The sequence below is a fragment of the Desulfacinum infernum DSM 9756 genome, from assembly GCF_900129305.1.
GTDB lineage: Bacteria > Desulfobacterota > Syntrophobacteria > Syntrophobacterales > DSM-9756 > Desulfacinum > Desulfacinum infernum.
In genome coordinates this window covers 57,672-115,342 of record NZ_FQVB01000012.1, presented here as the reverse complement: position 1 = coordinate 115,342, position 57,671 = coordinate 57,672, and the positions used below count along the sequence as shown (strand labels likewise).

General features: G+C 63.5%; 49 protein-coding genes and 1 riboswitch (2 of these 50 cut by a window edge). Of the genes, 38 read left to right on the top strand and 11 right to left on the bottom strand.

Annotated elements, in window-relative coordinates; genetic code table 11:
• From BUB04_RS07550 to BUB04_RS07535, 4 genes are all read left to right on the top strand, one after another.
• Window positions 1-635 carry the end of a TonB-dependent receptor plug domain-containing protein gene (locus tag BUB04_RS07550; protein ID WP_178371939.1) on the top strand. It extends 1,270 nt beyond the left edge of the window, so the window shows 635 of its 1,905 coding nt (coding positions 1,271-1,905); the start codon falls outside the window, past its left edge; it ends in the stop codon at window positions 633-635.
• A 291-nt stretch (window positions 636-926) separates the two neighbouring features.
• Window positions 927-1,436, top strand: a complete 510-nt coding sequence (locus BUB04_RS07545; RefSeq protein ID WP_178371938.1) for a YfiR family protein — start codon at window positions 927-929, stop codon at window positions 1,434-1,436.
• A 17-nt stretch (window positions 1,437-1,453) separates the two neighbouring features.
• Window positions 1,454-4,399, top strand: a complete 2,946-nt coding sequence (locus BUB04_RS07540) for a response regulator (protein ID WP_073038381.1) — start codon at window positions 1,454-1,456, stop codon at window positions 4,397-4,399.
• Window positions 4,392-6,968, top strand: coding sequence for an EAL domain-containing protein (locus BUB04_RS07535; RefSeq protein ID WP_073038380.1), 2,577 nt, complete (start codon window positions 4,392-4,394; stop codon window positions 6,966-6,968). Before BUB04_RS07540 ends, BUB04_RS07535 begins: the two co-directional genes overlap by 8 nt.
• Before the next feature lie 48 nt (window positions 6,969-7,016).
• On the opposite strand, the gene BUB04_RS07530 is transcribed toward BUB04_RS07535, so the two are convergent.
• Genes BUB04_RS07530 through BUB04_RS07520 form a run of 3 tightly spaced genes read right to left on the bottom strand, consistent with a single transcriptional unit; the run spans window position 7,017 to window position 9,475 of the window.
• The gene (locus tag BUB04_RS07530) at window positions 7,017-7,388 is read right to left on the bottom strand and encodes a four helix bundle protein (RefSeq protein ID WP_073038379.1); all 372 of its coding nucleotides are present in this window, start codon (window positions 7,386-7,388) and stop codon (window positions 7,017-7,019) included.
• A 33-nt stretch (window positions 7,389-7,421) separates the two neighbouring features.
• Entirely contained in the window at window positions 7,422-8,033 is a 612-nt protein-coding gene (locus BUB04_RS07525; protein ID WP_073038378.1) for a hypothetical protein, read from the bottom strand.
• Window positions 8,030-9,475 carry a sensor histidine kinase gene (locus BUB04_RS07520; protein WP_073038377.1) on the bottom strand — a complete coding sequence of 482 codons (1,446 nt, stop codon included), beginning with the start codon at window positions 9,473-9,475 and terminating at the stop codon, window positions 8,030-8,032. Before BUB04_RS07520 ends, BUB04_RS07525 begins: the two co-directional genes overlap by 4 nt.
• 443 nt (window positions 9,476-9,918) lie before the next feature.
• On the opposite strand from BUB04_RS07520, the gene BUB04_RS07515 reads away from it, so the two are divergent.
• The 6 genes from BUB04_RS07515 (at window position 9,919) to hepT (ending at window position 15,443) form a co-directional block, all read left to right on the top strand.
• Window positions 9,919-10,872 carry a ketopantoate reductase family protein gene (locus BUB04_RS07515; protein WP_073038376.1) on the top strand — a complete coding sequence of 318 codons (954 nt, stop codon included), beginning with the start codon at window positions 9,919-9,921 and terminating at the stop codon, window positions 10,870-10,872.
• A complete protein-coding gene (gene panB / locus BUB04_RS07510) occupies window positions 10,847-11,686 on the top strand; it encodes a 3-methyl-2-oxobutanoate hydroxymethyltransferase (RefSeq protein ID WP_073038375.1) in 840 nt (279 codons plus the stop codon). The genes BUB04_RS07515 and panB overlap by 26 nt, the downstream gene beginning before the upstream one ends.
• A 214-nt stretch (window positions 11,687-11,900) precedes the next feature.
• Complete coding sequence (locus tag BUB04_RS07505; protein WP_073038374.1) at window positions 11,901-12,473, top strand: nitroreductase family protein; 573 nt, start codon at window positions 11,901-11,903, stop codon at window positions 12,471-12,473.
• A 109-nt stretch (window positions 12,474-12,582) separates the two neighbouring features.
• Complete coding sequence (locus BUB04_RS07500; RefSeq protein ID WP_143156397.1) at window positions 12,583-14,583, top strand: acyl CoA:acetate/3-ketoacid CoA transferase; 2,001 nt, start codon at window positions 12,583-12,585, stop codon at window positions 14,581-14,583.
• Between the two features lie 19 nt (window positions 14,584-14,602).
• On the top strand, window positions 14,603-15,010 hold the full coding sequence (gene mntA / locus BUB04_RS07495) for a type VII toxin-antitoxin system MntA family adenylyltransferase antitoxin (RefSeq protein WP_084076289.1): 408 nt from the start codon (window positions 14,603-14,605) through the stop codon (window positions 15,008-15,010).
• Window positions 15,003-15,443, top strand: coding sequence for a type VII toxin-antitoxin system HepT family RNase toxin (hepT, locus tag BUB04_RS07490; protein WP_218588392.1), 441 nt, complete (start codon window positions 15,003-15,005; stop codon window positions 15,441-15,443). The genes mntA and hepT overlap by 8 nt, the downstream gene beginning before the upstream one ends.
• A 98-nt stretch (window positions 15,444-15,541) precedes the next feature.
• On the opposite strand, the gene BUB04_RS07485 is transcribed toward hepT, so the two are convergent.
• The 6 genes from BUB04_RS07485 to BUB04_RS07460 all read right to left on the bottom strand — a co-directional run bounded on the left by BUB04_RS07485 (window position 15,542) and on the right by BUB04_RS07460 (window position 22,674).
• Window positions 15,542-16,336, bottom strand: a complete 795-nt coding sequence (locus BUB04_RS07485; RefSeq protein ID WP_073038373.1) for an SDR family NAD(P)-dependent oxidoreductase — start codon at window positions 16,334-16,336, stop codon at window positions 15,542-15,544.
• A gap of 83 nt (window positions 16,337-16,419) precedes the next feature.
• Window positions 16,420-18,582 carry an L-lactate dehydrogenase (quinone) large subunit LdhH gene (ldhH, locus tag BUB04_RS07480; RefSeq protein WP_073038372.1) on the bottom strand — a complete coding sequence of 721 codons (2,163 nt, stop codon included), beginning with the start codon at window positions 18,580-18,582 and terminating at the stop codon, window positions 16,420-16,422.
• Window positions 18,579-19,136: a LutC/YkgG family protein gene (locus BUB04_RS07475; RefSeq protein WP_073038371.1), complete on the bottom strand. Its 558-nt coding sequence runs from the start codon at window positions 19,134-19,136 to the stop codon at window positions 18,579-18,581. The genes ldhH and BUB04_RS07475 overlap by 4 nt, the downstream gene beginning before the upstream one ends.
• 411 nt (window positions 19,137-19,547) lie before the next feature.
• The gene (locus BUB04_RS07470) at window positions 19,548-20,891 is read right to left on the bottom strand and encodes a TRAP transporter large permease (RefSeq protein WP_073038370.1); all 1,344 of its coding nucleotides are present in this window, start codon (window positions 20,889-20,891) and stop codon (window positions 19,548-19,550) included.
• Window positions 20,892-20,911: 20 nt separating this feature from the next.
• The gene (locus BUB04_RS07465; RefSeq protein ID WP_073038369.1) at window positions 20,912-21,412 is read right to left on the bottom strand and encodes a TRAP transporter small permease subunit; all 501 of its coding nucleotides are present in this window, start codon (window positions 21,410-21,412) and stop codon (window positions 20,912-20,914) included.
• A gap of 104 nt (window positions 21,413-21,516) precedes the next feature.
• Window positions 21,517-22,674: a TRAP transporter substrate-binding protein gene (locus BUB04_RS07460; protein WP_073038368.1), complete on the bottom strand. Its 1,158-nt coding sequence runs from the start codon at window positions 22,672-22,674 to the stop codon at window positions 21,517-21,519.
• Between the two features lie 431 nt (window positions 22,675-23,105).
• On the opposite strand from BUB04_RS07460, the gene BUB04_RS07455 reads away from it, so the two are divergent.
• From BUB04_RS07455 to BUB04_RS07425, 7 genes are all read left to right on the top strand, one after another.
• Entirely contained in the window at window positions 23,106-24,491 is a 1,386-nt protein-coding gene (locus BUB04_RS07455; RefSeq protein WP_073038367.1) for an FAD-binding oxidoreductase, read from the top strand.
• Between the two features lies 1 nt (window position 24,492).
• Window positions 24,493-25,794, top strand: a complete 1,302-nt coding sequence (locus tag BUB04_RS07450; RefSeq protein WP_073038366.1) for a (Fe-S)-binding protein — start codon at window positions 24,493-24,495, stop codon at window positions 25,792-25,794.
• Window positions 25,794-26,510, top strand: a complete 717-nt coding sequence (locus tag BUB04_RS07445; protein ID WP_073038365.1) for a FadR/GntR family transcriptional regulator — start codon at window positions 25,794-25,796, stop codon at window positions 26,508-26,510. Before BUB04_RS07450 ends, BUB04_RS07445 begins: the two co-directional genes overlap by 1 nt.
• A gap of 456 nt (window positions 26,511-26,966) precedes the next feature.
• The gene (locus BUB04_RS07440; protein ID WP_073038364.1) at window positions 26,967-27,302 is read left to right on the top strand and encodes a CidA/LrgA family protein; all 336 of its coding nucleotides are present in this window, start codon (window positions 26,967-26,969) and stop codon (window positions 27,300-27,302) included.
• A complete protein-coding gene (locus BUB04_RS07435) occupies window positions 27,302-28,006 on the top strand; it encodes an LrgB family protein (RefSeq protein WP_073038363.1) in 705 nt (234 codons plus the stop codon). Before BUB04_RS07440 ends, BUB04_RS07435 begins: the two co-directional genes overlap by 1 nt.
• Before the next feature lie 130 nt (window positions 28,007-28,136).
• Window positions 28,137-29,471, top strand: coding sequence for a CaiB/BaiF CoA transferase family protein (locus BUB04_RS07430; protein WP_073038362.1), 1,335 nt, complete (start codon window positions 28,137-28,139; stop codon window positions 29,469-29,471).
• Between the two features lie 35 nt (window positions 29,472-29,506).
• Complete coding sequence (locus BUB04_RS07425; RefSeq protein WP_218588390.1) at window positions 29,507-30,835, top strand: CaiB/BaiF CoA transferase family protein; 1,329 nt, start codon at window positions 29,507-29,509, stop codon at window positions 30,833-30,835.
• An 86-nt stretch (window positions 30,836-30,921) separates the two neighbouring features.
• Here BUB04_RS07425 and BUB04_RS07420 read toward each other — a convergent pair whose 3' ends face one another.
• Both BUB04_RS07420 and BUB04_RS20065 read right to left on the bottom strand, forming a co-directional pair.
• Window positions 30,922-31,665: a hypothetical protein gene (locus BUB04_RS07420; protein WP_073038361.1), complete on the bottom strand. Its 744-nt coding sequence runs from the start codon at window positions 31,663-31,665 to the stop codon at window positions 30,922-30,924.
• A 28-nt stretch (window positions 31,666-31,693) separates the two neighbouring features.
• A complete protein-coding gene (locus BUB04_RS20065) occupies window positions 31,694-37,888 on the bottom strand; it encodes a VWA domain-containing protein (protein ID WP_073038360.1) in 6,195 nt (2,064 codons plus the stop codon).
• A gap of 269 nt (window positions 37,889-38,157) precedes the next feature.
• On the opposite strand from BUB04_RS20065, the gene BUB04_RS07410 reads away from it, so the two are divergent.
• From BUB04_RS07410 to BUB04_RS07310, 21 genes are all read left to right on the top strand, one after another.
• On the top strand, window positions 38,158-38,592 hold the full coding sequence (locus BUB04_RS07410) for an acyl-CoA thioesterase (RefSeq protein ID WP_073038359.1): 435 nt from the start codon (window positions 38,158-38,160) through the stop codon (window positions 38,590-38,592).
• A 512-nt stretch (window positions 38,593-39,104) separates the two neighbouring features.
• Window positions 39,105-39,292: riboswitch (cobalamin riboswitch) on the top strand.
• Window positions 39,293-39,459: 167 nt separating this feature from the next.
• The gene (locus BUB04_RS07405) at window positions 39,460-41,445 is read left to right on the top strand and encodes a TonB-dependent receptor plug domain-containing protein (RefSeq protein ID WP_178371937.1); all 1,986 of its coding nucleotides are present in this window, start codon (window positions 39,460-39,462) and stop codon (window positions 41,443-41,445) included.
• A 547-nt stretch (window positions 41,446-41,992) separates the two neighbouring features.
• Window positions 41,993-42,931 (top strand): ABC transporter substrate-binding protein, encoded by a 939-nt coding sequence (locus BUB04_RS07400; protein ID WP_178371936.1) that lies wholly within the window; start codon window positions 41,993-41,995, stop codon window positions 42,929-42,931.
• Complete coding sequence (locus BUB04_RS07395) at window positions 42,918-43,958, top strand: FecCD family ABC transporter permease (protein WP_084076286.1); 1,041 nt, start codon at window positions 42,918-42,920, stop codon at window positions 43,956-43,958. The genes BUB04_RS07400 and BUB04_RS07395 overlap by 14 nt, the downstream gene beginning before the upstream one ends.
• The gene (locus BUB04_RS07390) at window positions 43,955-44,755 is read left to right on the top strand and encodes an ABC transporter ATP-binding protein (RefSeq protein WP_073038356.1); all 801 of its coding nucleotides are present in this window, start codon (window positions 43,955-43,957) and stop codon (window positions 44,753-44,755) included. Before BUB04_RS07395 ends, BUB04_RS07390 begins: the two co-directional genes overlap by 4 nt.
• A gap of 262 nt (window positions 44,756-45,017) precedes the next feature.
• Window positions 45,018-45,887: a hypothetical protein gene (locus BUB04_RS07385; RefSeq protein ID WP_073038355.1), complete on the top strand. Its 870-nt coding sequence runs from the start codon at window positions 45,018-45,020 to the stop codon at window positions 45,885-45,887.
• Entirely contained in the window at window positions 45,884-46,498 is a 615-nt protein-coding gene (locus BUB04_RS07380; RefSeq protein WP_073038354.1) for a MotA/TolQ/ExbB proton channel family protein, read from the top strand. The genes BUB04_RS07385 and BUB04_RS07380 overlap by 4 nt, the downstream gene beginning before the upstream one ends.
• Window positions 46,499-46,503: 5 nt before the next feature.
• Entirely contained in the window at window positions 46,504-46,923 is a 420-nt protein-coding gene (locus BUB04_RS07375) for an ExbD/TolR family protein (protein ID WP_073038353.1), read from the top strand.
• On the top strand, window positions 46,920-47,759 hold the full coding sequence (locus BUB04_RS07370) for an energy transducer TonB (protein ID WP_073038352.1): 840 nt from the start codon (window positions 46,920-46,922) through the stop codon (window positions 47,757-47,759). The genes BUB04_RS07375 and BUB04_RS07370 overlap by 4 nt, the downstream gene beginning before the upstream one ends.
• Window positions 47,760-47,847: 88 nt before the next feature.
• Window positions 47,848-48,270, top strand: coding sequence for a DUF3842 family protein (locus BUB04_RS07365; protein WP_073038351.1), 423 nt, complete (start codon window positions 47,848-47,850; stop codon window positions 48,268-48,270).
• A gap of 318 nt (window positions 48,271-48,588) precedes the next feature.
• The gene (locus tag BUB04_RS20270) at window positions 48,589-48,774 is read left to right on the top strand and encodes a type II toxin-antitoxin system HicA family toxin (protein ID WP_353743179.1); all 186 of its coding nucleotides are present in this window, start codon (window positions 48,589-48,591) and stop codon (window positions 48,772-48,774) included.
• 3 nt (window positions 48,775-48,777) lie between these two features.
• Window positions 48,778-48,996, top strand: coding sequence for a type II toxin-antitoxin system HicB family antitoxin (locus BUB04_RS07355; protein WP_073038349.1), 219 nt, complete (start codon window positions 48,778-48,780; stop codon window positions 48,994-48,996).
• Window positions 48,997-49,069: 73 nt separating this feature from the next.
• Window positions 49,070-49,258 (top strand): CooT family nickel-binding protein, encoded by a 189-nt coding sequence (locus BUB04_RS07350; protein WP_073038348.1) that lies wholly within the window; start codon window positions 49,070-49,072, stop codon window positions 49,256-49,258.
• A gap of 246 nt (window positions 49,259-49,504) precedes the next feature.
• Complete coding sequence (locus tag BUB04_RS07345) at window positions 49,505-50,518, top strand: FecCD family ABC transporter permease (protein ID WP_073038347.1); 1,014 nt, start codon at window positions 49,505-49,507, stop codon at window positions 50,516-50,518.
• Window positions 50,515-51,267 (top strand): ABC transporter ATP-binding protein, encoded by a 753-nt coding sequence (locus BUB04_RS07340; protein WP_073038346.1) that lies wholly within the window; start codon window positions 50,515-50,517, stop codon window positions 51,265-51,267. Before BUB04_RS07345 ends, BUB04_RS07340 begins: the two co-directional genes overlap by 4 nt.
• Before the next feature lie 523 nt (window positions 51,268-51,790).
• Window positions 51,791-52,879 (top strand): ABC transporter substrate-binding protein, encoded by a 1,089-nt coding sequence (locus BUB04_RS07335; protein WP_073038345.1) that lies wholly within the window; start codon window positions 51,791-51,793, stop codon window positions 52,877-52,879.
• Window positions 52,880-53,029: 150 nt separating this feature from the next.
• On the top strand, window positions 53,030-55,192 hold the full coding sequence (locus BUB04_RS07330) for a TonB-dependent receptor (RefSeq protein WP_178371935.1): 2,163 nt from the start codon (window positions 53,030-53,032) through the stop codon (window positions 55,190-55,192).
• Window positions 55,193-55,212: 20 nt separating this feature from the next.
• Window positions 55,213-55,821, top strand: coding sequence for a flavin reductase family protein (locus BUB04_RS07325; RefSeq protein ID WP_073038343.1), 609 nt, complete (start codon window positions 55,213-55,215; stop codon window positions 55,819-55,821).
• A gap of 17 nt (window positions 55,822-55,838) precedes the next feature.
• Entirely contained in the window at window positions 55,839-56,465 is a 627-nt protein-coding gene (locus BUB04_RS07320) for an FmdE family protein (protein ID WP_073038342.1), read from the top strand.
• A 41-nt stretch (window positions 56,466-56,506) separates the two neighbouring features.
• Entirely contained in the window at window positions 56,507-56,872 is a 366-nt protein-coding gene (locus BUB04_RS07315; protein WP_073038341.1) for a hypothetical protein, read from the top strand.
• Window positions 56,873-56,896: 24 nt separating this feature from the next.
• A protein-coding gene (locus BUB04_RS07310) for an ATP-binding protein (RefSeq protein WP_073038340.1) crosses the window boundary here: on the top strand, window positions 56,897-57,671 show its 5' portion. 23 nt of this gene lie beyond the right edge of the window; 775 of the gene's 798 nt are visible here — the first part of the coding sequence; the start codon lies at window positions 56,897-56,899; its stop codon lies off the right edge, out of view.

The window sequence follows — 57,671 nt, the reverse complement described above, 5'->3', positions numbered from 1 at the left end:
TGGTGTTTCGGGGTTCCAAGGACATGAACTCGGAAAAGGTGTGGGCCTTCGAAGGGGGAGTGCGAACCCGCCTCCATCCCAAGGTCTTTCTAGATCTGGCCGGCTATGTCAATGTCTATGAAGATTTGAGGAGCCTGGAGCCGGGAGATCCGGTCCTTGTCGGTTCCTATCTGGTTGTGGAAAACAAGGCGGACAATCACCTTCGGGGGCGCGCCTACGGGTTGGAGACGGCGGCCGCCTGGTCGGTGGCGGAAAATTGGCAGATCAAGGCCGCCTATACGTTTCTCCATATGGATTTGGAGGCTGCCTCCCGGAGCCGGGATCAAGGGTCCACGTCCACGGAAAGGTCGGGACCCTCCCATCAGGTGTCTCTGCGGTCGTCGTGGAATCTTCCCGGGTCTGTGGAACTGGACGCCTGGGCCCGGTGGGTCGACGAGCTGGAGGCCCTCGATGTCCCCGACTATTTCACCATGGATCTGCGAGTGAGCTGGAAGCCCCTGGAAAATATGGAACTGGCCGTGGTGGGGCGAAACCTCCTGGACGACGGACATCTGGAGTTCAAACAGGAAATCCTTCAGATCGAACCCACGGAAGTGGAGCGCTCCGTATACGTCATGCTGTCTTGGAGGTTCTGAACAAGTCGACTCAGCCGGGGGATCAACCCTCGCCTGGCCGACAAGTTCTGGATTCCCATGGGCGGATGCACTGTCCACAGCCCGTTTTCTCCCGTTGATCTTGGTGGCTGGAATCCAGGGAAGGGTCTGTCCTTTCCGCGCGCGGGAAGGGGGTGCAACGATCGGACTGGGGAAGAATCACGTGGCGGTTGCAACGGCGCGAGGTGCGAGGAAGTGATGGGCCGGTCCGTTTTGAGACTCCATGGGCGGCGGGGATTTTTCCGCCGCCCATGGGCTGTTTGGGTGACGGCCGTGCTCATTCTGTGCGCCTCACCGATACGAGGGGCCTATGGGGACCACGGCTCCCTTCGCGAAGAAGAGGTAAAAGCCGCCTTTGTTTTCAACTTCCTCAAGTTCGTGGAGTGGCCCGAGGATCGGGATGGCCGCAGCGTGGTCATCCTCTGTGTGCAGGCCACGTCCCCGCTTGTGGACGCTCTCGTGGCGCTGGACGGCAAGGAGATCCGGGGGCGCCCTCTGCGTGTGGAGATTTCCGGAAGACCGGCCGATCTTCTTCAATGCCATGCGGTCTTTTTGGGAAGCGGTGTTCCGACTGAAAGGATCGCCGCCGTTCTTGAGGGCCTGCGGGGTCAGCCCGTGCTCACCCTGGGCGACGCACCGGGCTTTTGTGTGCAAGGCGGCATGATCGGCCTTTTCAAAGAAGGGAACAAGATGCGGTTCAACATCAACCTCAAGGAGGCCCGGGCCGTCCGGGTCAAAATCAGCTCCAAGCTTCTCCAACTCGCCCGGCATGTGATTGAATAGGAGACGGAGCACACTTTATGCGCGCTTTTCGATCCTGGCCCATCCGAAAGAAGCTCATGGGCCTCATGGTCTTTGTCGCCGCCGCCGTCGTGGCAGCGGCTTCCCTGGGCTTTGCCCTTTTTCAGTCGTCTTTGCTGTCCTATCGGTCCATGGTTCACCTCTCCACGTTGGCCCGGGTGGTGGGAGGCAACTGCGTGGCCGCTCTGAGCTTCGACGATGTGGAGGCGGCCTCCGACACCCTTCGCTCCTTGAAGACGGTGCCCGATATCCGCATGGCCTTCGTCTTCCGGCCGGACGGCAGCGTCTTCGCCTCCTATATTCGAAGGGGAGGCAATGCGAAAGAGCTGATGCAGCAAGTCGCGCGGGAACTGGAGGAGGTGTCCCGCTACCGGCAGGGGATTGTCGAACCGCTCCTGGAGGCGTTCATTGATGGAGATCTGGACGTCCTGGAGCCGATCGAGCTGGACGGTGAGCTCCTGGGCCGGATCTTCATCTCCCAGGACATGTCCTCCTTGGTGAAAAGCCTATTGACGGGAACGGTCATCGGAGGCGGTCTCCTCCTATTTTCCGTCCTTTTGGCTTATGTTCTCGCTTGGCGCCTTCACTCCGCCGTTTCCGGCCCCATCCTGGGCCTTCAGAACACCATGTCGCGGGTCTCACGGGAAAGGGACTACTCCCTGCGGGCCAGGAAAGAAAGTGAGGACGAACTGGGGGCCCTGGTGGACGGTTTCAACGAAATGCTGGCCCAGATTCAACAGCGCGACGTGGAACTGGAAAAACACCGGGTGCACCTGGAGGAACTGGTGGCCCAGCGCACCGAAGAGCTCCGGGAGGCCAATGCCGAGCTGGAAGAGATCATCCTGGAGCTTCGCAGGGCCAAAGAGGAGGCCGAGGCGGCAAGCCGCGCCAAGAGCCAGTTTCTGGCCAACATGAGCCACGAAATCCGCACCCCCATGAACGGCGTGCTGGGCATGACGGAACTGCTCCTGCAGACCCCGCTTTCCGACCGCCAGAAACACCTGGTGGAGACGGTCCGTGCGTCCGGGCAGACTCTCCTTGCCGTCATCAACGACGTGCTCGATTTTTCCAAGATCGAGGCAGGTCGCATGGAAATCAACTCCATGGAATTCGACTTGCGCGACCTGGTCGAGGAGTCCACGGCGTTCTTCGCCGAACCGGCCCAGCGCAAGGGGCTGGAGCTGGCCTGCATGGTGAATCCCGAGGTGCCCGCCCGGGTATGGGGGGATCCGGACCGAATCCGCCAGGTGCTCATCAACCTTATCGGGAACGCCGTGAAATTCACGGAACGGGGCGAGGTGATCTGCCGCGTCGACTGCGTGGAAAAGGGCGACGGGCAGGCGACGCTGAGCTTTGAGGTGCGCGACACCGGCATCGGCATTCCGCCGGAAAAGCAGGCCGTCATCTTCGATCCCTTCTCCCAGGCGGACGGATCCACCACCCGGCGTTACGGCGGCACCGGGCTGGGGTTGGCCATCGCCCGCCATCTCACGGAGCTCATGGGCGGCGATATGGAATTGGAAAGCGCGCCGGGCCGGGGCTCAACCTTCCGCTTCCGGCTCACCTTGCGGGTGGCCGCCTGGAAGGTCCCGGCCGATCCGGCGGCGGCCCGCACCTTGCGCGGGCTCCGCGCCCTGGTGGTGGACGACCACCCGGTGAACCGGGAAATCCTCCGCCACACCCTCTCCGGGTGGGGCATGATCTGCGATGAAGCTGAAAACGGACGGGAAGCGCTCCAGCGGGTGAAGGAGCTGGCCGCCCGGGGGCGCCGCTACGACGTGGTGCTGCTGGACATGGACATGCCGGGCATGAACGGCCTGGAAGTGGCCCGCCGGTTGAACAGGGATCCCTCTTGTGCCGGCGTTCAGACCGTGATGCTCTCTTCCATGACCGCTCCCCTGCACGGAACGGAAGAGGACCACGGCATTCGGTTTTTCCTCACGAAACCCGTGCGGACCTCCTCCCTCTACGACTGCCTGGTGAGCCTCGTCCGGGTGAAGACCGCGCCGGAGGGGGAAAGGGTCGCCGTAGAGAAAAGAAAGGACATCGGGCCGATTCCCGCCGGGAAACGGGTGCTGGTGGTGGAAGACAACCCCGTGAATCTGGAGTTTTGTCGGGAGATATTGGAGGATTTCGGCTGCCGGGTGGATGCCGCCGGGAACGGCCGAGAGGCCCTGGAGAAGCTGCGGCGGGAGAGCTACGACCTGGTCTTCATGGACTGTCAGATGCCGCAGATGGACGGCTACGAAGCCACGGTCGCCTTCCGGCGGCTGGAGCAGGAACGTTCGGCCGCCGGGAAGCGCACGCCGGTGGTGGCGCTCACGGCCCACGCCCTGGAAGGAGACCGGGAAAAGTGCCTGGCCGCCGGCATGGACGATTATTTGAGCAAGCCTTTCACGGTGGTGCAGATGCGGGAGCTGTTGGTGAAGTTCCTGGGACGTCCGGAGGACAAGGGTCGGGGAGGGAACGGCAGCGACCCGCAAGGTCGCCATGGGCCCGAAAAAGGGAACGCGGCTGCGGGCAGCGCCGGAGATGCGCATCTTCCCGTTTTGGACATGCAGGCGATTGAGAACATACGACTTCTGGAAAGACCCGGACGAGAGGACATCCTGGAGCGCATGATCGGGATCTACCTGCAGAGAACTCCGGAAATCATCGAGGAGATGCGTCGATCCCTTCAGGATCAGGACCTCACGGGGCTCCATCGCGCGGCTCACAGCCTGAAATCCACCAGCGCCACCATGGGTCTGATGCGGGTGGCCGAGAAATCGAAACACCTGGAATTCATGGCCAAAGAGAACCGGCTGGAAGCTCCGAGTCGCCTGATCGATGAGATAGAGGAGGAGTTCGTGAGGGGCCGGACGGATCTGCAAAGGCTGGTGAAGGCTGCAGCCCCGGATTCCCATCGGGGAGGACCGGCATCGACGGAGGGAAGCCATGGCTGAGTCCCCCCGTATTTTGGTGGTGGACGATGAGAGTACCATCCGCCTGCTGATCCGGGAAGTGTTGGAGCAAAGGGGCTTCCAGGTGCTGGAGGCCGAGGACGGTCCCGGTGCGCTAAAAGTGTTCGACGAAGGCAAACCGGACCTGGTCCTGTTGGATGTTTTCATGCCTGGACTGGACGGTTTCCAGGTGTGTCGCCATCTGCGAGCGCGCCCCGGAGCCGACACGATACCCATCATCATCATCACCGGAACGGAAGACTACGACGCCATTCGGCGCGCCTACGAAGCGGGCGCCACGGATTTCATCGGGAAGCCCATCAATTGGATCATCCTGGGCGAACGGGTCCGGTACATGCTGCGGGCCAGCGCTGCGGTGAGACAGCTTGCGCAGAATCGGGAATTCCTTGCGCGTGCCCAGGCGCTTGCCCGTCTGGGCAGCTTCGAATTTCGCCCCGGCAAGGCCACCCTGGACGTGAGTCCGGAGTTTTGCGAGATCTGCGGACTGTCCTGCCCGGGTTCGGAAGTGGACTGGGAGGACGTGATAGGCGTGATCCATCCGGACGACTGGAAGGCCCTGGAGCCCCTGGTGGAACAGGCGTGTACGGCGGGAATCTGCTTCCGACAGGACATCCGGCTGGTCACGGGAAACGGAATCCGCCGCTATGCCATGCTCCAGGTGGATGCCGAAACCGACGCGGACGGGGCCGTGGCGCGGGTCACGGGCATCATCCAGGATATCACCGAACGCAAACTGGCGGAGCTTCTCGAAGCGGACAGCAACCGGATCCTCCAACTCATCGTGCAGAAGGAACCCCTGGAAAGAATATTCCGGGAAGTGGCCCGTCTCCTGGAACGCCAACTTCCTTTGGCCATGGGTGTCGTGTGCCTGGTGGCAGACGACAAGGTCGTGTCCGTGACGGCTCCCGGTGCGGAACAAGGCTTTTCGGAGGCCGTGTCGGGAACGGCCCTTTCCGCGGAAAGCGGAACACATGCCGCGGCGGCCTACCTGGGCCAGCCCGTGGTAGCTCCGGAAGTTTTTTCAAGCACCTTTTGGAGACGCGCCCGCCATGTGGCCCGGGCTTTCCGCATCCGGTCGTCCGCCGCGGTGCCTGTCTATTCCGGCACGGGGCAGATACTGGGCGCGGTTTCCATGGTCTTCAGGGAAGAGTACCAGATCTCCGGCGCGGATTTGGCTCTGATGGAGAAGACGGCCAATCTGGTTGCCTTGGCCGTGGAGCAGCATCAGCTTTCCCAACGTCTGATCCATCAGGCACGGCACGACCCGCTGACGGGGCTCGTCAATAGAGCTGCGCTCAATCATTGGCTGGAGCGGGTGTTGAAGGAGCGCGCGAGGCATCCGTCCCTGGGCGCCTACATGCTCATCGACCTGGACCGTTTCAAGCACATCAACGATTCCTTGGGCCACCATGTGGGCGATCTCATGCTGAAGCAGGTGGCCGATCGGCTCCGGCAGGTCGTTCGGGACAGCGACCTGCTCTGCCGCATGGGGGGGGACGAATTCGTCCTGATCCTGGACCGCCTCCGGGACAAGAACGATGCCGCCCGCGCGGCATCGCGAATCCTGGAGCATGTGGGCAGGCCGTTTCACGTGGAAGGCCATGAACTGCATGTGGGGGCCAGCATCGGCATCACTCTTTTTCCGGACGATGCGGTGGATACCACCACCCTGCACAAGAATGCGGACATCGCCATGTATGTGGCCAAGAACCAGGGTGGCAACCGCTATCATTTCTTCGACGGCCGCATGCACGAAGCCGTGATCCAGCGCCTGCAGGTGGAGAACGACTTGCGAAAGGCCCTGGAAAGGAACGAGTTTCAGCTCCATTATCAACCGCAGGTGGACCTGACCGACAACCGCGTGGTGGCCATGGAAGCCCTCATCCGGTGGAACCATCCGGAGCGGGGCCGTATCCCGCCGGACCGGTTCATTTCCATCGCCGAAGAATGTCGGCTCATCATTCCCATCGGGCGCTGGGTTCTCCAGGAGGCCTGCCGGCAGGCCAAACTCTGGCAGGATCAGGGCCTTGACCCCATACGGGTGGCCGTGAACGTGAGCGCCGTCCAGTTCACGGAAACGGATTTCGCCGAAACGGTGCGCCAAGTGCTCCAGGAGACGGGGCTGGAAGCCCGGTGGCTGGAGGTGGAGATCACCGAAACCGTGGTCATGAAAGATCAGGAGGTGGTGCGTTCCAACCTCAAGAAGCTCAAGGATCTGGGCGTGTTCACCACCCTGGATGACTTCGGCACGGGCTATTCCTCCATCACGTACCTGCGGCAGATGCCCCTGGACGGCATCAAGATCGACAAGAGCTTCATCCGGGACCTGGAAACCGCGGCCCCTTCGGATGAATCCAAGAACGCCGGCCTGGTCAAGGCCTTTGTCAATCTTGCCGCCAATCTTCATCTGAGCCTGGTGGCCGAAGGCATCGAAACCGAGGACCAGCGCCGTTTCCTGCTACAACTGGGATGCTCCAGGGGGCAAGGGTTTCTCTTCAACCCTCCCGTGCCCGCCGAGGAAGCCACGGCGTTGCTGAGGAGCAAGGGGTAAGGATTAGAGGATTAAGGATTAAGGATTAAGGATTAGAGGATTAGAGGATTAAGGCGCGTGCGGAGTTTTGGGGGATTTGAGGGATTTGATGAGTGCGTTGAGCATGCGGCTCACTTCCGAGCAGCTTTTTTCCATTTCTTTGAACTTCTCGGCGTTTATGAACCTGAGATCCCGTGCCGCGAGCAGGAAATAGCGCACTTCCTCGAGTGAGCCGCGGGCGTTGTAGAGAAAACTCAAATATTCTTTTGTCGTGTTTCTCGATTGGCCCTCCACGATGTTGGCCGGGACGGATAGGGCTGCACGTTTCACCTGGTCCACCAACCCATATGTTTCCGTCTTCGGAAATTTGTTCGCCATCTCGTACACATTGAGCACGAGCTGATGTGCCTTTTCCCAAACCTTCAGCTCGCTCCAGTGCATCGTACCCCCCTAATGGCTCTAATCCTTAATCCTCTAATCCTTCAATCCTTTCTTCTTTTCCTCGATTTCGCGGTGGATGGACTCCAAGGCCTGGAGGCGCTGGCGAAGTTCGCTGATTTCCTTTTCCTTTTCTTCCAGAAGCTTCGGGCAGTCGGAGGGCTGGGGACGGGTCTTGTTCTTTTCGGCGAGACGGGCCTTCTCCTGCAGGGCGGGAAGCCGCTCCAGGACAGGGGTCAGCAGGCGGGGATCCTCGCAGAGGCTGTCCGGCTGGTACTGGGTCTTCCAGAGTTCCCAGGCGTTGAGGGCGGACGTGTAGTCTTCGGGGGTCTTCGCCTCCAGGAGACGCACGCAGGCCATGGCAAAAAGGGCTCGTTGCCGCAGACGTTGATCGGTCCCTTCATGGCTCAGGCGCTCGAAGATGTTGTGAGCCGTCGCCAGGTCGCCTTCTCGAAAGGCTTTCATGGCCTGATCCCACTGACGCAGCAAGTGGGCCTCCGCCGCGAGCGGTGCGGGGACCTCCGAAGGTGCTTTTCCCGGCGGGGTGTGGATGCAGCCGGGGACGAGGAACAGAGCCAAGGCCAGGGCCGAAGCCGGAAGTGCGCGCAACGATGCCCGGCGGAACGTTCGCAGGAGGGTGTCCATCATGATCGACTCCCCTTGGTGGGCAATTCAAAACAGAACCGGCTTCCTCGGTTCGGCTCGCTCTGAACCCAGATGCGTCCCCCGTGGGCCTCCACGATGTGCTTGGCGATGTGCAGGCCGAGTCCGGTTCCGTCGATGCGGTCCTTCAGTATGGAGGCTCGGTAATACTTCCGAAAAACCAGGGCCTGTTCGGACTCCGGGATGCCGGGCCCCTCGTCCTGCACGGCAAAGATCACCTGTCCGCATGTCTTGTCTTCGTGGACATGCACGGTCACGACGCCACCCGACGGCGAGAACTTGATGGCGTTGGCCACCAGATTCATGAGGACCTTCTGCAGGTGATCCATGTCGCCGATGCAGGGCGCCGTGGTTTCCAGTTCCGAACGGACCTGGACCCCCTTGGCTTCGGCGGCCGGCGCGAGCCGTTGAATTGTTGTTTCCACCAGGTCGGCCGGATGGATCTCCTCCGGGAGAATTTCCAGCTGCTGGTTTTCCAGGCGGGAGGCCTGCAGCAGATCCTTGAGGAGCTCCGCGATGCGGTCCACTTCCCGCCGGGCGATGGTCAGAAAACGCTTCTGTCGGTCCGTGACCGGCCCCATGACCTCCTCTTCCAGCAGGCGGACCGATTCGCGCACGGTGGTGAGCGGGTTTCGCACCTCATGGGTCAACATGGAGATGAAATCCGAACGCATGCGTTCCTCTTCCTTCAGCCGGTGGAGCATCTCATTGAAGGCGAACGCCAGCTCCCCGAACTCATCCTTGGACAGGATGCGGATGGGCTCGGTGGATCCTTTCTGGGTGAGGGAGCGGATGCCCCGTCGAAGCTCCCGCAGGGGGCGGCTCATGGATCGCGCCACCTGCCAGACCCCCACCAGTCCGGCCAGAAGAGAAAGTCCCAGACCGGCCAGGCCCCAGCGCAGGGCCGAGTGGCCCCGCTTGTGCAAGCTCCGGGTGGCGATCTCCACTTGCCGTTCTTCCATCTGCTTGAGCAGGGCCACCCGCTGGATCCACCGGTCGAGGGTTTCTTCCGAGATCCAGAGCCTTTCCGATTCGGGATCCGCCATGCGGGCCTGCACCTCCGGATGCAGCCGGTCCACCTCCCGCTTCAATTGCTCCCAGGGTACGGCATCCTTGGTGCCGGCCAGCAAGGTGGCCGTTTCGGCCAGTTTGAAACGAAAATCCTCCATGGCCGTTCGGAAATATTCCCGGTATTCAGGGCTCTTGAGGACCAGGTATTTTTTTTCGTTTTCTTCCATGGAAAGCAGTTGATCCATCATGACCTTGGCCAGTTCGGAAATGCGATAGCTGGTATTCACGATCTGGTTGGAGATGTCCATGATGTGCTGGGTGTTCATATAAAAGAAGGCAATGGTCCCGTAGAAGATGAGCCCTAAGGCTCCGTACCAGACAAAAAGCTTTCTCATGATTCCCCATCGGGATTCCATGGCAGGTCACCTGGCTGTGTGAGTGGAATCGGTCCCCGGGATTCCACGTTTTCCGAGGGGATCCGGCTGAGTTCGGATGTGCTTCCCTTACCTTCCGGGCTGTTGCGCCGGAACCCGATCTGTGTCAGTGTGGAGCTTGTTCATCATTGGCGATCCCGTCCCGGCAGTCAAGCCCGGAGAGGCGCGGTCCGGAGGCCTTCCATGCAACCGGGGCCTTCGCCGACGGCGCAAGGGGATCCCGCCCGGGTCGCATCCGCGGCGGCGGCGTCCGCGATGGACCAGGACAACAAAGGAGTAACCGGATCTTGGCAAACAGGGAAGGCGGGGGCGAAGAACCTGTCGCCTCGTGCTCTCCTGTCTTTTGAGATCCCTGGGCCGTGTTTCGTGGATTCGGAACCGGAGGAGCGGATAGGGAGGCTGCGTCCGACAAGGAAGGAGGCGGGATGGAGACGCCTTATCGTGTTCTGGTGGTGGGGGCCGGCGCCATGGGGTGCCTGCTGGGGGCCCGCTTCGCGCAAGCGGGTGCGGACGTTCGGCTGCTGGACGTGGATGAGGCCCATGTGACGGCCATTCGGGAAAGAGGCCTGGAACTGGAGGAGCTCAATGGGGACCGGAGGACGATTCCCATGCGGGCCCTGAGCAAGCGGGAGCCCCCGGAGGCGCCGGCCGATCTCATCCTGGTGATGGTCAAAAGCTATGCCACCGCCCGGGCTCTGGACCTGGTCCACCCCGATGCCGTGGGGTCGGAGACCCTCTTCTTGAGCCTCCAAAACGGGTTGGGGAACGCCGAAACGTTGGCGGATCTGGTGGGGCCCGCGAAGGTCCTTGCGGGCGTCACGGCCCAGGGGGCCACCAGGGAAGGCCCCGGCCGGGTCCGCCACGGCGGCCAAGGGCCCACCTACTTCGGTGCCTTGGACGGCCCGCAGCCGCCGGGTGCCCATGGAGTGCTCACGCTTTTTCGGAGAGCGGGTCTGGAGGCGCATTACCGCCAAGACATCCGCTCGCTCATCTGGGAAAAGCTGCTGGTGAACGTGGGGATCAATGCCGTGACGGCGCTTTGCGGGATTCCCAACGGGGCGGTGGCCGAATTGGAGCCGGCCCGGGAACTCTGCGCCGCCGCGGTGCGCGAAGCCACGGCCGTGGCCGAGGCCGAGGGGATTGCGGTTCCGGAGGATGTGGTGCAAAAGGTCCTGAACGTGGCGCAGGCCACGGCGGCCAACCGTTCGTCCATGCGCCAGGACGTGGAAAGCGGGAGGCGGACGGAAATCGACGCCATCAACGGAGCCGTGGTCCGGCTGGCCGAAAGACAAGGCCTGGCCGTGCCCGTCAACTGGACATTGACCCGGCTTGTGGAGACGAAGGAGCGGAGTTATGGCGGAGAAAGCCCCGAAGCCTGATGAGAGGGTGACGGTCCCTTCCATCCTGGCCGCCAAGGGCCGGCGCAAGCTCACCATGCTCACGGCCTACGACTACCTCACGGCCCTCTGGGTGGACCGAAGCGGGGTGGACATGATTCTCGTGGGTGATTCCTTGGCCATGGTCATGCTGGGCCACGAGGACACCCTGTCCGTCACCATGGAAGAGATGCTGCACCACACCCGGGCGGTGACCCGCGGGGCGAAAAGGGCGCTGGTGATCGGCGACATGCCCTTTTTGTCCTACCAGGTGAGTGTGGAGCAGGCGGTGGAAAATGCCGGCCGTTTCCTCAAGGAGGCCCGGGCCCAGGCGGTGAAGCTGGAAGGCGGTGCGTCCGTCCTGCGCCAGGTGGAAGCCATCGTGAAGGCGGGCATCCCCGTCCAGGGCCACCTGGGGCTCACTCCCCAGAGCATCGCCCAGCTGGGGGGCTTCAAGGTACAGGGAAAGGACGAGGAAGCGGCCAGGCGGCTTCTGGACGATGCCCTGGCCCTGAGTGACGCGGGCTGCTTCAGCCTGGTGCTGGAAGCCGTGCCCGCTCCGGTGGCGGAAAAGATTACGCGATCCGTGCCCATCCCCACCGTCGGCATCGGCGCGGGGCCCGCCTGCGACGGCCAGGTGCTGGTGACCCACGATCTGGCGGGCCTTTTCGACCGGTTCGTGCCCCGGTTCGTCAAACAATACGATCAGCTGGGGGCGCGTCTCCTGGAGGCCGCCCGGCGCTATCGGGAAGAGGTGGAATCGGGCGCCTTCCCGGGTCCGGAACATTCCTTCGGCCTGTCCAAGAAAGGCGGCTGATGGGCTTGCCGGAAAACGCCGGGGATGACCGCTTTTCTCGCAGCGCAGCCCTTCGGGGCTGCGGAGGAATCTCCGCCCCCACCCAAGAGGTCCATCTGCTCTTGTAGGGGCGGGCTTTATGCCCGCCCGTCGGGATTTTCCCGCAGTTGGTGTGTCATGCGCCTTGCCGGGCCGGCCCGCGGGCTGGCCCCGCGCCCTGTGAAGGAGGAAAACCATGACCTTTCGTGAACTGGTGATTCAGAACCGAAGCTATCGCCGTTTCGATGAAAAGCACGCCGTCACCCGGGATACCCTGGTGGAGTTGGTGGATCTGGCGCGCATGACCGCTTCGGCCGCCAACCGCCAGCCGCTGAAATACATCCTTTCGGCGGACCCGGAAACCAACGCCCGCATCTTCCCCACCCTGGCCTGGGCGGCCTACCTCAAGGACTGGCCCGGACCGGCCGAGGGGGAGCGGCCCACGGCCTACATCGTCGTCCTTTTGGATACCACTATCACGGAAAACCCCTTTTGCGACGACGGGATCGCCGCCCAGACCATGCTCCTGGGGGCCGTGGAAAGAGGCTTGGGCGGCTGCATCATCGCCTCGGTCAGAAAAGACGAGCTGCGCAAGGCCCTGAATATCCCCGAACACCTGCAGATCCGCTTCGTCATCGCCCTGGGAAAGCCGGCGGAAACGGTCGTCCTGGAAGAACTTTCTCCCGACGGCGACATTCGCTACTGGCGCGATGGCGAAGGCCGCCATCACGTGCCCAAGCGCTCCCTGAAGGAGCTCATTGTGCGGTAGGATTTGCCGTCGGCTGCGGCCTTGTCTCCGTTGTCACATGGCCGAGCTTCTTGTATAAAAGGGCGCCCGGGTGCCCGGGAGCCCATCGGGAAGCGAACGAGGAGATGCTATGACGGACAAGATTCCAGCGGGAACCCATCCCTTCCTGTCGTCCCTGCCCCCCCAGAGGACCCGGAAGGGCAAGATCGTGAGCGCCCAAGAGGCGGTCCAGGTGATCCGGGACGGCGATGTGGTGGCCACCGGAGGTTTCGTGGGCATCGGTTTTGCCGAGGAAGTGGCCATCGCCTTGGAGAAGCGGTTTCTGGAAACCGGGAAGCCCCGCAACCTGACCCTGCTTTACGCCGCCGGGCAGGGAGACGGGGCCGAACGCGGCCTGAACCACCTGGGGCACGAAGGCCTGGTGAAGCGCGTGGTGGGCGGCCACTGGGGACTGGTGCCGAAGCTGCAACGCCTGGCCGTGGAAAACAAGATCGAAGCCTACAACCTGCCCCAGGGCGTCATCGTCCACATGTACCGGGACATCGCCACCAAGAAGCCCCGCACCTTCACCACGGTGGGCCTGGGAACCTTCGTGGATCCCCGCAACGGAGGCGGTAAGCTGAACGAGATCACCCGGGAAGACCTGGTGGATCTCATGGTGATCGACGGCCAGGAGCTCCTGGCCTACAAGACCTTTCCCATCAACGTGGCCATCATCCGCGGCACCACGGCGGATACCGACGGCAACGTCACCATGGAACGGGAAGCCCTCACCCTGGAGTCCCTGGCGCTGGCCACTGCGGCCCGCAACTCCGGTGGGTTCGTGATCGTGCAGGTGGAGCGGATCGCGGAACGCGGCACCCTGAACGCCCGCCAGGTCAAGATTCCCGGGATCCTGGTGGACTGCGTGGTGGTGGCCTCCCCCGAAAACCACTGGCAGACCTTCGCCGTTCCCTACAACCCGGCCTTCAGCTGTGAAATCCGGGTGCCCATGCAGTCCGTGGAGCCCATGCCGCTCAACATCCGGAAGGTGATCGCCCGTCGGGCCGCCTTTGAACTCAAGGCCAACAGCGTGGTGAACCTGGGCATCGGCATGCCGGAAGGCGTGGCCAACGTGGCCGTTGAGGAAAAGATCCTGGACTACTTGACCCTCACGGCGGAACCGGGCGTCATCGGCGGCATGCCGGCGGGGGGACTCAACTTCGGGGCGGGGGTCAATACCGATGCGGTGATCGACCAGACGTCCCAGTTCGACTTCTACGACGGGGGCGGCCTGGACATCGCCTTCCTGGGCATGGCCCAGGCGGATGCCTCGGGCAATGTGAACGTGAGCAAATTCGGGCCCAAGATCGCCGGAGCCGGGGGATTCATCAACATCAGCCAGAACGCCAAGAAGGTGGTCTTCCTGGGCACCTTCACCGCGGGAGGCCTCAAGGCCCGGGTGGAGGAAGGAACCCTCGTCATCGAACAGGAAGGAAAGGCCGGGAAGTTTCTGCGCCGGGTGGAGCACGTGACCTTCAGCGGCGCCTATGCCCGAAAGAAGGGGCAGCCGGTTCTCTACATCACGGAGCGGTGCGTCTTTCGCTTGAGCGAGGAGGGTGTGGAGCTGGTGGAGATCGCTCCCGGGGTGGACTTGGAGCGGGACATCCTGGCACACATGGACTTTCGGCCCATCATCCGAAACACGCCGCGCCTCATGGACGATCGCATCTTCTGGGACGAGCCCATGGAGCTCAAGGAGGAACTCCTGTCCCTGCCCCTGGAAGACCGGCTGGTCTATCATCCGGAGGAGAATCTCTTCTTCGTCAACTTCGAAGGCTACAGCGTGAAGACGGTGGAGGACGTGGAAAGGATCCGGGAGGCGGTGCTGCGCATCCTGGAACCTCTGGGAAAGCGCGTGTACGCCATCGTGAACTACGACAACTTCACCATCTTCCCGGACGTGGTGGACCCCTACACGGACATGGTCAAATTTCTCATGGACAACTACTATTCGGGGGCCACGCGCTACACCACCAGCGCGTTTCTGCGCATGAAGCTGGGAGACGCCCTGGCCCAGCGCGGGGTGGCGCCCCATATCTACGAAAAGGCCGAGGATGCCCGGGCGGCTCTGAAGAAGATCGGGTCGTGAGGGCCACGAAGGGAACGCCGTGGGTGCCGTGGACCGCATCGCCGAAGCCGTGAGACCCCTGGCGGAAAGGACGCCGGAGGTGACGGCGGTTTACGTCTTCGGGTCCACGGCCACCGGTCGGGCCACGGATAAGAGCGACGTGGATCTGGCCGTTTTGCTCCATCCCGACCCGGGACCGGCCTTCGACCTGCTGGGCTTCGGGGTGGAAGCTGAGAAGGTCCTGGGGAAATCCGTGGACGTGGTGGTGCTCAACCGGGCCGGAGAGCACCTGAAATACTTGGTTCGCCGGGACGGGATCCTGATCTACGATCGGGATCCCCAGGCGCGCAGGCGGTTCGATAGGTGGAGCCGAAAGGCCTACCAGGACTTTCTCCACTACCACCGGCGCTACGTCCAAAAGATGAAGGAGCAGCTCCGCCGTGGTTGATGAAGTCCTGATCCAGCGCATGTGTTCGGACATCCGAACCAACGTGCAACTGCTCAAGGACGCGGTCGATATCACCTGGGACGTCTATTGCCGGGATCCCCGCTCCCGCAGGTTTGTGGAAAGAACGCTGCACATTCTTGTGGAGGCTTGCATCGACATCGCCCACCACATCATATCGGACGAGAACTTTGAGGAACCGGGGTCGTACAGCGAGGCGTTTCAAATTCTGGCTGACCACGGCGTTCTGCCGCGGGATGAGGTGGCCGTTTACGAGCGAATGGCCCGATTTCGGAACCTCATTGTCCATTACTACGAAAAGGTGGACGATGCGGTGGTCTACGGAGTTTTCCGGAACCACCTGGAAGACTTCGAGCGCTACGTCAAGCACGTCCTGAACTTCGTGGAAACTGCACGTTCAAGCCGGCATCGGTGAAAACGGTAGGGGCGAATCATGGTTCGCCCCTACCCTCCGTCCGAATGGGGGCGAAGCCATGCGCGACCGGGCGAAAGAGGACGTCAGGTGGTCTTCTCTCAGCCGCGGGATCCCAGCCGAAGCCCGCCGTGGATGAAGTAGACGTCTCCCGCCAGCGCCTCGTTCCGATAGAGTTCGCCCACCAGCGAGGCCACCTCTTCCGGTTCGATCAGACGCCCGATGGGCACCTCGTTCAGGATCTTTTCCAAAGCCTTCTGGTTCATGCCCCGCACCATGGGGGTTCCCACGTACCCGGGAGCCACCGCCACGCAGCGGATCCGGTCCGCAATGCCGCGCCGGAAGAACTCCGCCGTGATCACCTTGGGAAAGACGGACATGGCCGCCTTGGTGGACGAGTAGTTGATCTGGCCCGCCGTGCCCAGGGACCCGGTGGACGAAACGAGGCAGATGAGGCCCCGGCAGCCGTGGTTGATCATCCGTTCGGCGCATTCGCGGACGGTGAGAAAGACCCCGGTGAGATTGATGTCCACCACCTTCTGGAACTGTTCCAGGCTCATCTTGCGGGTGACCTTGCCGGTCTCCCGGTCCGGCGCCAGCAGGAGCCCGTCGGCGATGATCCCGGCAAAGGGGGCCACCAGGTTGATGGCTCCGAAGGCTTCCATGGCCGTATCCGCCAGCCGGGCGTTGTCCTCTTCCGACGTGACGTTGCAGAGCACCGTGACCACCTCTCCGCCCGCATCCCGCAGCTCCCGGGCCGTCTTTTCCAGGGCGTCCTCGGCGATGTCCGCCAGCACCACACGGCCGCCGTTTCGGATCCAGTATTGGGCCAGGGCCTTGCCGATACCTCCGCTTCCTCCCGTGATGACCGCCACCGCATTTGCAATTTCCAGCATGAGCTTCCCTCTTTTCTCTTTCTCTTTTTCAGTCAGCCCCACCCCCTACCCCGTATCCCTTACCCCTCTACCCCTTTAATCCTCTAATCCTTCAATCCTTCCCCCACCGCTTCCCCGATGTGGCACACCCGCACGCGCCCGCCCCGCTTGTCCATGCCGCCGCGAAGCTGCAGGACGCAGCCCGGGCAGTCGGTGACGAGAAGTTCCGCCCCCGCGGCTTCCACGTGGTCCAGCTTGCGCTTGAGAAGTTCGGCGGAGATTTCCGGAAATTCCAGGGAGTAGGATCCTCCGAAGCCGCAGCACACGTCCTCGTCCGGGGCGGGAACGTATTGGAACCCGGCAATGTCCAGGAGCTTCCTGGGTTCCTCCACCACCTTGAGGCCCCGGCACAGGTGGCAGGGCGCGTGATAGGCCGTTTTGGCGCCGGTCCCGCGGAAGTCTTCCGGTTGAATTTTCAGGACCTTCACGAGAAAGGAGCTCAGGTCGATCACCTTCCCGGTGAAGGCTTGGAGGCGCTCCTTCCAGGCCGGGTCGTCCCCCAGGAGCTTGGGGTAGTTCTCCTTGAGGTGGGATCCGCAGGAAGCGCACAGGGTGAGGATCCAGTCGGCGCCGGAATCCTCGAAGGCCCGGATGTTCTGGACGGCCACGTCCCGTGCGGTCTCCTTTTCGGCGGCCATGAGGGCCGGAAGGCCGCAGCAGGTCTGGTCCATGGGGTAGTCCACCGCCACGGCGTGCTTCTCGAGGATGGGCAGGACGGATTCCGCCTGTTCGGGATAGACGAAATCCACCAGGCAGCCGCCGAAGAGGGCCACCCGCATCCGGGGCGCCTTCTCGTCCGGGCGGACCCGGTCCCAGCGGTCCCGAAGCGGCCGGGGGTTCACCACGGGAAGGCTCCGGAACCCGTGGGCCTTGTCGAAAAAGAGCGGCAGGTGCCGCAGCAGGGGCTCGTCGCCCGCCAGCGGCTTTTGGGCCAGGTAGGCCTTCCGGAGCAGGAAGTGGAAGAGCTTGCGGTCCTTGAGGACGGTCCTGAGGAGCACGTTTTTCAAGGGGCGCCGGCCTTCCCGATCCAGCACGTGGCGGGTGGCGTTCTTGATGAGATGCGGCAGGTCGATCCCGGCCGGGCAGACCGCCTTGCAGGCCTGGCAGTTGAGGCAGTTCAGGACCAGGGCCCGGGCGTTTTCCACCCCGTGGTAGAAGGCGGTGAGGATGAGCCCGATGGCGCCGATGTACACATGGCCGTAGTTGTGGCCGCCCACCAGCCGGTAGATGGGGCACACGTTGGCGCAGGCGCCGCATCGGACGCACCGAAGGGCCTGGGAAAAGACGGGGTTTTTCGCCAGGGCGCGCCGGCCGTTGTCCAGAAAGACGATGTGCAGTTCCTTCCGGCCCGAAGGGGCTGCGGCGCATTCCACGGCGCCGGTAATCCAGGTGACGTAGGTGGAGATGGCCTGTCCCGTGGCGTTTCGGGGAAGGGCCTTCAGGATGGTGAGGGCCGTCTCCAGGTCGGGCACCAGCTTGTCCAGGCCCACCAGGGCCACGTGGATCCGCGGGAGCGTGGTCACCAGCCGGGCGTTTCCCTCGTTGGTCACCAGCCCCAGGGTGCCCGAATCGGCGATGGCGAAGTTGGCTCCGGAAACGCCCATGTCCGCTTCCAGGTAGGCCCGGCGGAGGGTGCGCCGGGCCACCTTCACCATCTTCTCGATGTCGTCGGGGTCCATGGGCTCCCCAGTCACCCGGGCGAAGAGTTCGGCCACCTGGTGGCGGGAAAGGTGGATGGCGGGCATGACCATGTGGGACGGGCCTTCGCGGCGGAGCTGAATGATCCACTCGCCCAGGTCCGTTTCGGTCACCTGGAGCCCCTCCCGTTCCAGGTGATCGTTCAGGAAGGTCTCTTCGGCCGTCATGGACTTGGACTTGATGACCTTTCGAACGCCCCCTTCCCGGGCGATCCGGGCGATGATCTCGTTGGCTTCCTGGGCCGTGGCGGCTTCGTGGATCACGGCGCCCACGGATTCCGCGTTCCTTTTGAATTCCGCCAGCAGCTCGTCCAGCCGGGGAAGGGCGGAATCCTTCCGGGAGGCGATCTCGGCGATGAGGGATTCCAGGTCCATGCCTTCGAAGGCCTTGGCGCGGGATTCCCGATAGGCCGCCGCGAAATTGTCCAGGGTCTGTCGGAGGAAGGTGTTCTGCAGGGCTTCCCGCAGTTCCTTCCGGTAGGTCTTCACGTCGCCGGGAGTTCGAATCATGACGCATCCTCCTCCAGGATGAGGACGTGCAGTTCCTGAGGACCGTGGACCCCGATGGTGAGCACCCGCTCGATGTCGGCCGTGCGGCTGGCCCCGGAAATGAAGGCCACGTAGCGGGGTCCGTTCTTTTGGAGCGAGGCGATTTCTCCCTTGAGTTCCAGCGAGTCCGCGCGGATGCGGCCTGCGGGGACGACGGCCACGTGCACCTCGGAGAGCATGGTGGCGATGCGAAGGTCTTCCGAGGTGGAATCCAGCACCAGGGTGCCCGTTTCGGCGATGGCCCAGTCGGCCGGGGTGAGTCCCGTATGAATGTCTTGCAGGTGGTTTCGAAGGGGAGGGCGCAGGATCTCAACCGTGCCGATTGGGGTCGCGTCCTCCAGGGACTGGGACGCCTCCGGGGGAAGGTTCATGGGGGCCAGGGTCCGGCCGCCCCGCTCGACCGTCAGGTCCACGGCGTAGCGAACCGCTTCCCGCCAGTGGGACACCCGGCGCACCACGGTTTGAACGGCCCGGGCCTTTTCCTCGAATTGCCGAAGAAGCTCTGTGGGATGCATGGCTTCATCCTGGGTGAGGGCTTCAGGGGATGGGAAAAACACTGAAATTTCGAATGTCGGGGACGCGGTGGTCGCCGTCCCTTTCTAACAGTCATGGCTGCCCTCGCGCCACCCCACATGGATGAAAGAGCGGGCCGGAGCAAGGGCATTTGTCGGAACGCCGCAATATGCCATTCTCTATGAGTCACTGCGCGCCCATTGCATCGCCGGGCACCCTCATTGCGGCCTTCGCAGTTCCTACAATTAAAAAGATTTGCGTCTATTCGCGTTCATTCGCGGTTCTCTTTCACATTACCCGATGGAGCTCGTGGATGGCGCTCTGTAGGGGCGAAACATCTTTCGCCCCTACAGAGCGCCCGCGGCCAAAGCCTATTTACATCTATTTGCGTTCATTCGCGGTTTGCTTCCACCTCAGCTCCCGAAGAAGAGGGACGGCAGCCACGTGATGGTCTGCGGAAAGAGCGCCATGAGGGTGAGCCCGATGAGCTGCAGCAGCACGAACGGGAGGATGCCCCGGTAGATGACCATCATATCGTAGCCCTTGGGGGCCACGCCGGCAAAGTAGAAGAGGGCGTAGCCGAAGGGCGGCGTGAGGAACGAGGTCTGCAGATTCACGCACATGAGCATGGAAAACCACAGGGGATCCACGTCCAGTTCCAGCACGATGGGCATGAAGATGGGTACGGTGACGAGCAGGATGGCGGCCCAGTCCACGAACATGCCCATGATGAAGACGATGAGCATCATGATGGCGATGACGGCCCAGGTGGAGAGGCCCGAGCCGATGAGAAGATCGGCCACCACGTCTCCGCCGCCCATGCTGAGAAAGACGCTGCTGAAGAATTTCCCGCCGATGAAGAGCATCATGACCATGGCGGTGGTCCGCAGGGTGGCGTAGCTGGCTTCCTTCAGGACCTGCCAGGTGAGCTGGCGGTTGGCCAGGGCCAGGATGAAGGCGCCCAACGCGCCCAAGCCCGCCGCTTCCGTGGGCGTGGCCACGCCGCCCAGGATGGTCCCCATGACCATGAAGATGAGGGCCAACGGCGGGACCAGGGACTTGAGAGTCATGGCCCACTTCTGGGCCGCAGTCCACTTGCGGGCTTCCTCCTTGCTGATGGGAGGCCCGTCCTTGGGATTGATGGTGCAGCGGATGAGGATGTAGAGAAAGTAAAGGCCGGAAAGGATCAGGCCGGGTATGACGGCGCCCGCGAAGAGGTTGCCCACCGACGTTTCCTTGAGGCCCGTGAGACCGCCGTAGACCACCATCATGATGCTGGGGGGAATGAGGATCCCCAGGGTGCCGGCGGCGCAGATGATGCCGCTGGTCAGCCCCTTATCATAACCCTTGTCCAGGAGGGCCGGGGTGGCCAGAAGGCCCATGGCCACCACGGAGGCGCCGATGATGCCCGTGGTGGCCGCAAAGACCGTGCACACCACCACCACCGCCAGGCCCAGGCCGCCCTTCAGGCTCCCCAGCACGATGTAGAGGGACTCGAAGAGCTTTTCCGCCACCTTGGAGCGGTCCAGGAGCTGGGCCATGAAGATGAAAAGCGGGATGGCCACCAGCACGTAGTTGTCCATGACGCCCCAGCAGTTGTTGGCGAACATGTTGAACAACATGGGGACGTTAAAGCCGTTGTCGATCAGGCCGAAGAGGGTGGCCACGCCGGCCAGGGTGTAGGCCAGGGGATGTCCGAGGGCCACGGCCACGATCAGGGTGCCGAACATGGCCACGGTGAGGAATTCGGGACTCATGGGGCTTCACCTCGAAAGTCTTAATCCATGGATTGGAGGGATCGGATGTCGTGGACCAGTTTGGAGATTCCTTGCAAAAGCAGGAAAAGGAAGCTCACGGCCATGATGATCTTGATGGGCCAGATGGGCGGGGCCCAACTGGTGGGGTTTTTTTCCATCTGTAACGTGGAATCCCACGCGAACCGGCCGGTCCAATAAGTGAGAAGGGTCATGACGGGAAGAAAGATGACGCAGTTGGTGGCGATGGCAAGGATCGCGGCCGTTTTCGTCTTGATGCGGGCCGTGACGATGTCCACCTTCACGTGGCCGTTATGCAGTTCCGTGTAGGCCAGGCCCAGCATGTAGTGAATGCCGTAAAGGAAGGTGGTGGCTTCAAACCCCCAGGTGGTGGGAGCGTTGAAGACGTAGCGCATGAAGACCTCGTAGATGACCACGAGGCACAGGGGCAGGATGAGCAGGGCGCAGAGCCGCCCCTGGCGGTCGATGAAGCCGTCGATCAGCGATGTCAGACTGTTGGCCATGGTGGTGTCTCCCGAAACGGGGTGCACGGGCCGGTGGCTCGATGCACCGGGCCCCGGCCGAAGCCGGGGCGCCTTGGGTCCTGATGTTTCGTCTCCAGGGTTTTTTATTCCGTGATCCTTCCGGAGATGTAGGTCTCGTAGGGCCATGGGGTCACGCCGCTTCGGGCATCACGCCACACGGCGTATTCCTCGATGAAGGCTTCCTGGGAATCCAGCACCTTCTTCACGTCCGGATACTTTTCCTTGAGCGAATCCAGGTACTGCTTGGTGGTCTTGCGGAACTCGATGAGCGTTTCCGTGTCCATCCTTACCAGCTCGATCTTCTTCTTGAAGAGCTCGATGGCCTTGGCGTTCAGGGCGTTCACCCAGTTGTAGCTCCACAGCTGGGTTTCTTTGGCGGCGATCCGGACGATCCACTTGAGGTCTTCCGGCAGCTCGTCCCAGGCCTTCTTGTTGAAGAAGATGGCGCACTGGCAGGCGGGCTGGTGCACGCCGGGCTGGATGGAGTACTTGGTCACTTCATCGAAGCCCATGGGGTAGTTGATGGCGGGGGAAGAGAATTCCGCCGCGTCGATCACGCCGCGCTCCAGGGCCAGATAGACTTCACCGCCGGGCAGGGGGCTCACGGAAGCGCCCAGCATGTTCATGATGTCCATGTACCAACCGGGAGTGCGCACGCGCAGGCCCTTGAAGTCCTCCATCTTGGTGGCGCGCTTGTTGGAAAAAAGGCCCATTTCCTGGCCCACCTGGCCGCAGGGAAGGGCATGGAGGCCGAACTGGCCGTAGAGTTCCTGCATCATTTCCAGGCCGCCCTTTTCATAGAGCCAGATGTTGTAGCCTTCCGCGTCCAGGCCGAAGGGGACGGAGGCGAAGGCCACGAAGGCTTCGTTCTTGCCCTTCCAGTAGCCGGGCCAGTCGTGACCCACTTCTGCCGTTCCCTGGGCCACGGCGTCGAAGGTCTGCATGGCGGGAACCAGCTCGCCGGCCGAGAAGGGCTTGATCTCCAGGCGGCCGCCGGAAGCCAGGCGCACGCTGTCCGCAAAGTGGGTGGCGATGTCGTAGAAGAGCAGGCCCTTGGACCAGGGCATGACCATCTTCCAGCGGAACTTCTTGTCGGAGGTTTCCACCTTCAGGCGCTTGACCTGCTCGTGGCGCGGGTCTTCTCCGAACTTTCCCCGTTGCTCCTTGGCGGCCAGAGCCGGGCCCACGGCCAGGCACAGGGCCGTGGCGAAAACCAGTGCGGCGATTCCATGTCGTCTCATGTGCGGTCCTCCCTTTTGAATCCCCAAATGCCGTTCTTCCCTTTTCCTTTCCGATGGTCCCTTTCCCTGCCCGGGCGATGCGGGCATGCCCTCGGCGGGTCGGTGGCTGGCTGTCACCCCCTTTCTTTTGGAAATCCTGAATTGTGGCGCACGATGCGGCGCCGGGACGCATACAAGAGGTCAGAGTTCTGTGCCGGAAAGCACAAGCTGGCAACTGGTTAGACCACAGCCTACGAAAGCCCCGGGGGGGTGTCAAGGGAAAAATGCATCAAAATGCTTGCAATCGTGGGGTGTTGCTGGTAGCCTGCCCGCAGAAAGGTGGGCGGGTTCACCGGAAAAAGACCATTGGTCATACCAGTTGACCGTTGACCAAAACCCGGCCCGTGTTCGGCCCGGTCGGGGCCGCAAGTCCCCAATCCAAGGAGCACGCCATGATATCCAAGGCTCTGATCCAGGAATTTCAAAAGGTGGTGGGAAGCGACGGTGTCTTTGCCGACGAGGCGGACCGGGCGGCCTATTCCTACGATGCGGCCGTGCTGGAGCCGGTGGTGCCCGGCCTGGTGGTGCGGCCCACCACCGCGGAGATGCTCTCGCGGGTGGTGCGCCTGTGTAACGAAAACCGGCTGCCCCTCACGGTGCGGGGGGCCGGGACCAACCTGAGCGGGGGCACCGTCCCCAGGCCCGACGGCGTGGTGGTGCTCACCAACGGCCTCAACCGGATCCTGGAAATCAACACGGAGGATCTCTACGCCGTGGTGGAGCCGGGCGTGATCACGGCCAAGTTCGCCGCGGCCGTGGAGGCCCGGGGCCTCTTCTATCCGCCGGATCCGGGAAGCCAGGCGGTGTCCACCCTGGGAGGCAACGTGGCGGAAAACGCGGGGGGCTTGAGGGGGTTGAAATACGGGGTCACCCGGGACTACGTGATGGGGCTGGAATTCTTCGACGCCGAAGGGAATCTTGTGAAGACCGGCGCCCGCACGGTAAAGTGCGTCACGGGCTACAACCTGGCGGCGCTCCTGGTGGGATCCGAAGGCACCCTGGGGGTGATCCACAAGATCATCCTGAAACTCATCCCCGCGCCCCAGCACCGCAAATCCATGGTGGCCGTCTTCGACCGGGTGTCGGGAGCGTCTGAGACGGTGGCGGCGATCATCGCCAACCGGATCGTGCCCGCGACCCTGGAATTCCTGGACAACTTCACCATCCGGGCCGTGGAAGCCTACAGCAAGGCGGGCCTTCCCGTGGAGGCGGCGGCGCTGCTGCTCATCGAAGTGGACGGCCACCCCGGCCAGGTGGAGGAAGAAGCGGCCAAGGTGGAAGCCATCTGCCGGGAGAGGGGCGCTTCGAGTATTCAGGTGGCCCGGACGGCTCAGGAGCGGGACAAGGTGTGGGAGGCCCGGCGGGCGGCCCTGTCCGCCCTGGCCAAGCTCAAGCCCACGGTGGTCCTGGAAGACGCCACGGTGCCCCGCAGCCGCATTCCGGACATGGTGGCGGCCGTGGAGGAGATCGCCCGCAGGCACCATCTCACCATCGGCACCTTCGGGCATGCCGGAGACGGCAACCTGCATCCCACCATCCTGACCGACCGGCGGGACGAAAAGGAGTGGCAGCGGGTGGAGCGGGCCATCGATGAGATCTTCGATCGGGCGCTGGCCATGGGCGGGACCCTTTCCGGAGAACACGGAATCGGCCTTGCCAAGGCATCCTTCATGGAAAGGGAGACGACCCGGGCCACCCTCGATTACGCGCGCCGCATCAAGCGGGCCCTGGACCCCAACAACATCCTGAATCCGGGAAAGATCATAGGAGACGCGTGAGATGGCGACCATCCAGGAACTGGCGCGTCTGGTGCGGGAGCTGGAAGACCAGCTGGTGGTGTGCATGCGCTGCGGCATGTGCCAGGCGGTCTGCCCGCTCTACGGGGAGACGGGCCGGGAAGCCGACGTGGCCCGGGGCAAGCTGGCTCTTCTGGAAGGGCTTTCCAGGGAGATGTTCCGCGATCCCGCAGGCGTGTCCGAGCGGCTCCACCGGTGTCTCTTGTGCGGGTCGTGCGCCGCCAATTGTCCCAGCGGCGTGAAGGTGCTGGACATCTTCCTGAAGGCCCGGGCCATCCTGGCCGGCTACCAGGGGTTGTCGCCCGTGAAAAAGGCGGTCCTTCGCGGCATGCTGGGAAATCCGGAGATCTTCGACCGGGTGATGGAATGGGGGGCTCGTTTCCAAAAGATTTTCACCCGCCCGGCGAACGAAACCCTGGGAACGTCCTGCGCCCGGTTCGGCGCGTCCCTGCTGGGAAACCGCCACATCAAGCCCCTGGCTCCCAAGCCCTTCCATGCGGAGCTGCCGTCCTTGGACGAAGCGCCCGGAGCCTCCGGGGTGAAGGCCGCCTTCTTTGTGGGATGTCTCATCGACAAGATCTTTCCGTCGGTGGCCCGGGCGAGCCTCAAGGTGCTCCGCCACCACGGGGTGGGGGTCTATCTTCCCGACAACCAGGCCTGCTGCGGCATTCCGGCGGCTTCCAGCGGGGACCTGGAGACCTTCAAGAAGCTCGTTCGCCACAACCTGGAGCGCTTTCCCGTGGACCGCTTCGATGTGCTGATCACGTCGTGCGCCACGTGCACGGCCACCATCCGAAAGGTGTGGCCGGTGCTCTTTCAGGAGGAGGGGCCGGAGGTTTTGGAGCGGGTCCAGGCCCTGAGCGAAAAGGCCATGGACATCCACGCCTTCCTGGTGGGGCGCCTGGGAGTGGCCCCCGATCCCGTACCGCCCGAAAAAGACGCCTTGGCCGTGACCTACCACGATCCCTGCCATCTGAGGAAGTCCCTGGGCGTCTTCGCCGAACCGAGGCGGTTGCTGCAGGCGAGCCCCTCTGTGCGCCTGGTGGAAATGGCCCAGCCCGACTGGTGCTGCGGGCTGGGAGGGAGCTTCAGCCTGGAACACTATGATCTTTCGGCCGGCATCGGGCGCCGGAAGCGGGATCAGGTGGCGGCCGCGGGATGTCGCGTGGTGACAACCGGATGTCCCGCCTGTATGATACAGCTCCACGATCAGCTGAGTCAGGCGGGGGATACCGTCACCGTGCGCCACGCCATCGAAATCTATGCGGAGAATCTCAACTCGTGATGACTCTTCCTGTCAAACCCATCAAACCGAAACGCATCGCCGACGAGGTGGCCGATCAGCTCACGGAACTCATCTACCGGGGGTTTTTGAAGCCCGGCGACCGGTTGCCTTCCGAACGGGAGCTGGCCCGCCAGCTCCAGGTGAGCCGGCCCACGGTCCGGGAAGCCATCAACAAGCTGGTGGTTCAGGGGCTGGTGGACCAGCGCCACGGCCAGGGCACCTTTGTGCGTTCCACCGAATCGGCGGACGACAACCCCATGGCCACCCTCATGGAAGGTCAGGACGTGACCCTGGAGCACATCCTGGAAGTGCGGCTGGGCCTGGAATGCACGGCGGCGGCTCTGGCGGCCATGCGCGCGGACGAGCGGGACATCGAGCACCTTCGAACCAGCCTGGAAGCCATGAAGGCGGACATCGCCCAAGGCGGCATCGGCCACGAGCCGGACATCTCCTTCCACATGGCCATCGCTTACGCCACCCGCAACCCGGTGCAGGTGCGGGTCATGCGGAACCTCTACGATTTCCTCTTTTTCGGCATTCGCATGAACCTGCAGAAGCTCTACGAAGAGCCGGGCAACCTGCCCAAGATCATCCAGCAGCACACGGCCATCTACGAGGCCATCCGGCACCGGGATTCGGACGAGGCCCTGGAGGCCATGAAGCGCCATATCGGATTCGTTCTCGACTTCTTCCGCTCCCGCCAGGCCGACGGCTAGGAGCTTGTCTGAAAACGACTGATTTGCACCGTTCAATGCCCATCCGTCATCCCCGCGGAAGCGGGGATCCAGAATTCTCAGTAAGTTATGGACTCCCACTTGCGCGGGAGGGACGGGTGGGGAAGTTCTCGGACAGCCTCCAAGAAGCCTGTGCGAGAACAAGATTCCTTCATCAGTCGACAAGGGACCCGACTTCTTTCGTAGCCTCGGGGCTTCAGCTCCGCGGGAAGGGGTCATGGTAACCCCATGAGATGACAGGGAAGACCCGAGGTCCGCCCGGAGTTCGCGGATTCCTCCGCAGCCCTTCAGGGCTGCGGAGAAAGAACGGCGGTAGGGGCGGAGATCCTTCGCCCAGACGCTTCCCTGCTTCCCAAAGGCGTGTTTCGTTTCCCGTCGTCACGTCGCTTTGCGAACTCCCCATGCGTGTGTGTGCCACGTCGCCGGAGGGATGTCGCCATGATCAAGAGCCTTCTCATCATCTTCACCTTTCTCACCCTGGGGGATCTGGTCAGCTTCCTTTTGAAGATTCCCATCCCGGGCAACGTCATCGGCATGATGCTCCTCACCACGGCCTTGAGTCGCGGCTGGGTTCGCCTGGAAGACGTGAAGCCCGCCGCGGACGTCCTGGTTCAGAACATGGCGTTTCTCTTCGTGCCTCCGGGCGTGGGCCTCATGCTCTACTTCGATCTCATCGCCAAGGAATGGATTCCCATCGTCTGCGCGTATTTTTTGAGCACCGTGGCGGTCCTGGTGGTCGTGGGCTGGGTCACTCAGAAGATGGAGAGGTCGTGATGGCGTTTCTTTCCAGCAAGGTTTTCGCGGTTTTCATCACCTTCCTGGCGTTCTATGGGGCTCAAAGAATCTACCTTCGCTTCCGCCGTTTCTGGCTCAACCCCGTTCTCCTTTCCATCGTCTCCCTCATTGTCTTTCTCAAGGCAACGGGTCTGCCCTACCAGACCTACTTCGAAGGCGGCCGGATCATCAGTTTCTTCCTGGGCCCGTCCGTGGTGGCCCTGGGCGTGCCGCTCTACCTGCAGCTGGAAGAAATCAGGAAGCGGGGGCGCGCCATCGGGGTTTCCATGGCCGTGGCCAGCGTGGTGGGGGTTCTGAGCGCGGCCGGAACGGCGGCGCTCCTGGGTGCCTCGGATGCCGTCATCTTTTCCATGGCGCCCAAGTCGGTCACCACGCCCATCGCCATGGGCATCTCCGAAAAGATCGGCGGCATCCCGTCTCTGACGGCGGCCATCGTCATCGCCACGGGAGTGCTGGGAGCGGTGATCGGCCCCGGGGTGCTGCGGTTGTGCCGTATTCGCAGCCGGGTGGCCTTCGGACTGGCCATGGGCGCGGCCTCCCACGGCATCGGAACGGCCCGGGCCGTGGAAGAGGGAGAGGTGGAAGGGGCCAGCGGCGGCCTGGCCATCTGCCTCAACGGGATCGCCACGGCCGTGGTGACCCCCGTCCTGGTGAAGCTCCTTCTGATGCTGGTACGCCCCTGAAGAGCGAATCCGAAACGCCCCGTCTTCCATGTCCCGTCTGATACGCGGCAGGTCTTGGTCTGACCTGTTCACGCGGTCCTGCACGGTCTGGTTCATTTCTTGTCACACCTTCGGGGAAAGGAGCGAAGTGATGGCACACGAGGACTATTTCGACTGGACGGAGCGGCTTTTCGATCCCGCGGGGGCCTTTTCCAAGCCCGAGGCCCTCAAGGGCGTGCGGGTCCTGGAACTGTGCACCCGGGTGTTCGGTCCCGTCACGGCGGACCTGCTGGCGGACATGGGAGCCGAGGTTATCAAGATCGAACTCCCGGGCGTGGGGGATCTCATGCGCTACGTAGCTCCCCGCGGCTTCTTCTGGCAGAACATCTCGCCCGCCTTCACCCACATGAACCACAACAAGTACCACGTGGCCATCGACATCCGGAAGCCGGAAGGCGCGGAACTCCTGAAGCGGCTGGCGGCCAGGTCCGATGTGCTGGTGGAAAACTTCCGGCCGGGCACCATGGACCGCTGGGGTGTGGGCTATCGGCAGCTCCGGGAGGTGAACCCGCGGCTCATCTACCAGGCCAACAGCGGGTTCGGACAGTGGAGCGTCTACCGGGACCGGCCGTCCTACGACGCCACCAGCCAGGCCATGAGCGGCTTTTCGGCCACCACCGGCTTTCCGGGTCGCCCGCCCCTGAAGATCGGCATCTGGATCGGGGACTACACGGGCGCCCTGTTCGCCACCCTGGGCATCCTGGCGGCCCTCTACCACCGGAACAAGACGGGAGAGGGCCAGATGATCGATGTGTCCCAGGGCGAGAGTCTCATCCGGATCCAGGACTGGACGTGGCTCCTGTGGAGTCTTTTCGGCAAGGAGCGGGAGCGGTTCGGAAACGAGGACGTGGCGGTGGTGCCTTCGGGGATCTTTCGCTGCAAGGACGGCTTTGTGGGTATCGCGGCGCTGGACGACGGGGCCTTCGCGGGGCTGTGCGAGGCCATGGGGGATCCGGACATGGCGGAAGATCCCCGGTTCGCTCTGCTGGACGCCCGTCTGAAGGACGAAAACCGGGAAGCCGTCTACGGAAAGATGCGCGCCTGGGCCGTGACCCAGACCCTGCGGCAGGTGGAGGAGGCGGGCGTGTTGTACGGGTTTTCGGCCCAGCGCGTGGCCAACGCCCGGGACCATTACGAAGACGAACACCTGCGGGCGCGCCGGGCCGTCTGGGAATTGGAAGACCCACTTTACGGTCCGGTGGTGGAATACGGGCCGGGGCCCAAACTTTCCGAGACGCCGGGGAGAATGCGCTGGATCGCCAAGCCCGTGGGATTCCACAACGAGTACGTCTTTCGAAATCTGTTGGCCCTGGATCCGGAGACCGTGGAGCGCTTGGAAAACGAGGGCGTGGTGGGTAGGTGGGCGGACCGGATCGGCGCCAAGCCCCCGGAAGACTGGGACGGCGAAAAGGGTCGGTTTTTCTGAGAACGGTTCGGGGGATGGAAGCCAAGGAGGATGCCATGAACACCACGGGAACGATGGATTGGTACGCATGGGCGAAGCAGCAGTCGGATCCGGCCTCGGCGGCCGAAAAGAAGGAAGCCCTGGACGATCTTCTGGTTCTGGACGCCAGCTACGGCAGCTTCGGCGGTCTGGTGGCTTCGTCCATCCTTTCGGAATTGGGAGCCCGGGTGATTCGGATCGAACCGCCCGGTGGTGACATCGCCCGCCGCTACAGCCCTTTCGGTCTGGAACACGGAGACACGGGCCTGGCCTATCTGGTGGAGGGCCGAAACAAGCACCACATCACGCTGGATCTGGAAGGCGAGGAAGGCCAAGAGATTTTCCGGAAGCTGGCCGGCCATGCGGACGTGGTGATCGAAACCTTCGAGCCGGGTTTCCTGGACGAGCTGGGAATCGGCTACCGGCAGCTTCGCGAGGTCAACCCTCGGCTCATCTATGCGGCTCTTCATACCTACGGGCAGTTCGGACCCAAGGCCCGCCAGGGGCGGCAGGCTTCCGAGATCGCCAACCAGGCCTATTCCGGGCTCGTCTATATCAACGGCGAACCGGCCGACGACGAACATTCGGTCCACGCCGTGCCCACCAAGACCGGCAGCTGGTACGGATGGTATGCCGAAGGGCTCTTTGCGGCCTACGGGATCCTTTCGGCGCTCATCTACCGGCAGCAGTCCGGGAAGGGCCAGATGGTGGATGTTTCCGGCGCCGAATGCATCATGAAGTTCATCGACTACAACATGGGCTGGTACCACATGGGAGGCGGCGTGAAGGAGCGGCTGGGGAACTACGACCCGTCCGTCTTTCCCTACACCTTCATCCGCTGCAAGGACGGCTATACCTTCATGGCGGCCTACAACGAAGAGGCCTTCGCCACGCTCATGGAGATCATCGGCCGACCCGAGCTCACCCGGGATCCCCGCTTTTCCACGTTCATGCAGCGGACCAGCCTGGAAAGCGAGGAGGCGCTCCAGCGGATCCTGGAAGAATGGAGCACCCAATACACGGTGGATGAGGTGATCGAGAAGGTTCAAGAGGCCACGTCCCGGAAGGAAGGCCGCGCCGCGGCCGTGGTGACCGGAAAGGTGTGCCGTCCCCCGGAAACCTTCCAGGAACAAAACTGGTGGGACCGGGGGATCTTCCGAAGGGTGCAGGATCCCGTTTACGGGGAACTGGCCATGCAGGGGCCGCTCTGGAAGATGACGGGAACGCCGCCGAGGATCAAATGGGCGTGCCGCCCCGTGGGCGCGGACAACGAAGCGGTCTACTGTCGGCTCCTGGGCCTGGGCGCATCGGAACTGGAGATCCTCCGCGCCCGCGGTACCATCTGACTTTGAACCGCAAATGAACGCGAATGAACGCCCGCCTCGACCCATTCATGTTCATTTGCGTTCATTAGCGGTTTCTTCCGATCTTTTCAGTCATTGGCGGTTCCCAGATAGGCTTCGATCCGGGGCACCAGGTCCAGGAAGTGCCCCTTTTCCGGTTCTTCTGCCGTGCCGATCCGGTGGTGGATGGCGATGCCTCGCTCCGCGCAGTACCGCTCCAGGGACGGCTTGGGGCGGCTGGCGATGAGAAGGGCGCCCACGGAAGCGCCCCACTGGAAGTGGGGGCCGTCCCCGCCGCTGTCTCCCATGACGATGATGCGTCCCGGCCCGATGCCGAAGGCCTGCGCCACCGCTGCCGAGTTGACGGCCTTGTCGTGGATTTCCCGCAGGGGATGGAAGACGGGCGGGTCCGTGGGGCTTTGCGGGTAGTGGATGAAGGGATGGGCGGAAAGGGCCGCAACGGGCGGCAGGAGGCCCTTGGCCAGGATCCGCTGGTAGGTGCCCTGGAAGCCCGTGGTGTTCAGCATGAAAAGGATCCGGTTTTCCTCGCACCAGCGGATGAGTTCCGTCGCGCCGGGGTAGACGGCGAAGGAGGCGTCCAGGTAGGCGTCCATCTGCTCTTGGGTGATGGGGCCCGGCAAAAGGTCCTGGATCCGGCGGATGGCGTCCCCCAGCGTGATGGCGTTGGACGTGTACTGCCGGAAGATGGCGGTGAGGGGTTCCTGGAGGTCCGGATAGTTGAAGAAGATGCAGTCGAACGGGCCGCCGGGCGACAGGCATTCACTCCAGTCCGACGAAAAGAGCGCTCGATACCTTGCGGCTTGATCCGCCATGGTTTCCTCCTGCTTTCCGTTTCCGCTTCTACTTGGCGTTTTGGAAATAGTAGCTGACGCCGTCCTGGTAGCCGTTTCCGAAACCCAGCATGTTGTTGCTGAAAGACACCCCGTTGGGGTCCAGGCTGAAGGTCACCGCCCGGTCCAGGGAGACGGACCCGGACGGAAGGCCGCCCACGGGAAGGCCCGCGTAGTCGTTCCCCACGCTGAAGTTCTTGGCCAGGTTCCGGGCGAAGTTTTCCGCTTCCTGGAGGATCTGCTGGTAGTCGTCCAGTTCCAGGCTGAAGGCGGAAACGGACCAAAGGGACGTGGTGATGCCCACGAAGGCTCCCACCAGGTAGCTGGTGGCCTGTTCGTAGAGGTTTCCGATGAGGCTTTCCACCAGGGCGCCTCCCGTCTCGTCGTCCAGCACGGCCCGGACGTCGTAGGTTTCCGGATCCACTTCCAGCCACGCCCAGCGCACTTTTCCGTTCACCACGCCGGGCGAACTGGGAAAGAGGAGGACCCGGTCCGTTTCGGCCAGGTAGTTCACCAGGCGCTCGGGATAGGAGCGGCTGCGGAGCTGTTCCAGGAAGGCGTCCCGGTTCTCGTCGTCCACGAAAAGGAGCTTGGTTTCCGGCGGGGCGCTGCGCCAGATTTCCCACAGCCCGGCACTTTCCGGGCCGAGGGCCGCGGCTTCGAACTCCGCGGCGGCCAGGCCGCCCAGGATCCGGAAGGCCCTCTCGGCCCGGGGATCCGGAGAGCGGTGGACCTGGACGAAGGGATCCAAGAGATCCAGTTGCGTCCGCAAGGGGCCCCCGCCGTTGTCCAGGGTCACGATCACCGCCAGGCATCGAGGCCGGGACGTGCGTCCCGCCGTGAGCTGAAGCCGGCGGGCCGCCTCCTCTTCCCAGGCCGATTGCGCTCCCAGGAAACGGCCCGCGATCCCGTGGGTGTACCACCGAAGCCCGGAGAAGGCGTCGGGCGGGACCAGCGCGGCTTTCCTCATCTCCCGGCGGGCCGCGTCCAGGGCGTCCCGGGCGGCGGGCGGGAGGTCGGGCAGGTTGATCCCCAGGGTGAGAAAGACCCCCGTGATCTCCGTTTCGGGAGGCAGGAAGAACCGGCGTCGGTGGTTCCGTTCGGATGTGTCGATCTCAAAGAACCAGCCCAGGACGTTCACCTTGGTGGCGTCCAGGCCGGCGTCGTCCGAGGTGATCCGCCGTCCCATGGGGCCGTCCAGCACGGCCTTGTAAACCACCGTTCCTCGCGCCGGAACCTGCGTGAACCCGATGTGGATGCAATCCAGGCTGAGATCGGAAAGGTTCAGGGAGGTGTTCAGAAGGACGGCTTCTTCCACCCCGTCGCCTTCCCCGCCCGCCAGGATGTCGCTCATGCGCCTCATCTGTTCATCCCGGTCGGCCTGGGCGGGCATCACCAGGAGACCCACCGTCAGGTCCGCCGTCACTTCCGGGCTTTCCTCCACGGGTTCCACGCGGTAGCCCACCCGCCCCTCCAGGGCCTTCAAGTCCTCCAGGAAGGGGGAAACCAGGACCACTTCCCGGTTGTCGTCCGTCCGGAACTTCACCGCCGGAAGCTGCTCCAGCTCCACCCGTTCCAGACCCGCCCGGCGGGCCAGGTCCTCCCTTCCCTTGTCCAGAAGAGGCACCACCACCCGCCGGGTGCGCACCCCGGTGCGGCTGAGAACCCTTTCCGTCAGGGCCGCCAGGTCCGCTTCCGTTCCCCACCCCTGGGTGAGGACCGCCTCGGGGGCGTAGCGCACCGCCCAGGGATTCCCGCCGGGAAGCCAGCGCAGAGTTGCGGCGGCCCGCCGCAGGCTTTCCAGATCGGCGAGTTCCGCCAGGGACCGTGCGCCCGCGTAGGTCAGCCCGGGAGGATCCAGCCGGGGCCCCGTTTCCGTCTTACGATCCGGATCCACCACCCGCAGGGGGACGGCGCCGGGCTTCTTCCATCCCACGGCCGCCCGACGGGCGGAAAGCTCCTCCACCTTTTCCGCCACCTGCACCCAGAAGGATTCGTTTCCTTCAACGGGAACTTCCAGCCGGGTGAACTGTAGCAGGGGTTCTTCCATGGTCTCCTGGGAAATGGGCAGCGAGAGGTCCTGGAAGATCAGGGAGCCCACGCGCCAGTTCTCCACCTCCGAATCTTCCGGGAGGGAAAAGAGGATCCAGCCTCGCCGCACCTGCCCCGCCGGCAGGACGGATTCGGAATCCAGGGCGAGCGGCAGGAAATCCTCCGCGCTTTCCGGGAAAAGGGTGTCCGGCAGCTCGTCCATCCGGGGCGGCAGAAAGGTCTGCGCAAAGTTGGACAAGCCCCGATGGGCCCACGGCACGGGCATTTTCCGCACTTCGGTCACCCGGGCCATCTCCTGCCGGGCCTTTTCGGCGTCGAAACCGGTTCCCTTGAGCACCACCAGCTCTCCCAAGCGCAGATGGCCCCTGCCGGGGGGCACCCGGAAGGAGGCGTCCACAGCCACCACCCGCTCGCCCATCCGGGGGACGCCGCGAACCAGTGCCGCCCGGTGGACGAAGAGCTCCACGTCCTCATTGGACGCCGCGGCCGGGCTTCCCGGGTCCGGCGCCTGCCACAAACCCACGGCCGGCACCGCGACCGATCCTCCCGCCAGGTCGAACAGGAGCGCCATGGGCCGGTCCTCTTCCGCCAGCGGGCGGGGAAGGCGGAAGGCCAGGGCCACCTTGTTTCGGGATCCGGCGGCAAAGAGGGTGGAGTGGTAATAGCCCATGGGGAGCCTTTCGGTGACGGGATGCAGTCGAAAGAGGCGGCTTCCTTTCTCGTCCTGCACCAGCATTTGGATCCTCTCGGCGGGATCGAGTCTCAGGTGGGCCTGCACGCGGGAGGTCAACTCCCCTTCCAGGATGCGGAAGACCGCACCCTCTCCCGCGTCCACCTTTTCGATGCGCTCCGCGTCCCGGTATCCGGTCACGCGGAAAGAGAAGGTGTCGGAAAGCCGGGTGGGCGGTTCCTCGGGGAGGCTTTCCAGGGGTACGGTTTCTTCGGGCGGGGTGATGCCCCACAGGGGCACCGAGACGTGGCCGTAATTCGTGTCATAGAACCGGAAGGAGGCGGCCTGGGCTCCCCCGTCGGGAACCAGGAACGCCAGAGCCCCCTGCACGGGCCGGTTCGGTTCCACCGCCAGGGCGGTTTGGCCCGGAAGGGTGAGGGGGTTTTCCAGCAGCCAGGTCGCTTCCGAGACGGGGTAGGACCGTTCGTTGTTCCATCGCAGGAAGCAATGGCGCTTCAGGTCGGGAATGAGGTAGGTGGGGACGCGCTCTTCGTAGCGGACGGGCTTGGAGTCCCCGCCCACCCAGGAGGCGGGGTGATGGGATCCGTCGGGCAGGACGGCCACCTTCTGGCTCGGAAGGATGTTCTCCATGCGCACGGTCAGGGCCAGGAATCGGTATCCGTCCGGGGCGTCGATCCCCCGCAGGCGGGAAAGGAAGACGGCTTCGTCGAAACGCATCCGAACCGCCCGGTTTTCCGCCGTGTAGTCCAGCGGGATGCGCTTGGTGACCAGCACCTCGTAGCCCGCCTTGTCGGACCCGGAGATGTTTCGGGCCACCTCGGGGTCGCAGGGCTGCAGGCGCGGCCCGGGCTTCCAGGTGACCGCTTCCGGATTGGCCTCCACGTCGGCCTCCCGGGCCGGGGGAAAGGTGATGTCCTTGGAAGCCACCAGCGTGGCGTTCCGGCCCGCCGCATCGTGATAACGGACCTCCACGCGCACCGTCCCCGCGAAAGGGCCTTGGGGTTCGGATGCCATCTCCTTCGCCAGGTCCTGAAAGACCTGGGCCACCCGGTCCAGGTCCGTGGCGATCACGTGTCGGCCTCCCGAAAGGCGGGCCGCCCGGGCGAACACCTCTTCCTGGTCCCCTTCCACCATGCCCAGCCAGAGGGTTCGGATGCGGGCGTCTCGGATCACGCCCAGCAGGGTTTCGAACTCCTTTTTCTGTTCCTCTTCCACTTCCAGGGCCGCATCGGTGAGAAAAACCAGGTAGCGCCGGGACGACGGGACCGCCCGGAGCGAATCGAGGGCCGCGCGCACCGCGGCCAGGGTGTTGGTGCCCCCTTCCCCCTTCATGAGCGACAGGGCGCGGGCGAGCGGCGCGCGTTCCCGGGCCAGCACCTGGCGGACGCCCACATCGTCGCTGAAGGTGAGCAGCTGGATCAGGAAATCCCCCGGAAGATCCTCCACGAACCGGCGAAGGGTCTGGCGCACCCTTTCGATCCGGTACCCGCAGCCGGGCTGCTGGGGATCGGAATCCATGGAGCCGCTGTTGTCCACCACCAGGCTCACCACGGGCACGCTCCCCTTCCTGGGGCGCGCCGGCCGTTGGAAGCGGACTCGGTAGGTGTTTCCCAGGTTCTTCTGGATCTGCTCAAAGATGGGATCCAGGTCTTCCGGGATGGACGCGGCGTAATAGGCTCCGCCGGACAAGGCGGCCAGGCGCCGCAGGGTGTCCACGTCGCTCTTTTCCCCCAACCCGATGGTGAAGACGGGTATCCCGGCGCTCTGGACAGCCTCCAGCACCTCGTCCTTGGTGGCCTTGCTTCCCGGGCCGGTGTCGTTCAGGTTGGCGTCCACGCCGTCGGTGAAGACGACCAGGGCCGGGCGGTTCTTTGCCTGGAGTTCACCCAGCCCGAGAAGGATGGAGTCGTAAAGCGCCGTGGCGCCGTCGGCCCGAACCTTGCCGAGGGCCTTGAGGAGCTGGTCCCTTCCGGCGGCCTGGATCTTTTTCGGCCGGGTGTCGAAGTCCACCACGGTGATGCGGGCGTCCGGGGGAAGGCCCCGGATGAAATGAGCCGCGGAGGCCAGGGCCTGGGACATCTGGTGCTTCATGGACCCGGAGGAGTCCAGGAGGAGCAGCACGTCCAGGGGGGTCTTGAGCCGCTCCACGGAAAGGATCCGGGCTTCCGCCCCGGTTTCGTAGATGCGCACGTTGTCCGGGGAGGCCTCGATTCCCAGCCGATCCGCGTCCAGGAGGGCCATATCCACCGTGCCGGTTTGGGAATCGGCCGCCACGTCCAGGATCTCCACCCGCCCCGCTTCCCCGCCGGCGAAGGCGCGGGCGAGAGAAGGCGGCCAGTCCACCACGGTGATGCGTCCCGGCTGGACCGGCACCAGGTGGCATTCCATCCGGGTGAATCCCTCCAGGTCTTCCTCATGGACCTCGGGTTTCACCAGCAGGGTCCAGTAGCCCGGCGGAAGCCAGAAGATGGATTCTCCCAAGGGGGTCCGGTCTCCGGCCAGGGCTCCTTCCCGGAACGCCGGATGGTCGATGGAATCGTCGAATTCGGGAAGGGCCGACGCACGGCCGTAAGGAACGTTGCGAAGCCGGATTCCGCCCAGGGCGTCCCCGGCCTGGATGGGTTCCAGGGGCGGCCCGGAATTCCAGCGCACCCGCACTTGGACTTGCTCGGCGCCGTCATGGAGGTGCAGCGTCCATTTCACGGGACCGGCGTATTGGGGTACCCGCCCGATTTCGTGCAGCGGGCCGTGCACGCGGTAGCAGTCCACCTGGGTGGAGACCGTTCGGACGAGCTCGCCCGTCTGCTGACGGTAGGCTCCCTCCAGGGAGAAATCCGCCTCCGGTGCGGTGACGTCCAGGCGCATCAGGCGATCCCCCGGGTGTTCGGTGTAGAAGATCACTTCGCTCCGTTCGTCCCGGTCCATGGGAAAGACCAGCTCCCGGTCCGGTTCCAGCACGGCCTGCAGGACCATCACGCCCAGGGAGTCTTCTCCCCGCGGTTCGAACCGGGACCAGAGGATGAACCCGTCGGAAAGCCGGCGGGATGCGGCCACGGCGTCTTCCGCCGCGTAAAGGATCCGGTCTCCGCTCGCCTGGAGCATCTCCTTCAGGCGCTCCGCACCTTCCGTCCCTTCGGGTCCGGAAAAGCGGAACCGTACCGTGGTTCCGCACACTTCCCGTTCCGCATAGGCGTCCTGGGATCCGGAGGGAAAGGTCTCGCAGTCCGCGGCGGTTCGCTCCACGTCCCGGGCTTCGATGCCCGGGAGGTTCACGGCGGCGTCCAGCAGTGCCCGGGGCGAGGCTCCTTCCTGCGGGGTCGATGGCGGGGCGGCGGGAGCGGCCGCCGCCGGAGCGCCCAATGCGCCGAGCAGCCCGAGGAAGAGAGCCGCGGAGAAAAGAAGCGGAAAAAGGAAACGTCCGGGAAAGCAGGGGCTGGGTCGGGGGGCGAAACGGAGCGTCATGACCGGCCTCCTTTTGCATGGGGGGAGCACCGAAACACGCCGGTGGAACCGGGAAATTTGAATTCTTCTTAGACCTTTTGGCGGGCCTCATCAAGTGGGAGCGTAGCGGGAATGGAAACCGCCAATGAACGCTAATGGACGCAAATGGGTTTTCGCGAGGTTTTGTGAGTGGGGTTGCGCTCCTTCGACGGCCGTTGTAAGCAGGAAAAAAGGCCGAGCCATGTCTTTCCGAGCGGAAAAGGATGCCGATGGAGAGGAGGGATTGAAGGATGGGGGAAAAATACAAGTTCTACACGCCGGTTCGGGTACGCTACGCGGATACGGACGCCCAGGGCCATGTCTTCTTTTCCAATTATCTCATCTACTTCGACCAGGGACTCACCGATTATCTCAAGGCCGTTGACTACAGCTACGACAAGCTCCTCCAGGACGGAATCGACTTCTTCTACGTGGACGCCCAGTGCAGCTACAAGGGAAGTGCCCGGTTCGACGAGGTGCTGAACGTCCACACGCGCCTGACCCATATCGGCAACACCAGCTTTACGTTCCAGTTTGCCATCTACAAGGCGGAAACCGACGAGTTTATCGCCTCCGGCCGGATCACGGCCGTGGCGGTGAGTGTCGAAACCCGCCGCCCCGTGCCCGTTCCGGAAGGGCTTCGGCGCGCCGTGGAAGTCTACGAAGGGGAACCGCTGCCCGCGTGACTTCAGCCGCGCGGCATTGGCTTTCGTGCACCTTATTTCAACCCTGAATTGGACGGTTCTTTCTAATGGACAGCTCCTGAAGGGCGGGCGTAAAGCCCGCCCCTGCAAAAAGCCCCGGATCCATTGGGTAGGGGCGGGGTTTATCCCCGCCCGCTAATCACGCGGTGTAAGAGACACCCGAAGAAAAAATCGCTCAGATTAGGTCAACGATTCTTCCCCTGTGCGAAGTCCTGACGGGCCGGCATAAAGCCCGTCTCTACAGGAATGGATGGATCTCCCCGGGGTAGGGGCGGGGTTGATCCCCGCCCGCCGATCACGATGTGTTAGGGAAACCCGGGGAAGGAAAGCACTCCGTTGAATAGTCCGCGACCTCGTTCCGTTCGTGCGCACGGCCTGTAGGGGCGAATCATCATTCGCCCCTACAGACGACCGCCGACACGGTTTTCCTCGGAGGACTTGTGCGCTGCCCCGTTGAGGGTCTGCCTCCCTTGACTTGGAGATGCTCTCCTGTTAGAGGGTTGGAAGTCGCAGGTGCACTTCGGTGCCTAAGAGGGAATCCCGTGGGAATCGGGAACGGGCCCGCCGCTGTGATCGGGGACGAAAGCTGCTCGCATGCCACTGCCGCAGTGTTTGCGGTGGGAAGGCGCAGCCGGTAGGACGATCCGAGAGTCAGAAAACCTGCCTGCGACGCGAGGTGCCGTGAAAGCCCCGAGGTATGGGCCGGCGGTGCCGAAACGGATGGGGATGAAAAGGGGAGATCCCGGGTTCCGTGGGGAACCCGGGATTTTTTTGGTCCGAGCGTCGAAAAGGCGGGCCCCGGCGCCGGAAAAGCGCGGCGTGACAAGCCGGAACAAGGGAGGAAAAAAGATGCGGGTGCAGAAGGGGCTGGTCATGGGTTTGCTGGTGGTCCTGCTGGGGACGGCGGCGGCCGTGAACGCCGGGGCGCAGGATCAGGCGGAGGCCGTTTCGCTGGGTGATGTGGTGGTGACGGCCACTCGGACGCCGACACCGGAAGGGGCCGTGGGCGTCTCCCATACCGTCATCACGGAAGAGGAGATCCAGGCCCGTCAGGCGGCGGACGTGGCGGAGCTCCTGCGGGACGTGGCGGGAATCACCCTGGTCCGGCAGGGATCTCAGGGGGCGCAAAGCGTGATTTTCCCCCGAGGCGGTGAAAACAACTTCACCATGGTTCTCATCGACGGGGTGCAGGTGAACCTGGGCGGCGGCGACTTCTACTGGGAGACACTCAGCACGGACAACATCGAACGGATCGAGATCATTCGGGGCCCCCAGAGCGCCCTCTACGGGTCGGATGCCATCGGCGGTGTCATCCAGATCTTCACCAAGTCCGGCTACGGTCCGCCGTCGGTGGAGGTCTCCACGGCCCACGGCGCCCGTTCGGAAAACGGCAACTACCTGGGCGAACAGCACCTGCGTGTCTCGGGCGGAAACGACCAGATGGGATTTTCCGTGGCTTACGGTCGCATCGACGATGGCGGCGCCCTGGACATCAACAACGACTACTGGAACAATACCCTGAGCGCCCGGTTCGACCTCTTCCCGAAGGACAACTGGGAAATCACCCTCACCGGCCGCCTCAACGACAGCCGCTATGAATACCCCACGGAAAGCATCGGGGACAAATACAGCCCCCTGGATCCCGATCAACACGAGCGGGAAATGGACACCGTCGTGGGCCTCACCACCCGCGTGCAGGCCACGTCGTGGTGGGAAAACGTGGCGAGTGTGGGCTATCACCGGAACGATCGTGAGATCGACGACCCCTACAATCCGGAAACGGATTTCTACGCATGGAACGGGGAATATGAAGAGACGAGAACCACTTTCGATTATCATGCCAATCTGACTTTTTCTCCTGCGGATCCTGTTTCGTCCGTTCTCACTTTGGGCTACGAATACGAGCGGGAAACCTACCATCAGGAAAGCACGGACTTCGCGACCACGAAACTGACGGCCGATCGAACCAACGATGCCCTCTACGTCCAGGAGCAACTCTCGTTTTTCGATCGCGTCCACCTGGTGGGAGGCTTTCGGGTGGAAGACAACAGCGCCTTCGGTACCGAGGTGAGTCCCAGGGGGTCGATTGCCGTGGATATCCGCGAGACGGGAACGAAGCTGCGGGCCGCTGCGGGCAAGGGTATCAAGGAACCCACGTTCTATGAGAACTTCGCCGACGATGCCTGGACCCTTGGAAATGAGGACCTGGATCCGGAAACGGCGGTTTCCTGGGAAGTGGGCGTGGACCAACGCCTGTGGGAGGACCGGGTGACGATCGGGCTCACCTACTTCGAGAGCCGTTACAAGGACCTCATCGCCTATGTGCCCACTCCCTATCCGGCACCTCCGGTTCGGACTCCCAACTTCTTCAACGTTCAGGAAGCGGAAAGCCGGGGAGTCGAACTGGCAGTGAAGGTGCGCGCCATGGAGAATGTGACACTGGGCGGTTCCTATACATTTCTGGATACCGAAGTGACCGACGATGGGGGTCTTGGCTCCGTGGCCTTCAAGGAAGGAAAAGACTTGATCCGCCGCCCGTCCCATGCGGCTTCCGGCTGGATCGACTGGCGTTGGGGTGGGTTCCGGACGTTCGTCAAGGGCCTTTATGTGGGCGAGCGGGATGATGTGTACTGGAGGGTGGCGGAAAGAGTGGAGCTGGACGACTACTTCGTGCTGGACGCCACCGTGTCCTACCAAGTGCCGGCGCCTGCTCCCATCAAGGACATGGAGGTCTTCGTGAAGGGATCCAACATTCTGGACGAAGACTATGAAGAGGCGTTTGGATTTACGGCGCCGGGAGCCAGCTTCATGGCGGGGCTGTCTTTCAAGCTGTAGGAGAGCTTGTGGTGGGAGCCTGTCTGAAAGCGCCGGGGATGCCCTTTTCTCGTAGCTGCGGAGACATCCCCGGACGTCGGGTGGGCCGTTGGATGTTGCCTATCATGTCCTGGGCCTATGATGGCCCCTTTTTCGCGGGGCTGAAGCCCCGCGGCTACGAAAGAGGTCAGCCTAAATTCGCCGATTCGTCCCCATCGCCAGGTTCCGCCAGGCGGACGCAAAGCCCGCCCCTGGAAAGGCAGAAGGACCAGCTGAGTAGGGGCGGGGTTCATCCCCGCCCGCTAATCGCGCGGAGATAAGTAGAATACAGCGGTCGAATCGCTCCATTTGGGGTAGATTTTTGCGGGCTCCAGACGGAAGCCCGTTCTCGGACAGGATTTGAGACTGCGAGTGTCCGTTACCTCCGGGGCGAAAGGCAATTGAATGAGGGGATGGGGCGTTGAGGTGCATTGGGAAAGAGCCATAATTTTGGATCCTTGTGCGAGCGGACCGCTTGATCGGTATCTGACGGGAAGACATCAGGACAAAGGGCGAGGCATCGATGCGGATGACTGAAAACGCTGATGGACTCTTCCTCGCTCGGGCCTCGAAGATGGGGGCGTTGGCGGTGCTGGCGGCCCTTGGTCTCTGCCTGGTCACCGGCCGGCCGGCGGCGGCCGCGGAGGTGGTGGACCTGGTGGGCCGGCGCGTCGCCGTGCCCGATCATCCGCGCCGTGTGGTGAGTCTCGCTCCCAGCCTCACCGAGATGGTCTTCGCCCTGGGGGCGGGAGACCGTCTGGCGGGTGTGAGCCGCTACAGCGACTATCCGCCGCGGGCGGCGGAGCTACCCAAGGTGGGTTCCTACGTCCATCCGGACCTGGAACGGATTGTGGCCCTGAAGCCGGATCTGTGTCTCGCCGTCAAGGACGGAAACCCCAGGGAAGCCGTGGAACGCTTGGAAGCGCTGGGAATCCCGGTCTATGCCGTCAATCCTAAGAATCTCAAAGACGTGATGGACACCATGACGGCCTTGGGACGGGTCCTGGGCCGGGAACAACAAGCCCGGGAGATCGTGGGATCCATGGGCCGCCGGATCCGGGCGGTGGAAGAAAAGATGGCGGGTGTTTCCGGCCGTCCCCGGGTCTTTTTCCAGATCGGGACGTCCCCCATCGTTTCCGTGGGAACGGAGACCTTCGCGCACGAGATCATCACTCTCGCGGGCGGAATCAACGTGGCGGAAGGGCCGGATCCCTATCCCCGGTTCAGCGTCGAGCAGGTCCTGGGCCTTCGACCGGAGGTGATTGTCATCTCTTCCATGGACCGCAGCCGAATCCACCGGGAGATCCAAGCCGGCTGGATGCGCTGGCAGGGGCTTCCGGCCGTGGAAAACGGCCGGGTCTTTCTGGTGGAATCGAACCTTTTCGACCGGCCCACGCCGCGGCTCGTGGACGGCTTGGAGGTGCTGGCCCGACTTCTCCACCCGGAGGTCTTTCATGGGAACCCCTGAAGTGCGGGTGAACGCGGACGCGGTGGCCCGGCCGGTCACTTTGGGCCGGGTCGCGGTCGTCGCCGTCTCGCTCACGGTCGTCCTGCTGGCCGCCATGTTGCTGGGCCTGGCGGTGGGATCGTCGGGGGCGGACCTCCAATCCCTGCTGAACGTCCTCATGCTCCGAAACACCGGAGATCCCACCCTTCACACCATCGTCTGGCAGCTTCGCTGGCCCCGGGTGCTTCTGGCCGTGGAGGTGGGCGGAGCCCTCTCTCTCGGCGGCCTGGTCTTCCAGGCGCTTTTGCGAAATCCGCTGGCCGAACCCTACATCCTGGGCACGTCGGGCGGCGCGGCGGTGGGGGCCATCATCGGCATCCTGCTGGGCCTTTCCCAGTTTCCCGGCGTGAGTCTCACGGCGTTTGCGGGGAGCATGGGCGCGCTGGTCCTGGTCATGATGCTCGCGTCCGGCAAGGCGGTGCTCCGAAAGGATTCCCTGCTCCTTTCGGGAGTCATGGTGAACGCCTTCTGTTCGGCCCTCATCCTCTTTTTCGTTTCCACCACCCAGGACGCGCGCCTTCACAACATCCTTTTCTGGCTCATGGGGGACCTTTCCCGGGCGGATCCCGACCAGGGACTGCGCCTGGCCGCCATCGTCCTGCCCTGCGCCGCCGCTGTTTTCGCCCTGGCCCGCCCCATGAACCTGCTGCTCCTGGGCCGCGATGCGGCCGAAAGCCTGGGGGTGCACGTGCGCCGCGTGAGCTGGGGGCTCCTGGTGGTCACGTCCGTGATGGTGAGTGCGGCCGTGTGCGGAAGCGGCCTGCTGGGGTTTGTGGGCCTGGCCGTACCGCATCTTCTGCGCCTCATTTTGGGGCCGGACCACCGGGTGCTGGTTCCCGCCTGTCTTCTGGGCGGCGGGGCCTACCTGGTGGTCTGCGACGCCCTGGCCCGGTGGATCCCCCGGCAGGGGGAAATGCCCGCCGGGGTGGTGACGGCCATGATCGGAGCTCCGCTCTTCATCGCTCTTCTGAGAAGGTCGGCCCGATGAAGGAAGCCGCGGTCGTCCAGGATGTGAGCGTCTCTTACGACCGGGACGAGGTGATCCGGAATCTCACCTTTTCCGTCCGGATGGGAGAGTTCTTCATCATCGCCGGTCCCAACGGGTCGGGCAAGAGCACGCTCCTGAAGACCCTGGCGGGACTTCTGCGACCGTCCCGGGGAAGGATCTCCCTTTTCGGCCGCTCGCTTGAATCCTACGGCCGGCGCCGCCTTTCCCACACCGTGGCCTACATGCCCCAGACGGTCCCCCTCGATTTCCCTTTCACCGTGGCGGAAGTGGTGCTCATGGGACGATCCCCCCATCTGGGCCTCTTCCAACTGGAAGGCCGCACGGACATGGAAAAGGCCCGGGAAGCCATGGAGCGGACCCATGTGGCCCACCTGGCCGGGCGGCCCATGGACCGGCTGAGCGGCGGGGAACGCCAGCGGGTCTTCCTGGCCCAGGCGCTTTGCCAGGAGCCCCGGCTCCTCCTGCTGGACGAACCCACGGCGGCGCTGGATCTCAAGCACCAGGTGCACCTCATGGATCTTCTGGAGGAGCTTCGTGGCGACAAGGAAATCACCATCGTCATGGTCACCCACGACATCAACCTGGCGGCCATGTACGGGGACACGGTTCTCTTGCTGAAAGACGGTCGGTCGGTGAGCCTGGGGCCGCCCGCGGAGGTGCTCACCTTCGACGCCCTGGAAGCCGCCTACGGCTGCGTGGTGCTGGTGGACGAAAGCCCCCTGGGGCGGTTCCCTCGGATCACCCCGGTGCCGCGCCGATACCTTGGGAAGGATTGAAGGATTGAAGGATCAGAGGATTAAGGATTGAAGGAATGCGGCTTGACATGGCCCTGGGGGTTGTTCTAGAAACGGGTCGTCGGCTGGTGCCACGAAGGCGCCGGGTTGCCGATCCATTTCCCGTCACGGAAGGCCGAGGGCGTCCGTGTCCGCCCGAAAATCGAGGACCACGAAGGTCGAAGCTCTGGAAACGGAGGATCGACTCTCGTGGTTTTTTTGTGGGTAAAGGATGAAGTCGCCGGGAGATAAGGGAGCGGGGCGTTTGCGGTTCTCCGCGATTGCGGTCGCCGTGGTGCTGGGGTTGGGGTGCCTCGTTCCGATGGTGGAAGCGGCCCGGGTGGTGCGCCGGGACACCAACGCCGACGGGAAGGTGGATCAAATCGTGCGTCTGGACGATGGCGGCGCGGTCCAACGCCTGGAGGTGGATGGGGACGGCGACGGGTTTTTTGAAACGGTGCAGCACTACCGCAACGGGGAGCTCGTCCGGCTGGAAACCGATGGGGACGGAGACCGCCGCCGGGAGACCCGTTTCCTCTATGAGCAGGGTGTCCGGGTTCGGGCGGAGATGGATGACGACGGGGACGGAAGGGCGGAGCGCGCCGTGGACTTTCAGGGAGACCGGCGTCTTCGCGACTATGAAGACACCGACGGGGACGGGCGGTTCGACCGGATCCTAAGCTATCTCGATCCCTTTTGGCCCCTGGTGGAAGAACGGGACGGAGACGGGGACGGATTCTTCGAAGAACGGAGCACTTACCTGGACGGGATCCTGAGGGAGCGGGAGGTGCACGGCGCGGATCCTCCCTACCGAGCGGAATCCTACGACGCCCGGGGACGTCTCTTTCTGGTGGTGGAGGGGGATGCGCAGGGCAAGCGCGTGCGCTCCGTCTGGACCTTCGACCCGGAAGGGAGGCCCGCGTCTTGCCTGGAGGACCGGAACGGGGACGGCCGCATGGACCTGTGGGGTCGCTATGAAGCTGGCCGGCTTCGGTACCTGGCCGAAGATCGAAACGGAGATGGCCGGCCCGATGCCTGGACGGAATACGACAGCGTTGGCAAGGAAGTCCGTGTCCGGCGGGATGTGGATTACGACGGCGCGGTGGATATCGACAGGAAGGAGAACGGCTCGTGATCGATTTTCTGGCCAGAGGGGGCGTGCTGGTCATTCCCATTGTGCTCTGTTCCGTGCTGGCCCTGGCCATTTTTCTGGAGCGCACCGTGCGCTTTGCGGTGCTGCGCCGCCGGGGCCGGAACGTGGCGGAACGGGTGGTGATCCTGGTTCGGGAAGGCCGCTGGGAGGAAGCACGCCGGACCGCCGAGGGAAGCCGTTCCCCCATGGGCCGGGTTCTGGCTCAGGCTCTGGAAGTGGCCGGGGCGGACCGGGAGACGGTGGAAACGGTCCTGGTGCATGGAATCGAAGAGGAAGTGCGGGATCTGTCCAGGTATCTTCAGGCGTTGGCCACCATCGGCAACATTGCGCCCATCCTGGGGCTTTTGGGAACGGTCTTGGGGATGATCAAGGCCTTCATGGCCATTCAGGAACTGGGGGGCAAGGTGGATGCGTCCATCCTGGCGGGAGGCATCTGGGAGGCCATGCTCACCACCGCCTTGGGCCTTTCGGTGGCCCTGCCCGTGATCGTCGCCCACAGCTATCTCGCGAGCCAGGTGGATCGCTATGAAGCGCGGCTTCAGCGGGGAGCCGTGCGATACCTCAAGAGCCTGGCCGTTTCGTCGGGGGATTAGGCGCCATGTTGGTCCATCCCAGGAAAAGACCCCGTTACACGCCCCAGGCGCCCCTCACGGCGCTCATCGACATCGTGTTTCTCCTGTTGATCTATTTCCTGTTGACCACCAACTTTCTGGCCGACGAGGGGATCCAGGTGAACCTGCCCCGGGCCACTTCCGCTGCGCCCAGGGAAGTGGAGGAAATGACGGTTCTCGTGGATTCGGACGGAGCCGTCCACGTGGGGGGGCATCCGGTGGCCCTCGGGGAGCTGTTTCAGGCCGTGGAAGAGCGATTGGCTTCCGATCCGGAAACGGTGGTGATGGTCAAGGCGGATCGCTCCCTGGTGCTGGACCGGGTGGTGCAGGTGATGGACGTGATCAAGGAGGCGGGAGCGTCCCGGCTGCGTCTGGCCACCGAAAGGGCCGAAAGAGGAATGCCATGAAGCCGCAGCGCATGGGCACCGAAAGGGGCGGAGAACGGGCGGCGGAAGGCGGCCGGAGCCGCATCAACAGGCTGCTCTGGTCCTTTCTGGCGGTATCCCTTTTGGTCCATGGCTGGGCTCTGGCGGTGGTTTCCCGACACCTGCAGCGGGAGCCGCTACAGATCATCGAGCTGGAATGGACCGCGCCGGCGGAGCCGAAGGTAGAGCCCGGACCGCCGCCCATGGGTGTGCGTCGGCAGGAGCCCGTACGGCCCTTGCCCGTGCCGGAGGTCCAGCCCGCGGTGGCCAGGGTCCCAGAGCCTCCGGAACCGCCGAAGCCGATCCGAACCGTGGAAAGCCTTCGGCCCACCGTAGTCCCGGAGGTGGCCCCGCGCCCGCGTCCCCAAGTGAACCGCCGGACGGTCCCGATGGAGGTTCCGGATCCGAAGCCGGCAGCACGGGAGGTGGAAACGGCCCCCTTGGTGGCTTCCACGAATCCCGCTCCCCGGGTGGCTGCCGGGGATCCACAGGGGGTGCCTTCCGAGGCGGTCCGGGGAAATCCGGGGGACGCCCTGCAGCGTTTCTTGGCGGAGGTGCGCCGCCGTATCGCCCGCCACAAGCACTATCCGGCCGCGGCGAGGCGCCGCCAGCTGGAAGGCCGGGTGACGGTCCGATTCGCCATCCGCCCGGACGGGTCCGCCGACGGGTTGAAAGTGGTGGAGAGCTCGGGGGTTTCCGTGCTGGATCGGGCGGCCCTGGAGGCCGTTCGCCGGGCGGCTCCGTTCCCCGGCTTTCCCCGGCAGGTGTCGGACCGGGCCTTGGAAGTGGAAATCGGGGTTGTCTTTGAGTTGACGTGAGTCACGTAAGGTATCATGATAAGGCGTTGGTTAGCCAAAAAACCGCGCGGCCGGTAGCGGCGGCGGAAGAAGGCGATAGAGAAACCTTATGAAACGAATCTGTGTGATCGACGGCCAGGGAGGGGGCATCGGTGCCACCCTCATCAAGTACCTGAAGGAGGCCTTCGGGGAATCGGTGGAGATCGTGGCCCTGGGAACCAATGCCATCGCCACGTCCCAGATGCTCAAGGCGGGAGCCAACCGGGGGGCCACGGGGGAAAGCGCCATCTGCTGGACCGTGCGAACAGCCCACTGTATCGTGGGGCCCATTGCCGTGACCTGGGCCAACAGCATGCTGGGGGAGGTGACGCCCAGCATAGCGGAAGCCATCGCCTCCAGCTCCGCCCTCAAGGTGCTCATCCCCCTTTCCCAGGAAAACGTGGAAGTCGTGGGGGTGGTCAAGGAGCCCTTGCCCCACCTGGTGCAGGCGGCCGTGCAAGGCAAGATCAAGGAAGTGATCCAGGATGTGTGAGACCCGACTGCCACCAACGCTTTCCGATAGGGCTCTTGGAGGCTAAGGTAGAGTGGTAAGGTGCCCGACTGGCTACGAGAGCTCATGAAATGGGAAACCTGAATTGGACGGTTCTTTCTCATGGACAGGTCCTGAAGGGCGGGCGTAAAGCCCGCCCCTACAAAAAGCCCCGGACCCATTGGGCAGGGGCGGGGTTTATCCCCGCCCGCTAATCACGCGGTGTAAGAGACACCCGAAGAAAAAATCGCTCAGATTAGGGGAAAACAAAAACTTCTGGGCAGGCTGCTGAGAGGGTCAAAAAATGTTCGGTTCTTGGAAGTGCAGTCTTGCCTTGAGGCATTAGGTTTTAAGTTGGCTCGGGTCAAGGGAAATCCCCACATCTATGTTCACCCTGATGTTCCGGAGATTCTGAATATCCAAAATGTAGATGGTAAGGCTAAACCTTATCAAGTACGACAGCTGTTAAGGCTGATTGAGAAATATGGTCTGCAAGTTCGGGATTGAGGCATGAGAGATTATCACATCAACCTTTTCTACAGCGACGAAGATGGGGGCTACATTGCCGATATTCCTGATTTGGAATTCTGTTCGGCGTTCGGCGCCACGCCGGAAGAAGCCCTTCGGGAAGTCCTGAAAGCGAAAGAAGCCTGGCTTGCGGTTGCGCGGGAAGAAGGTGGGCCCATTCCTCCCCCGCGATACAAGCCCGTGATCTACCAAACAGCCTAGCCGTTAACCGCCATTCGGCATGTGAGGGCGGTGAACGACAAGATGAATGGGACCGTTAGGGAGGTGATCCAGGATGTGTGAAGCCAATGCGTATTTGGTGCGAAACGGTGAGGAAGAGCTGATCATGGAGTCGGTGGACATCATCGAGCCCGAATCGGAAGATACCTGGCGCCTGGTGGGGATCTTCGGGGATCGAAAGACCATCAAGGGGCGCATCAAGCAGATGAACCTGGTGGACCATAAGATCCTTTTCGAACAGTGAACTTCGCGATGACTTGTGAAGAACCGGCCTTTCACGTCGCGCCGCCCTGACAGGCGCGCGGCCGGTACAGAAAACGACGCCCAGCCCGTAACGGGAAACGACGGCAGAAGCCGGGCGAATGGAGGCTGACGCGTCGGCTGTCCCACGGAAACGTTTGCGGACCACGAGAGAGCCACGAAGGCTGAGCTTTCCCGGAAGGGAAAGAAGCGCTTTCGTGGCTCTTTTTTTGGGAAGGAGGGGCCATCCATGTCCAAGGGTCCGGCGGAAGGATTTCTGGAACGGAGCCGGAAGAAGCAGCGTTTTTTTCTTTCCATGACGGTACTCATCCTGTTGCTGGCGCTTTTCGCCCTGGGCTTCGGTTCCTATCGGCTCCCCTTGGCCAAGCTCCTTTCGAGCCTCTTGGGACAAAGCGACGGAGTGGGTTCCGTGGTTCTCTGGAACATCCGGCTTCCGCGCATCGCCGCCGCCCTGGCCGTGGGGGGCGGGCTGGGGCTTTCGGGGCTGCTCATTCAGAGCCTCCTGCGCAATCCCCTGGGTTCGCCCTCCACGTTGGGCATCAGCCAGGGGGCGGCCTTCGGGGCGTCGCTGGCCATCATCGCCTGGGGCGGGCGGGTCCTGTCCGTGACGGTATTCGCCTTTGCGGGAGCCCTGGGGGCCACGGTTCTCATCGTGGGTCTGGGCAGGCTCCGCAATCTGACACCCGAAGCGATCATCCTGGCCGGTGTCGCCCTTTCGTCGCTCTTCGGGGCGGCGACGGTCCTTCTGCAGTACCTGGCCGACGAGACCCGGCTGGCCATGGCCGTGGTGTGGAGTTTCGGTGATGTGGCCCGGTCCGGCTGGCGGGAGATCGCCATGGTGGCGGGGGCCACTGCGGCCTTGGGCCTGGCCGGGGCGTCTTGGCGATGGCACCTGAACGCCCTGGACACCGGCGTCGAATCGGCCAAGACCCTGGGGGTTTCGGTGGAGCGGCTGCGTTGGCAGGGGCTGGTGCTGGCCGCTCTGGTCTCGGCCCTGGCCACCGCCTTTCACGGCGTCATCGCTTTCGTGGGGCTCATCGCCCCCCACGCGGCGCGGCGCCTGGTGGGAGCCGACCACCGCTTCCTGGTACCCCTGTCGGGGCTTCTGGGGGCCTTGCTGCTGCTTTCGGCGGACACCTTTTCGCGCCTGATCCTCGGCAGCGGCTCCTTCCCCGTGGGGGTGGTCACCTCCTTTCTCGGAGCCCCCCTCTTTCTTTACCTGCTGGTGCGAGGGAGATCGTGATCGTTTCGGTTCTGGACATCCAGTTCAGCTACAACAGCCACGATGTCTTGCGCGGCGTTCGGTTCCGGGTGGATCCCGGACAATGCGTGGCCGTGTGCGGGACCAACGGAGCGGGGAAATCCACGCTGCTCCGGTGTCTCAACGGCCTCCTGCGGCCCCGCGTGGGAACGGTGTTCCTGGACGGTGAAGATGTGGAGCTCCTGGGCCGCAAGGAGGTGGCCCGGCGCTGTGCGTCCGTTCCCCAACAGGGGCACGGTACGGACCTCACGGTCTTCGACGTGGTGCTCCTCGGGCGGTTGCCTCACTGCCGATGGGGTCCGTCGAAGGAAGACCTGGTGCGGGTGGAGAGGATCCTGGAGGAGATGGGGCTGGCGGAGCTGGCGCATCGACCCTTGAGCGCCCTGAGTGGCGGGGAGGCCCAGAAGGTGATTCTGGCCCGGGCTCTGGCCCAGGCCCCCCGGGTGCTGCTCCTGGACGAGCCCACGAACCATCTGGATCTCAAGAACCAACTGGGCATGATGGAGGCCATCCGAAGGGTGGTTCACAGGGAGGGTCTGGCGGCCGTAACGGCCATCCACGACCTGAACCTGGCCCTGAGGTACTGCGATCGCCTCTTGTTCCTCAAGGGGGGGAGGATCCACGGGGCCGTGGAGCCTTCGGAGGTGACGCCCGCTCTCATCCGGGACGTGTACGGAGTGGACGCCGTCATCGAACGGATCCACGGCCGTTGGGTGGTGATCCCGCGCTGACCGAAGCGGTTCTTCGCCGGGTGTGCCCGTCGGCGCGCATGGGGGGCGTGGATCACCCCGCCCCTGCCCGCTATCGGTCGGCCTTTGCAGGGGCGGGCTTTAGGCCCGCCCGTCAGGACCCGGCAATGTGAAAGAAATGTCTGAGTTGGGTCCATGCCAGGGTTCATGGAGATGACGTCGCCCCATGGATGGGTCCGCTCCGGGCCTTTCCAAGAACGCGAGGGATGACCGGTTCTCTCGTAGCGCAGCCCTTTAGGGCTGCGGAGGAGTCCCCGGACGCTGGATGGGTCATCGCGGATCATCTGTGTCAATTGATGGGGTTATGGTGGCCCCTTTCCGCGGGGCTGAAGCCCCGCGGCTACGAAAAAAGAAGGATCCCTTGTCGGTTGCTGAAGGAAACCTGTTCTCGAACAAGCTCCCTCTGTAGGAGCCGGCTTGCCGGCGACCTGGATTGTGGCCAAGGCCGCTCCTACGGGAGGAGAGAACCTCGGGCCCCGACTTTCAATCAAACCGGGAGATGGACATGAAAGGACGTTTGGTCGGGCTGTGGATGTTCGCCATTCTCTTGTTCAGTTCAAGCAGCGGAGCGGCCGAGCTCCTGTCCGTGACCGATACGGCGGGCCGGCTGGTGCGCGTTCCGTACCGGCCTGATCGGGTCGTCTGCCTGGGGCCGGGAACGCTCCGGCTCATCGTGTACCTCCAGGCCCAGGACCTGGTGGCGGGCGTGGAAGAGATGGAAAAACGAAATCCCCGGGGACGTCCCTACTGGCTGGCCCATGGAGGAAAGCTGGAAAAGCTCCCCACGGTGGGGCCCGGCGGGCCGGCCAGTATCAACAAGAAGCCGGACATGGAGCGGGTTCTGGCGGTGCGGCCCCAGGTGGTCTTCATCACCTACATGGACGCCGATCTGGCCGACCGCGTGCAAGCCGCGCTGGACATCCCCGTGGTGATTCTGAGCTACGGGCGGTTTGCGTCCTTTGACGAGGCGGTTTTGGATTCTCTCCGGCTCGCCGGGGCGATCCTGGGCCGTGAAGCGCGGGCCCGGCAGGTGGAGGCCTACGTCCACGCCCTCCGATCCGACCTGGACCGAAGGACCCGCACCGTTGCCGAAGAGCGGCGCCCGAGCGCCTACGTGGGTGGGATCGGCTACCGGGGCGGCCAAGGTATCTTGAGCACGGAACTGGACTACGTGCCCTTTGCTTGGACTCACACCCGCAACGCCGCCCGGGAAGTGCCCTCCCGTCTGGGCACCCACGTCTTTCTCGACCGGGAAAAGCTCCTGGAACTGGACCCCGACGTCCTCTTTCTGGACGGGGGCGGACTGGAACTGGTGCGGGCCGACTTGGCCAGGCACCCCGCGTTCTACCAAACCCTTCGCGCCTTCAAGAACCGGAAGGTCTACCGGCTTTTTCCTTTCAATTTCTACACCACCAACGTGGAAACGGCCCTGGTGGACGCCTACGCGGTGGGCAAGGTCCTCTACCCGGATCGTTTCACCGACGTGGACCTTGCCCGAAAGGCGGACGAAATCTTTTCCTTTTTTGTGGGGAGCCCCGTGTACGGGGAGATGGCGAAGGATTTCGGGGTGCCGGGAGCCGAGATCCGTTTTTGAATGGAAGAGCGTCCCGGAAGGGAAGCGTCACGAAGACACCACCGGACGGCACGAAGCCGCACCGTCGGATCCGGGCGAAGCCCGGCAGACCTCGGATTGCATGAAGCTCATGGGACCGGATGCGAGGATTTTCGACAGGAGGTGCGGAAGATGGGGCGAAGGAAACGATGGCTGATGACGGTGCTGTCCGTTGTGTTGTGGGGGGCCGGGGCCTGGGCCGACGAGCCCGTGAAGCTCGAACCCATCACGGTGACGGCCGAAGGCGGGGTGGCGGCGGAGCAGAACGTCACCCGGGTGGATCTGGTGGAAGATCGAAAGCCCGTGGCGGCGACGGTCCCCGATGCCTTGAGCAAGGAAGCGGGGCTGGATATTCAGCACCGGGGCGTGCTCACGCCCAAGAGCAGCCAGGTGCGGATCCGCGGCCTGGATGAAAGGCGCTCCCTCATCCTGCTGGACGGCCGCCCCCTCAACGGCACGGGGGTCATGGGCGGGCAGTTCGTGGACTGGAGCGCCCTGGCCGCCGAAGACTGGCAGGCGGTGGAGATCGGCAAAGGGGCGTTCAGCGCTAAGTACGGCAACACCCTGGGAGGGACCCTCAACCTGGTGCCCGTGGCACCGCCCGAGCAATGGACCGTATCTTTGGAAGGGGGCGTGAAGCGCTACGACACCTATTCCACGAGCGGATCCGTTTCCGGCCGGGCCGGACCGGTGGGCGCGCGCCTCGGTGCCGGGTACGTGGAAACGGACGGAAATCTGCGGAACAGCCGGGCGGAGCGGAGCCATTTCGCCGGGGACTTCTACTGGTTTTGGGGCGAAGACGGGCAGGTGCGCCTGAGCGCCCGATACACGGAGGGTGATTTCTTCATGCCCGTGGAAAACGACAAGGACCGGGCCGGCTACGATTCCCATTATCCCGAAAGCGCGGGGAGTTATCTCATCGGTCCCGGCATCTCCTTTCCTTCCGGAGACACCCACGGCGACGACAGCTATTACCACAAGGAGCGAACGGAACTGGATCTGAGCGTCAAGAAGACCGTGGCCGGTTTCGACACCGAATGGAAGCTGTACTTCAACAATGAAGACCGCACGGACCACATCTACTCCTACGAACAGGGGGTCAAGGTCCTGGAGCGGGAAGCCGTGCCCGATCGAAGCTGGGGCTGGGTGGCCCGCCTGGGGAAAACGTGGGGGTCTCACCGGATCGGCTTCGGGGCCGACGCCAACTACCAGGGATACGGCGGAACGGAAAACACCTTCATCCGGGAGGGCTACTTCACCCGGGCGCCCTCCGACGGAAGCGACGAGTGGGACGCCACGCGCTATCACGGCTTGTATGTGGACGACACGTGGCGGGTTCTGGACTGGTTCACCCTCTATGCCGGGCTTCGCTACGAAGACTATTTGGGGGACCGGTCGGTGGATCGGGTGACGGCTTACAACGCCGCGGGACGGCCCCTGGGCTTCGAGACCGCCACGGCCCGCTTCGACGAGGAGACCTTTCTTCCCAAGTTCGGCTTCACCCTGGGGCCGGTGAAACACCTCACCCTTTTCGGGCACGTGGCCCGGGCCACCCGGTTTCCCGACAACCCGGCCTTCTACTGGTATTACGGGGGCTACCGGCCCGAAGTGGATCCCAATTCCGATGTGGTCCGAAAGCCCCTCACCTATGAGGACGCCGTGCAACTGGAAGGCGGCGTGCGCTTCACCGGCCTTCCCCGAACCACCGTCTCCCTGACCGGCTACCACTATCGCGTGGACGACTACATCCGCTGGATCTTCGGCTATGCCCCCAGCCGCGTGGTTTACAACGTGGATCGGGTGACCCTGCAGGGCGTGGAAGTGGAAGGAGAGAGCCGGATCTGGGGGCCGGTTTCCGTTTTCGCCAACGTGGCCTGGCAGACCACGGAAAAGGAGGGGGATGTGCTGGACGCTTCCAACGCGCTCACCGACGAGCTTTCCGAGCTTCCCGACTGGAAGGTGAACCTGGGGGTCAAGGCCCAATGGGACAGCGGCCTCCTGGCCAAGGCGACCGTTCGCTGGGTGGACGACCGGCAGGTGCCGTACCTGGGGGATCCCGACTCCCCGGAAACCGGCTCCCCCGACGGAGCCCCGGTGGGAAGCGCGGTCACGCTCCGGAAGATGGACGCCTTCGCCGTGGTGGATCTGCTGGCCCGCCTGCCCCTGGTCAAAACCCGGTGGAAAGGCTTTCTCACCGTGGGCGTGGAAAACCTTCTGGACGAGACCTACGAAGAGGACCTGAACTTCGAGGCCCCGGGGCAGACCTTCTTTGCCGCCCTGGAGGTCACCTTCTGAATTCCCGAGGAGGACGCACCATGATCCTGAAACCCTTTATGCGGGAAGGCATCATGCCGCTTCCCGTGGCCCTCATTTCGACCCTGAGCCGGGACGGTGTGCGGAACATCGCCCCCTATTCCTGCATCATGCCGATCCTCCGGCCTCTGGACCTCATCTGCCTGGTCTCCGCCGCACGGCGGGACACCCTGGTCAATATCCGGGAAACCAAGGAGTTCGTGGTGAACATGGTCGGTGTGGGATTTTCCGACAAGATCGTACCCACCGCCAGGTACGCGCCTCCCGAGGTGGATGAGTTCCAGGTGGCGGGACTGGAGGAAAAACGCTCCGAGACTATTCGGGCTCCCGGGATCGCCGGAAGCTATGCCTGGATGGAATGCGCGTTGTTCAAGGAATATGCGGAGCCGGGTTTTGTGCTGATCGTCGGCAAGGTGTTGCGCCTGGAAGTGGCCGACGAGGTGCTCAATGCGACGGGCGAACTGGATGTGGCCAAGGCTCGACCCCTGATGATGACGGGAAGCAGGAATGGAATGCATTTTTGCACCCTGACGGACATCGGGGAGTTCCACCCCTTCGGGGCCATGTTTCCCAACGGCAAGGATCCCCTGGCGGGCAAATACGCGGAATAGTAAGAAAAGGAGTCTCCATGAACGCGGAGCAGATTCTTGCGAGCGATGAGTTCAGGCGGTGCGTGGCCTTTCACGGTCACGTGTGCCCGGGTCTTTCCATGGGCTACAGGGCGGCCAAGGTGGCCATGGAAAGGCTCAAAGAGATCCGGGCCGAAGACGAAGAACTGGTGGCCATCGTGGAAACGGACGCCTGCTCGGCCGATGCCGTCCAGGTCCTGACGGGATGCACCTTCGGCAAGGGCAACTTCATCTTCAAGGACTACGGCAAGATGGCCCTGACGCTCCTCAGCAGGGGAACCGGGCGGGGGGTGCGGGTGGCCCTGCGCGCCGGCGTCTTCGCTCCCGACAAGAGGCATATGGCCCTTCTGCAAAAGGTCGCGGACGGCGCGGCCGATGACCGGGAGGCAAAGGAATTCGGGGAGCTTCATCTGCGGCGAAGCCGGGAATTGCTGGAAATGCCGGAGGAGGAACTTTTCGCCGTCGAGCCGGTCCAGATGGTGCTTCCGGCCAGGGCCGCCATCGAGCCTTCGGAGCCGTGCGCCCGGTGCGGTGAGCCCACCATGCGATCCAAGCTGGAGACATACAAGGGGCAAAGAGTCTGCCGTGGGTGTAAAGCCGTCGATATGAGTTTTGCAGAGCTCTAGCTGCGCCCGGAAAGATTCTGCCCGGGCGGGAAGGAGGAACCATGAGGTGCGATCAGTGCAACACCCCGATCGAGCCCGGGGAAGAAAAGGAACATCTGGGTCGGATCCTCTGCGAGGATTGCCACATGGACGCCCTTTCCCCTCCCAAGGGATGTGATCCGTGGGCCGTGTACACGGCAAAGTCCTGTGAAGCCCGCGCGGGCGGGAACGCGGCGTTGACTCCCCTGCAGGAAAGAATCCTTGGGATCTTGAAGGAAACCGGTGGCGTTGAGCCCCGGGAGTTGCACAAGCTCCTGGGAGGCGAACCGCGCCTGAAGGACTTGGAGCGGGAACTGGCGGTGCTGAGGTACATGGAAAAGGTTCGGGGGGAGAAACGGGGCGATCGGGTGGTGATCAGATCATGGTGAGGCCGATTGATTCGGAGGCGAGACGTGAAGATATGCATATGCGGCAAAGGCGGTAGCGGCAAGACCACGATCGTCACGCTGATGGCCGATGCGTTTGGAAAACATGGCAAGAGCGTGACGGTGCTCGATTCCGATGAATCCAATTCGGGTCTGTTCTGGATGTTGGGTTTCGAGAAGGCCCCTCTTCCCCTGATGGAATCCTTGGGCGGCAAGAGGAAGGTCCAGGAAAAGATGATAGCCGGGTTCTCGCGAGGGCAAGGAGAGCCGGAGATGGCCATCTGGGAAGGGGGCGCCCTTTCCATGGCCTCCCTTCCTTCCCAATACGTGGTTCAACGGGAAGGTCTCGCGTTGATCACCGTGGGTAAGATCTACCAGGCCCTGGAGGGATGCGCCTGCCCCATGGGGGTCGTGGCCAGGGAGTTTTTGAAGAAGGTGGAACTCGGCCCGGACGAAGTCCTGCTCGTGGACATGGATGCGGGCATCGAGCATTTCGGACGAGGCATCGAAGCGAGCGTGGACGCCGTGGTCTGTGTGGTCGAACCTTCCCTTGAGTCGGTCAGTCTGGCTCACAAGATGAAAGAACTGACCGGGTCGGTGGGGGCGGCCTTCCAGGGGGCGGTGCTCAACAAGGTGACTTCCTTGGCGCAGGAAGCCAGCCTTTCCGAAAAGTTACAGAGCCTGAATGTGCCGATTCTGGGAACCATCTATCACCACGAGCAGATCGTGGCTTCCTGCCTTGAAGGAAAGGCCCTCGATCCGGGGCAAGCCGGTTTGGAGATGGAGCGGATCGTGAGGACCC

Excerpts from the sequence above, each read along its gene's own strand:
- BUB04_RS07355 (WP_073038349.1), top strand. The coding sequence starts at position 48,778 with ATGAGAGATTATCACATCAACCTTTTCTACAGCGACGAAGATGGGGGC.
- BUB04_RS07535 (WP_073038380.1), top strand. The coding sequence starts at position 4,392 with ATGGCTGAGTCCCCCCGTATTTTGGTGGTGGACGATGAGAGTACCATC.
- BUB04_RS07330 (WP_178371935.1), top strand. The coding sequence starts at position 53,030 with ATGGGGCGAAGGAAACGATGGCTGATGACGGTGCTGTCCGTTGTGTTG.
- BUB04_RS07455 (WP_073038367.1), top strand. The coding sequence starts at position 23,106 with ATGATATCCAAGGCTCTGATCCAGGAATTTCAAAAGGTGGTGGGAAGC.
- BUB04_RS07525 (WP_073038378.1), bottom strand. The coding sequence starts at position 8,033 with ATGATGGACACCCTCCTGCGAACGTTCCGCCGGGCATCGTTGCGCGCA.
- BUB04_RS07460 (WP_073038368.1), bottom strand. The coding sequence starts at position 22,674 with ATGAGACGACATGGAATCGCCGCACTGGTTTTCGCCACGGCCCTGTGC.
- BUB04_RS07425 (WP_218588390.1), top strand. The coding sequence starts at position 29,507 with ATGAACACCACGGGAACGATGGATTGGTACGCATGGGCGAAGCAGCAG.
- BUB04_RS07485 (WP_073038373.1), bottom strand. The coding sequence starts at position 16,336 with ATGCTGGAAATTGCAAATGCGGTGGCGGTCATCACGGGAGGAAGCGGA.
- BUB04_RS07500 (WP_143156397.1), top strand. The coding sequence starts at position 12,583 with ATGACGGACAAGATTCCAGCGGGAACCCATCCCTTCCTGTCGTCCCTG.
- BUB04_RS07430 (WP_073038362.1), top strand. The coding sequence starts at position 28,137 with ATGGCACACGAGGACTATTTCGACTGGACGGAGCGGCTTTTCGATCCC.
- BUB04_RS07320 (WP_073038342.1), top strand. The coding sequence starts at position 55,839 with ATGAACGCGGAGCAGATTCTTGCGAGCGATGAGTTCAGGCGGTGCGTG.
- BUB04_RS07410 (WP_073038359.1), top strand. The coding sequence starts at position 38,158 with ATGGGGGAAAAATACAAGTTCTACACGCCGGTTCGGGTACGCTACGCG.
- BUB04_RS07395 (WP_084076286.1), top strand. The coding sequence starts at position 42,918 with ATGGGAACCCCTGAAGTGCGGGTGAACGCGGACGCGGTGGCCCGGCCG.
- BUB04_RS07315 (WP_073038341.1), top strand. The coding sequence starts at position 56,507 with ATGAGGTGCGATCAGTGCAACACCCCGATCGAGCCCGGGGAAGAAAAG.
- BUB04_RS07390 (WP_073038356.1), top strand. The coding sequence starts at position 43,955 with ATGAAGGAAGCCGCGGTCGTCCAGGATGTGAGCGTCTCTTACGACCGG.
- BUB04_RS07405 (WP_178371937.1), top strand. The coding sequence starts at position 39,460 with ATGCGGGTGCAGAAGGGGCTGGTCATGGGTTTGCTGGTGGTCCTGCTG.
- BUB04_RS07335 (WP_073038345.1), top strand. The coding sequence starts at position 51,791 with ATGAAAGGACGTTTGGTCGGGCTGTGGATGTTCGCCATTCTCTTGTTC.
- BUB04_RS07370 (WP_073038352.1), top strand. The coding sequence starts at position 46,920 with ATGAAGCCGCAGCGCATGGGCACCGAAAGGGGCGGAGAACGGGCGGCG.
- BUB04_RS07420 (WP_073038361.1), bottom strand. The coding sequence starts at position 31,665 with ATGGCGGATCAAGCCGCAAGGTATCGAGCGCTCTTTTCGTCGGACTGG.
- BUB04_RS07400 (WP_178371936.1), top strand. The coding sequence starts at position 41,993 with ATGACTGAAAACGCTGATGGACTCTTCCTCGCTCGGGCCTCGAAGATG.
- BUB04_RS07475 (WP_073038371.1), bottom strand. The coding sequence starts at position 19,136 with ATGCATCCCACAGAGCTTCTTCGGCAATTCGAGGAAAAGGCCCGGGCC.
- panB (WP_073038375.1), top strand. The coding sequence starts at position 10,847 with ATGGCGGAGAAAGCCCCGAAGCCTGATGAGAGGGTGACGGTCCCTTCC.
- BUB04_RS07445 (WP_073038365.1), top strand. The coding sequence starts at position 25,794 with ATGACTCTTCCTGTCAAACCCATCAAACCGAAACGCATCGCCGACGAG.
- BUB04_RS07540 (WP_073038381.1), top strand. The coding sequence starts at position 1,454 with ATGCGCGCTTTTCGATCCTGGCCCATCCGAAAGAAGCTCATGGGCCTC.
- BUB04_RS07470 (WP_073038370.1), bottom strand. The coding sequence starts at position 20,891 with ATGAGTCCCGAATTCCTCACCGTGGCCATGTTCGGCACCCTGATCGTG.
- BUB04_RS07375 (WP_073038353.1), top strand. The coding sequence starts at position 46,504 with ATGTTGGTCCATCCCAGGAAAAGACCCCGTTACACGCCCCAGGCGCCC.
- BUB04_RS07505 (WP_073038374.1), top strand. The coding sequence starts at position 11,901 with ATGACCTTTCGTGAACTGGTGATTCAGAACCGAAGCTATCGCCGTTTC.
- BUB04_RS07365 (WP_073038351.1), top strand. The coding sequence starts at position 47,848 with ATGAAACGAATCTGTGTGATCGACGGCCAGGGAGGGGGCATCGGTGCC.
- BUB04_RS07450 (WP_073038366.1), top strand. The coding sequence starts at position 24,493 with ATGGCGACCATCCAGGAACTGGCGCGTCTGGTGCGGGAGCTGGAAGAC.
- BUB04_RS20065 (WP_073038360.1), bottom strand. The coding sequence starts at position 37,888 with ATGACGCTCCGTTTCGCCCCCCGACCCAGCCCCTGCTTTCCCGGACGT.
- BUB04_RS07515 (WP_073038376.1), top strand. The coding sequence starts at position 9,919 with ATGGAGACGCCTTATCGTGTTCTGGTGGTGGGGGCCGGCGCCATGGGG.
- ldhH (WP_073038372.1), bottom strand. The coding sequence starts at position 18,582 with ATGATTCGAACTCCCGGCGACGTGAAGACCTACCGGAAGGAACTGCGG.
- BUB04_RS07435 (WP_073038363.1), top strand. The coding sequence starts at position 27,302 with ATGGCGTTTCTTTCCAGCAAGGTTTTCGCGGTTTTCATCACCTTCCTG.
- BUB04_RS07440 (WP_073038364.1), top strand. The coding sequence starts at position 26,967 with ATGATCAAGAGCCTTCTCATCATCTTCACCTTTCTCACCCTGGGGGAT.
- BUB04_RS07465 (WP_073038369.1), bottom strand. The coding sequence starts at position 21,412 with ATGGCCAACAGTCTGACATCGCTGATCGACGGCTTCATCGACCGCCAG.
- BUB04_RS07345 (WP_073038347.1), top strand. The coding sequence starts at position 49,505 with ATGTCCAAGGGTCCGGCGGAAGGATTTCTGGAACGGAGCCGGAAGAAG.
- BUB04_RS07520 (WP_073038377.1), bottom strand. The coding sequence starts at position 9,475 with ATGGAATCCCGATGGGGAATCATGAGAAAGCTTTTTGTCTGGTACGGA.
- BUB04_RS07325 (WP_073038343.1), top strand. The coding sequence starts at position 55,213 with ATGATCCTGAAACCCTTTATGCGGGAAGGCATCATGCCGCTTCCCGTG.
- BUB04_RS07530 (WP_073038379.1), bottom strand. The coding sequence starts at position 7,388 with ATGCACTGGAGCGAGCTGAAGGTTTGGGAAAAGGCACATCAGCTCGTG.
- BUB04_RS07350 (WP_073038348.1), top strand. The coding sequence starts at position 49,070 with ATGTGTGAAGCCAATGCGTATTTGGTGCGAAACGGTGAGGAAGAGCTG.